The organism is Vibrio sp. 5S239 (assembly GCF_041439575.1).
In the GTDB taxonomy this organism is placed as follows: domain Bacteria; phylum Pseudomonadota; class Gammaproteobacteria; order Enterobacterales; family Vibrionaceae; genus Vibrio; species Vibrio kanaloae.
In genome coordinates this window covers 57,672-115,342 of sequence record NZ_JBGOOM010000009.1, presented here as the reverse complement: position 1 = coordinate 115,342, position 57,671 = coordinate 57,672, and the positions used below count along the sequence as shown (strand labels likewise).

Annotated in this window: 52 protein-coding genes (2 of these 52 cut by a window edge); 29 read left to right on the top strand and 23 right to left on the bottom strand. The window is 45.7% G+C overall.

Translation table 11 applies throughout. The annotated features are described in order from the left end of the window. Together ACED48_RS09785 and ACED48_RS09780 are read right to left on the bottom strand one after the other, a co-directional pair. Positions 1–356, bottom strand: the beginning of a protein-coding gene (locus ACED48_RS09785) for a Na+/H+ antiporter NhaC family protein (RefSeq protein ID WP_017054924.1). 1,120 nt of this gene lie to the left of the window's left edge; only the first 356 of its 1,476 coding nucleotides appear in the window; it begins with the start codon at positions 354–356; its stop codon lies off the left edge, out of view. 17 nt (positions 357–373) lie between these two features. Further along, a complete protein-coding gene (locus ACED48_RS09780; RefSeq protein WP_017054923.1) occupies positions 374–1,717 on the bottom strand; it encodes a glutamine synthetase family protein in 1,344 nt (447 codons plus the stop codon). Between the two features lie 342 nt (positions 1,718–2,059). Here ACED48_RS09780 and ACED48_RS09775 point away from each other — a divergent pair, with 342 nt between their 5' ends. The 8 genes from ACED48_RS09775 (at position 2,060) to gabT (ending at position 10,999) form a co-directional block, all read left to right on the top strand. Continuing rightward, complete coding sequence (locus ACED48_RS09775; RefSeq protein WP_017054922.1) at positions 2,060–2,806, top strand: gamma-glutamyl-gamma-aminobutyrate hydrolase family protein; 747 nt, start codon at positions 2,060–2,062, stop codon at positions 2,804–2,806. 16 nt (positions 2,807–2,822) lie between these two features. After that, positions 2,823–3,380 (top strand): HTH-type transcriptional regulator PuuR, encoded by a 558-nt coding sequence (gene puuR / locus ACED48_RS09770; protein ID WP_017054921.1) that lies wholly within the window; start codon positions 2,823–2,825, stop codon positions 3,378–3,380. Between the two features lie 36 nt (positions 3,381–3,416). Continuing rightward, positions 3,417–4,901: an aldehyde dehydrogenase gene (locus tag ACED48_RS09765; RefSeq protein WP_017054920.1), complete on the top strand. Its 1,485-nt coding sequence runs from the start codon at positions 3,417–3,419 to the stop codon at positions 4,899–4,901. Between the two features lie 30 nt (positions 4,902–4,931). After that, a complete protein-coding gene (locus ACED48_RS09760) occupies positions 4,932–6,209 on the top strand; it encodes an FAD-binding oxidoreductase (RefSeq protein WP_017054919.1) in 1,278 nt (425 codons plus the stop codon). A gap of 21 nt (positions 6,210–6,230) precedes the next feature. After that, positions 6,231–7,097: an N-carbamoylputrescine amidase gene (gene aguB, locus ACED48_RS09755; protein ID WP_017054918.1), complete on the top strand. Its 867-nt coding sequence runs from the start codon at positions 6,231–6,233 to the stop codon at positions 7,095–7,097. An 11-nt stretch (positions 7,098–7,108) separates the two neighbouring features. Next, a complete protein-coding gene (gene aguA / locus ACED48_RS09750; protein WP_017054917.1) occupies positions 7,109–8,191 on the top strand; it encodes an agmatine deiminase in 1,083 nt (360 codons plus the stop codon). Between the two features lie 93 nt (positions 8,192–8,284). Beyond that, positions 8,285–9,712 carry an NAD-dependent succinate-semialdehyde dehydrogenase gene (locus ACED48_RS09745; RefSeq protein WP_017054916.1) on the top strand — a complete coding sequence of 476 codons (1,428 nt, stop codon included), beginning with the start codon at positions 8,285–8,287 and terminating at the stop codon, positions 9,710–9,712. A 15-nt stretch (positions 9,713–9,727) separates the two neighbouring features. Beyond that, positions 9,728–10,999, top strand: a complete 1,272-nt coding sequence (gene gabT / locus ACED48_RS09740; protein ID WP_017054915.1) for a 4-aminobutyrate--2-oxoglutarate transaminase — start codon at positions 9,728–9,730, stop codon at positions 10,997–10,999. A 173-nt stretch (positions 11,000–11,172) separates the two neighbouring features. Here gabT and ACED48_RS09735 read toward each other — a convergent pair whose 3' ends face one another. The 4 genes from ACED48_RS09735 to uraH all read right to left on the bottom strand — a co-directional run bounded on the left by ACED48_RS09735 (position 11,173) and on the right by uraH (position 16,274). After that, complete coding sequence (locus ACED48_RS09735) at positions 11,173–12,534, bottom strand: 8-oxoguanine deaminase (protein ID WP_017054914.1); 1,362 nt, start codon at positions 12,532–12,534, stop codon at positions 11,173–11,175. Between the two features lie 196 nt (positions 12,535–12,730). Next, positions 12,731–14,179 (bottom strand): nucleobase:cation symporter-2 family protein, encoded by a 1,449-nt coding sequence (locus ACED48_RS09730; RefSeq protein WP_017054913.1) that lies wholly within the window; start codon positions 14,177–14,179, stop codon positions 12,731–12,733. Between the two features lie 151 nt (positions 14,180–14,330). Beyond that, complete coding sequence (locus ACED48_RS09725) at positions 14,331–15,674, bottom strand: NCS2 family permease (RefSeq protein ID WP_017054912.1); 1,344 nt, start codon at positions 15,672–15,674, stop codon at positions 14,331–14,333. A 246-nt stretch (positions 15,675–15,920) separates the two neighbouring features. Beyond that, on the bottom strand, positions 15,921–16,274 hold the full coding sequence (gene uraH, locus ACED48_RS09720; protein ID WP_017054911.1) for a hydroxyisourate hydrolase: 354 nt from the start codon (positions 16,272–16,274) through the stop codon (positions 15,921–15,923). A gap of 410 nt (positions 16,275–16,684) precedes the next feature. Between uraH and puuE the strand changes: the two genes are divergently transcribed. The 8 genes from puuE (at position 16,685) to ACED48_RS09680 (ending at position 23,033) form a co-directional block, all read left to right on the top strand. Further along, positions 16,685–17,620, top strand: a complete 936-nt coding sequence (gene puuE / locus ACED48_RS09715) for an allantoinase PuuE (protein WP_017054910.1) — start codon at positions 16,685–16,687, stop codon at positions 17,618–17,620. 22 nt (positions 17,621–17,642) lie between these two features. After that, positions 17,643–18,158: a 2-oxo-4-hydroxy-4-carboxy-5-ureidoimidazoline decarboxylase gene (uraD, locus tag ACED48_RS09710; protein ID WP_017054909.1), complete on the top strand. Its 516-nt coding sequence runs from the start codon at positions 17,643–17,645 to the stop codon at positions 18,156–18,158. 122 nt (positions 18,159–18,280) lie between these two features. Further along, positions 18,281–19,267, top strand: coding sequence for an allantoicase (gene alc / locus ACED48_RS09705; protein ID WP_017054908.1), 987 nt, complete (start codon positions 18,281–18,283; stop codon positions 19,265–19,267). Positions 19,268–19,281: 14 nt separating this feature from the next. Beyond that, entirely contained in the window at positions 19,282–19,842 is a 561-nt protein-coding gene (locus tag ACED48_RS09700) for an ureidoglycolate lyase (RefSeq protein WP_017054907.1), read from the top strand. A gap of 14 nt (positions 19,843–19,856) precedes the next feature. Then, positions 19,857–21,173, top strand: a complete 1,317-nt coding sequence (locus tag ACED48_RS09695) for a urate hydroxylase PuuD (RefSeq protein WP_017054906.1) — start codon at positions 19,857–19,859, stop codon at positions 21,171–21,173. 502 nt (positions 21,174–21,675) lie between these two features. After that, entirely contained in the window at positions 21,676–22,194 is a 519-nt protein-coding gene (locus ACED48_RS09690; RefSeq protein ID WP_017054905.1) for a hypothetical protein, read from the top strand. A gap of 43 nt (positions 22,195–22,237) precedes the next feature. After that, positions 22,238–22,594: a MerR family transcriptional regulator gene (locus ACED48_RS09685; RefSeq protein WP_017054904.1), complete on the top strand. Its 357-nt coding sequence runs from the start codon at positions 22,238–22,240 to the stop codon at positions 22,592–22,594. 58 nt (positions 22,595–22,652) lie between these two features. Further along, positions 22,653–23,033, top strand: a complete 381-nt coding sequence (locus tag ACED48_RS09680) for a carboxymuconolactone decarboxylase family protein (protein WP_017054903.1) — start codon at positions 22,653–22,655, stop codon at positions 23,031–23,033. Between the two features lie 110 nt (positions 23,034–23,143). On the opposite strand, the gene ACED48_RS09675 is transcribed toward ACED48_RS09680, so the two are convergent. The 9 genes from ACED48_RS09675 to ACED48_RS09635 all read right to left on the bottom strand — a co-directional run bounded on the left by ACED48_RS09675 (position 23,144) and on the right by ACED48_RS09635 (position 34,176). After that, complete coding sequence (locus ACED48_RS09675) at positions 23,144–24,025, bottom strand: AEC family transporter (RefSeq protein ID WP_017054902.1); 882 nt, start codon at positions 24,023–24,025, stop codon at positions 23,144–23,146. Between the two features lie 287 nt (positions 24,026–24,312). Then, a complete protein-coding gene (gene guaD / locus ACED48_RS09670) occupies positions 24,313–25,647 on the bottom strand; it encodes a guanine deaminase (RefSeq protein WP_017054901.1) in 1,335 nt (444 codons plus the stop codon). Between the two features lie 59 nt (positions 25,648–25,706). Further along, on the bottom strand, positions 25,707–26,588 hold the full coding sequence (xdhC, locus tag ACED48_RS09665) for a xanthine dehydrogenase accessory protein XdhC (protein WP_017054900.1): 882 nt from the start codon (positions 26,586–26,588) through the stop codon (positions 25,707–25,709). 54 nt (positions 26,589–26,642) lie between these two features. Further along, entirely contained in the window at positions 26,643–29,048 is a 2,406-nt protein-coding gene (gene xdhB, locus ACED48_RS09660) for a xanthine dehydrogenase molybdopterin binding subunit (protein ID WP_017054899.1), read from the bottom strand. Further along, positions 29,041–30,486, bottom strand: a complete 1,446-nt coding sequence (gene xdhA / locus ACED48_RS09655; protein ID WP_032547848.1) for a xanthine dehydrogenase small subunit — start codon at positions 30,484–30,486, stop codon at positions 29,041–29,043. The genes xdhB and xdhA overlap by 8 nt, the downstream gene beginning before the upstream one ends. 435 nt (positions 30,487–30,921) lie before the next feature. After that, the gene (locus ACED48_RS09650; protein ID WP_017054897.1) at positions 30,922–31,656 is read right to left on the bottom strand and encodes a GntR family transcriptional regulator; all 735 of its coding nucleotides are present in this window, start codon (positions 31,654–31,656) and stop codon (positions 30,922–30,924) included. A gap of 214 nt (positions 31,657–31,870) precedes the next feature. After that, positions 31,871–32,557 carry a DNA-3-methyladenine glycosylase I gene (locus ACED48_RS09645; protein ID WP_017054896.1) on the bottom strand — a complete coding sequence of 229 codons (687 nt, stop codon included), beginning with the start codon at positions 32,555–32,557 and terminating at the stop codon, positions 31,871–31,873. Between the two features lie 137 nt (positions 32,558–32,694). After that, the gene (locus ACED48_RS09640; RefSeq protein WP_017054895.1) at positions 32,695–33,321 is read right to left on the bottom strand and encodes an HD domain-containing protein; all 627 of its coding nucleotides are present in this window, start codon (positions 33,319–33,321) and stop codon (positions 32,695–32,697) included. A gap of 195 nt (positions 33,322–33,516) precedes the next feature. After that, positions 33,517–34,176: an HAD family phosphatase gene (locus tag ACED48_RS09635; protein ID WP_017054894.1), complete on the bottom strand. Its 660-nt coding sequence runs from the start codon at positions 34,174–34,176 to the stop codon at positions 33,517–33,519. 411 nt (positions 34,177–34,587) lie between these two features. Between ACED48_RS09635 and ACED48_RS09630 the strand changes: the two genes are divergently transcribed. Both ACED48_RS09630 and galM read left to right on the top strand, forming a co-directional pair. Further along, the gene (locus ACED48_RS09630; RefSeq protein WP_017054893.1) at positions 34,588–35,916 is read left to right on the top strand and encodes an anaerobic C4-dicarboxylate transporter; all 1,329 of its coding nucleotides are present in this window, start codon (positions 34,588–34,590) and stop codon (positions 35,914–35,916) included. A 181-nt stretch (positions 35,917–36,097) separates the two neighbouring features. Further along, positions 36,098–37,162 (top strand): galactose-1-epimerase, encoded by a 1,065-nt coding sequence (gene galM, locus ACED48_RS09625; protein WP_017054892.1) that lies wholly within the window; start codon positions 36,098–36,100, stop codon positions 37,160–37,162. Positions 37,163–37,194: 32 nt separating this feature from the next. On the opposite strand, the gene ACED48_RS09620 is transcribed toward galM, so the two are convergent. Further along, positions 37,195–38,202, bottom strand: a complete 1,008-nt coding sequence (locus ACED48_RS09620; RefSeq protein WP_017054891.1) for a LacI family DNA-binding transcriptional regulator — start codon at positions 38,200–38,202, stop codon at positions 37,195–37,197. A gap of 213 nt (positions 38,203–38,415) precedes the next feature. Between ACED48_RS09620 and ACED48_RS09615 the strand changes: the two genes are divergently transcribed. After that, the gene (locus ACED48_RS09615; RefSeq protein WP_017054890.1) at positions 38,416–39,486 is read left to right on the top strand and encodes a cellulase family glycosylhydrolase; all 1,071 of its coding nucleotides are present in this window, start codon (positions 38,416–38,418) and stop codon (positions 39,484–39,486) included. A 70-nt stretch (positions 39,487–39,556) separates the two neighbouring features. Beyond that, a complete protein-coding gene (locus ACED48_RS09610; protein ID WP_139151221.1) occupies positions 39,557–40,945 on the top strand; it encodes an MFS transporter in 1,389 nt (462 codons plus the stop codon). 127 nt (positions 40,946–41,072) lie between these two features. Here the strand turns inward: ACED48_RS09610 and ACED48_RS09605 are convergent, their stop codons facing one another. From ACED48_RS09605 to ACED48_RS09595, 3 genes are all read right to left on the bottom strand, one after another. Continuing rightward, positions 41,073–41,384 (bottom strand): DUF4144 domain-containing protein, encoded by a 312-nt coding sequence (locus tag ACED48_RS09605; RefSeq protein ID WP_029626761.1) that lies wholly within the window; start codon positions 41,382–41,384, stop codon positions 41,073–41,075. 123 nt (positions 41,385–41,507) lie between these two features. Next, positions 41,508–42,299, bottom strand: coding sequence for a CLCA_X family protein (locus tag ACED48_RS09600; protein WP_032547847.1), 792 nt, complete (start codon positions 42,297–42,299; stop codon positions 41,508–41,510). A 104-nt stretch (positions 42,300–42,403) separates the two neighbouring features. Further along, positions 42,404–43,105, bottom strand: a complete 702-nt coding sequence (locus ACED48_RS09595; RefSeq protein ID WP_017054886.1) for a flavin reductase family protein — start codon at positions 43,103–43,105, stop codon at positions 42,404–42,406. Between the two features lie 201 nt (positions 43,106–43,306). On the opposite strand from ACED48_RS09595, the gene ACED48_RS09590 reads away from it, so the two are divergent. Next, positions 43,307–43,714, top strand: a complete 408-nt coding sequence (locus tag ACED48_RS09590) for a hypothetical protein (protein ID WP_017054885.1) — start codon at positions 43,307–43,309, stop codon at positions 43,712–43,714. A gap of 471 nt (positions 43,715–44,185) precedes the next feature. Then, positions 44,186–45,559 carry a carbohydrate porin gene (locus ACED48_RS09585; protein WP_017054884.1) on the top strand — a complete coding sequence of 458 codons (1,374 nt, stop codon included), beginning with the start codon at positions 44,186–44,188 and terminating at the stop codon, positions 45,557–45,559. 135 nt (positions 45,560–45,694) lie between these two features. Here the strand turns inward: ACED48_RS09585 and ACED48_RS09580 are convergent, their stop codons facing one another. Beyond that, the gene (locus ACED48_RS09580) at positions 45,695–46,681 is read right to left on the bottom strand and encodes a LacI family DNA-binding transcriptional regulator (RefSeq protein WP_017054883.1); all 987 of its coding nucleotides are present in this window, start codon (positions 46,679–46,681) and stop codon (positions 45,695–45,697) included. A gap of 234 nt (positions 46,682–46,915) precedes the next feature. Between ACED48_RS09580 and ACED48_RS09575 the strand changes: the two genes are divergently transcribed. From ACED48_RS09575 to ACED48_RS09565, 3 genes are all read left to right on the top strand, one after another. Beyond that, positions 46,916–48,355, top strand: coding sequence for a sucrose-specific PTS transporter subunit IIBC (locus ACED48_RS09575; protein WP_017054882.1), 1,440 nt, complete (start codon positions 46,916–46,918; stop codon positions 48,353–48,355). A 179-nt stretch (positions 48,356–48,534) separates the two neighbouring features. Further along, positions 48,535–49,494 (top strand): aminoimidazole riboside kinase, encoded by a 960-nt coding sequence (locus ACED48_RS09570; RefSeq protein ID WP_017054881.1) that lies wholly within the window; start codon positions 48,535–48,537, stop codon positions 49,492–49,494. After that, positions 49,491–50,936, top strand: coding sequence for a sucrose-6-phosphate hydrolase (locus tag ACED48_RS09565; RefSeq protein WP_017054880.1), 1,446 nt, complete (start codon positions 49,491–49,493; stop codon positions 50,934–50,936). The genes ACED48_RS09570 and ACED48_RS09565 overlap by 4 nt, the downstream gene beginning before the upstream one ends. 143 nt (positions 50,937–51,079) lie before the next feature. Here ACED48_RS09565 and ACED48_RS09560 read toward each other — a convergent pair whose 3' ends face one another. Continuing rightward, on the bottom strand, positions 51,080–52,522 hold the full coding sequence (locus ACED48_RS09560; RefSeq protein WP_017054879.1) for an N-acylglucosamine 2-epimerase: 1,443 nt from the start codon (positions 52,520–52,522) through the stop codon (positions 51,080–51,082). A 306-nt stretch (positions 52,523–52,828) separates the two neighbouring features. Between ACED48_RS09560 and ACED48_RS09555 the strand changes: the two genes are divergently transcribed. Together ACED48_RS09555 and ACED48_RS09550 are read left to right on the top strand one after the other, a co-directional pair. Further along, the gene (locus ACED48_RS09555; RefSeq protein ID WP_029626760.1) at positions 52,829–53,377 is read left to right on the top strand and encodes a DUF2975 domain-containing protein; all 549 of its coding nucleotides are present in this window, start codon (positions 52,829–52,831) and stop codon (positions 53,375–53,377) included. A 10-nt stretch (positions 53,378–53,387) separates the two neighbouring features. Further along, entirely contained in the window at positions 53,388–53,621 is a 234-nt protein-coding gene (locus ACED48_RS09550) for a helix-turn-helix transcriptional regulator (RefSeq protein WP_017054877.1), read from the top strand. A 77-nt stretch (positions 53,622–53,698) separates the two neighbouring features. Here ACED48_RS09550 and ACED48_RS09545 read toward each other — a convergent pair whose 3' ends face one another. Further along, complete coding sequence (locus ACED48_RS09545) at positions 53,699–54,346, bottom strand: glutathione S-transferase family protein (protein WP_017054876.1); 648 nt, start codon at positions 54,344–54,346, stop codon at positions 53,699–53,701. Positions 54,347–54,444: 98 nt separating this feature from the next. On the opposite strand from ACED48_RS09545, the gene ACED48_RS09540 reads away from it, so the two are divergent. After that, positions 54,445–55,296, top strand: coding sequence for a LysR family transcriptional regulator (locus tag ACED48_RS09540; protein ID WP_017054875.1), 852 nt, complete (start codon positions 54,445–54,447; stop codon positions 55,294–55,296). 18 nt (positions 55,297–55,314) lie between these two features. Here the strand turns inward: ACED48_RS09540 and ACED48_RS09535 are convergent, their stop codons facing one another. Then, entirely contained in the window at positions 55,315–57,102 is a 1,788-nt protein-coding gene (locus ACED48_RS09535; RefSeq protein ID WP_017054874.1) for a sigma-54-dependent Fis family transcriptional regulator, read from the bottom strand. A gap of 327 nt (positions 57,103–57,429) precedes the next feature. On the opposite strand from ACED48_RS09535, the gene ACED48_RS09530 reads away from it, so the two are divergent. Then, on the top strand, positions 57,430–57,671 hold the 5' portion of the coding sequence (locus tag ACED48_RS09530) for an aldehyde dehydrogenase family protein (RefSeq protein WP_017054873.1). Its footprint extends 1,279 nt past the window's final position; the window shows 242 of its 1,521 coding nt (coding positions 1–242); its start codon is at positions 57,430–57,432; its stop codon lies off the right edge, out of view.

Sequence of the window (57,671 nt, the reverse complement as noted above, 5' to 3'; positions counted from 1 at the left end):
ATTGCGATTAACCCCCCCATCAGTCCGCAAACTAGAACGATCCATGCAATGGTTTCGTTCATCATTACATCCATCGATATGCCGACAATTTGCTCAACGGCTTGCGCAGGGTTGAGTAGTAGTACACCAGCGATGGTGCCACTAAAAAGCGCCTCTACGGTGCGGTGTGTAGTTAGAGCGAACACCAAAACAAGAGCGGTAGGGAGAAGGCTCATCCATCCATAGGCCTCTCCTTCTTGGTGGTTCAATCCAATTGATGTGAAGAAAATGAAAGTCGCGACAACCAATAGAGATACCATGATGTGTTGACTGTTGATCTTCAGCGGCGCGTCCAACGCCTTAGTTTGCGTAGTCATACGTGTAGTTCCTTTGTTTATGCTGAGTGCAACATCCAGTCGATTTCTAATGGAGTGATGGCGCGTTCAAACTCTGCCAGTTCACTTCGTTTACAAGCTAAATATAGATCGACAAACTCTTTAGAGATGTACGGGGTCAGCTCACTGCGTTCTAGCTGATCGAGAGCTTCAGACATACGCAGTGGTAAGTCTATTGCATCATCACTTAGGGGGTTAGGACATTGGTCTTTGGTATAGTTTTCACTCGCTAATACTGCGGATAGTACTACTGCAGCGAGAATGTAAGGGTTAACGTCAGCTCCCGCAATGCGGTGTTCAATTCGGCGATTGTTGCTGTCGCTGATAGGAACACGCAATGCGACACCACGATGGTTCTCGCCCCAGTCTGCTTTCGTTGGCACGTAAGCTCCTGGAACAAAGCGGCGGTAAGAGTTAACGTTAGGGCAAATCAAGGCCATGGAATCGGATGTTTGAGCAAGCATCGCGGCCATGGTTTGATAAAAGAGATTACTGGGTTCACCATCTTGTTGGCTGAAGTGGTTATTGTCGTTGGAATCCACCAAGCTAAGGTGGATGTGCATACCGTTACCAGCTTGCTCACTAAATGGCTTAGCCATGAAGGTAGCATCGAAATCATGTTGATTAGCAATTTGACGAATTAGGCGTTTGACGATGATGATTTCATCACACACCCGTAGTACATCTTTAGAGTGGTTGAAGTTAATTTCGAATTGTCCTGGGGCGGATTCAGATAGTGCCCCCGAAGTATTTAACCCTTGTTCTTGAGCGACTTTGTTAAGATCGGCCAAAAAGTCTGCGTAATCATCCAAACCATCTAAGTCATAGACTTCGGTATCTTTTTCTCGTGATTTTTTGTTTGGGTTGATGGCAGTTTGTAGTGCTCCCATCTCACCCCGCTTCCTGTCTATTAAGTAAAACTCTAGCTCTAAGGCAACACATGGATGTTGATCTTTGGCGTGTAGCTTTTCGAGAATTTCACTGACGATATTACGAATAAAGAGCGGGTTTGGGGTGTGGGCTGACTCATCCATCATACTTAACATTATTTGGCCCACTTGCTCTTTAGCGGTAGGCATTAATGTATCTGCAATTGGGAAACACATGTTGTCTGGTTCTCCCAATTCTTCACCTAACCCTGCTGTTTCAACCACATTACCTTTGGTATCTAAAGTAATTGTCGAGAGGGGAAGTGCTATTCCCTTATGCAGCTTGTGTAGTGCACTTACTGGGATGCGCTTGCCTCTTGGTGTGGCATTGATGTCGGTAAAAATCAGATCAACAAACTCGATGTTTGGCCATTTTTGTCGAAAATTTTTAACTTCCTGTAGATACGATTCCATTGTGTTCTCCAACTAGCCTCTATTTGGTAAATTAAAAGTAACAAAAAAGAAACAAGGCAATTGTACTAATTAGACTAAGGTCTGACTTTTAAGGTTATTTCCTTTTAATACATAAGCTTGTGTTGATTGTTTTGAAATTTACAATTTATTGAAAGATGTTTTTTGTTAACTGTTTTGTAACAGTTGATTGTGTTTTGCTCAATATAATGTCCAAAATTAGTCGCTTTTTTGACCGAAAAAGTGGGTTTGGTCACGATTTGGTCATAATATCGAACATCGGTGTTGATAATTTCGTACATGATTTGTAGTGTAAGTGTTAAATAAATCGAACACGGAAGTAACATGTCTAGAACAAGCAAACCCATTATTGGAATTGTTAGTTGCGCTAAAGAATTGGGTGGCTATCAAATACAGGCAGTGAATGATTTTTACCTCACGGCTGTGAAAGACTTTGGTGGATTGCCACTGATATTGGCTCCGGATATGGCAAGTGAAGACGTTGAGCGTCTTCTTAACATCTGCGACGGTTTTTTATTTCCGGGGAGTCACTCAAATGTGGCACCACATCATTACAACGGCACTCATGAAGAGCCTAAGAAAGATGAAGCTCGAGATGAGCTTTCCTTTACTTTGATTCGTCAAGCGATAGACAAAGACATTCCGTGTTTTGGTGTTTGCCGTGGATTTCAAGAAATGAATGTTGCTCTGGGAGGTTCACTGAACCCAGCAGTTCATGATTCAGGTTTCAACGACCATAGAGAGAGTGAGGTCGAAGACTTTGAAGAAAAGTACGCTCCATCACACGCGGTACTGGTGCAAAAACAAAGTTTGTTTGAGAAATGGCTGACGGAAAATCATTGGGAAAACACTATTTTTTTTGAGGTTAACACCCTTCATAACCAAGGGGTTGACCAATTAGCTCCCCAACTGACTGTGGAAGCTAAAGCACCGGATGGTTTAGTTGAAGCGTTTAGTCTTCCTGGGCAAAAATTCTTTGTTGGCGTGCAGTGGCACCCAGAATGGAAAGCAAAAACGAATCATTTCTCTCAAATTTTGTTTAAAGAATTTATGATGGCGGCCTCTCTATAAGTTAGGAGCCACCTACATGGACAACCAAGAGATTGGTAAAAATATTGTTCGATTAAGAAAAGAACATGGATTGTCACAACGAGAATTAGCCGAACGAGCAGGTATTACACATAGCGCGATCTCTTCGATTGAGAATGCGAAGGTAAGCCCGTCAGTGAGTTCGTTACAAAAAATAGTGAATGTTTTTTCTTTATCTCTTTCGGAGTTTTTCACACTTGAACAATCCAAAAGCGATGAAGTGAAGGTTGTCGTTGCACCTGAAGAGTTGGTTGAAATGGGCAGTGAGTCGGTTTCAATGAAATTGGTAACCAACGGCAGCAAAGAACAGGTAATTGGATTTTTGATTGAAGAGTATGCCCCCCACGGTACAACGGGTGCGGCGGAAATTAAACATGAAGGCGAAGAAATCGGCACTATTTTAGAGGGTGAAATCACTCTGGAATACAAAGAGCAATCTTTTGTCCTTAAACAAGGTGAATCGTACATTATTGATACGACGCAGCCGCACAAGTTTACAAATCACACAGACAAGGCTTGTCGAATGATAAGCGCGCATACGCCAACCACATTCTAAGTGGGCCTTGCCTTGTTGTGATAACAAGGAGAGCGTATGAAAACCCAAGAACAATGGATTGAACTGAAAAACAATCTAAACATCGAAAATCGTGCCTTTATTAATGGTGAATATAGCGCAGCTATCAGTGGAAAAACTCTAGATGTTGTTAACCCGGCTACCGACGAGACATTGACCCAGATAGCTCGTTGCCAAGAAGAAGATGTTGAGCTTGCTGTAACATGTGCTCGTCAAGCTTTCCTTTCTGGTGAATGGAGCAACAGTGCTCCGTCATACCGCAAAGCGGTACTCAGCCAATTTGCAACGCTGATTGACCAACATCGTGAAGAACTTGCGTTGCTGGAAACCCTAGATACGGGTAAACCAATCAGCCACAGCGTTTCAACCGATATCCCTGGTGCTGCAAGCGCACTGCGTTGGTATGCAGAAGCCATCGATAAAGTGTATGGGGAAGTCGCGCCAACGGAACAAGATGTACACGCCTTTGTTTCTCATCAAGCTATCGGTGTCGTTGCTGCGGTAGTTCCATGGAACTTTCCATTGTGGTTAGCTTGCTGGAAACTTGGCCCTGCATTAGCAGCAGGTAATAGCGTTATTCTTAAACCCTCTGAAAAATCTTCTCTCACTGCTATTTATATTGGTCAACTCGCCAATCAAGCAGGCTTACCACGTGGCGTTTTTCAAGTCGTTACAGGCTTTGGCCATGAAGCCGGCGATGCTTTAGCGAAACACCAAGACGTCGACTGTATTGCATTTACGGGTTCTACTCGTATTGCTGGTCAATTAATGGTTCGTTCTGGTGAAACCAATCTTAAGCGTGTGTTTGCTGAGGCTGGTGGTAAGAATGCCAATATCGTATTTGAAGACTGTGAAGACCTCGATCGTGCAGCCGCAGAAACCGCTGGTGGTTGCTTCTATAACCAAGGCGAAGTTTGTGTCGCTGCAACTCGTTTATTGGTGCACGAAAGCATCAAAGATCGCTTTGTTGATAAAGTCATTTCTGCGGCTCAATCCTTTATGCCGAAAGACCCAATGGACACCTCATCTTCGATGGGAGCGCTCATCGATCAAGGTCACAAATCAAAAGTGCTTGAATATATAGAGCTTGGCCAAGCGGAAGGTGCAGTTCTTCGTTGCGGTGGTGATGTTGAAGGCAAAGGTGCATTTGTTGAGCCGACCATTCTTGATAACGTTGACAATAAAATGCGTGTCGCCCAGGAAGAAATATTTGGTCCTGTACTTTGTGTTATCTCATTTAAAGATGAAACTGAAGCCGTCGCAATCGCCAATGATTCAAAATACGGTTTAGGTGCGGCGCTTTGGAGCGACAACATTAACCGCGTACACCGTGTAGCTAAACAGCTTCAAGCAGGTTCTGTTTGGGTGAACAACTACAACGAAGGTGATATGACCGTCCCTTTTGGTGGGTTCAAAATGAGTGGTAATGGCCGTGATAAGTCACTGCACGCCATCGAAAAATTCACCGAAACCAAAACCACTTGGATTCGCCTTCACCCTTAGCCTGCTGATGATTAATAAAGGAATATCACTATGAATAAGCATACGGATTCGTTTTACGCCCACTCTATCCCGAACATGCCAGAGTTCCCACAACTGCAAGGCAACATTGAGTGTGATGTGTGTGTGGTTGGGGCTGGTTTTTCCGGTTTATCCTCAGCTCTTCATTTGGCAGAGAAAGGTTTTAAGGTAGTAGTACTAGAGAGTGCCAAAGTCGGTTTTGGAGCAACTGGTCGTAATGGTGGACAGATCGTCAATAGCTACAGCCGAGATGTTGATGTGATTGAAAGCCGTTACGACCAACCCCACGCTAAAGCTCTGTGTGACATGATTTTCGAAGGCGGAGATGTCATTCGTGGCCTAATCGAAAAATACGATATTGAGTGTGACCACAAACGCGGTGGCCTATTTACCGCGCTAAACAAAAAGCAGTTAAAAGGTTTAGAGCATCATAAGAAAAACTGGGAGCGATATGGTAATGATCAACTCACCATGTTGGATGCTAGCCAAGTAGAAGAGGCGGTTGGTACTCAAGTTTACACCGGTGGCTTGCTTGATATGCGTGGTGGGCACATTCATCCGCTTAAACTCGCATTGGGGGAAGCCGCAGCATTTGTTTCTCTTGGTGGTCAAATTTTTGAACAGTCAGCGGTAACGTCCATTGAAAAAGGCGCGAATCCTGTTGCAAGAACAGCGAGCGGTAGCGTGAAGAGTAAATATTTGGTGTTAGCTGGCAACGCCTACTTAGGTGGGTTGGCTCCGAATATCAGTAACAAAGCGATCCCATGTGGAACTCAAGTCGTGGCGACAGAGCCGCTTACCGATGAGCAACTAAAACAGGTTTTACCAAGTGACTACTGCGTTGAAGACTGTAATTACTTACTGGACTATTTCCGATTGAGTGCCGACAAACGCTTGTTGTTTGGGGGCGGGGTGGTTTATGGCGCTCGTGACCCTCAAGACATTGAGTCTCTGATTCGTCCTAAGCTAGAAGGTATTTTCCCTCAGCTTAAAGGTATCAAGATTGATTACACATGGACTGGTAACTTCTTACTTACCTATTCGCGTATGCCGCAGTTCGGCGCATTCGATGACAATATTTATTATTTGCAAGGCTACAGTGGTCATGGAGTTACCTGTACTCACTTGGCTGGCAAGCTATTGGCAGAAGCCTTAACAGGGCATGCCGAACGATTTGATGCCTTCGCACAACTCAAGCACTACGCCTTCCCTGGTGGACGTCACTTCCAAATACCATTCACAGCAGTTGGCGCAGCGTATTACAACCTAAGAGATAAACTGGCCATCTAACCGGACGATAAGGAACATCCAATGAGTAGAGTAGTAAAATTTGCGGCCCTGCAACTGACCAAAAGCTGGGATCTGGAAGATAACCTAAATAAAGCTAAGCAATCGATTCGTGAAGCTGCGAGTAACGGTGCCAATGTGGTTTTGCCGCAGGAATTGTTCGCTGCCCCTTACTTTTGTAAGAAGCAAGAAGCTAAGTATTTTGAGTTGGCTGAGGAAGTAGACAATTGTTTGTTGATAGCAGAGATGAGTGCATTGGCAAAAGAGCTCGGGGTCGTGATTCCAGTTAGTTATTTTGAAAAAGCGGGCAATACTTTCTTTAACTCATTAGTGATGATTGATGCCGATGGCACTGTGCTAGATAACTACCGCAAATCACACATCCCGGATGGTCCGGGTTATAGCGAAAAATACTATTTTAGTCCTGGAGATACTGGCTTCAAAGTATGGCAAACCCAGCTTGGTAAGTTCGGCGCTGGAATTTGCTGGGATCAATGGTTTCCGGAGCTTGCTCGTAGCTTAGCGTTACACGGTGCAGAAGCCATTTTTTACCCAACTGCTATTGGCAGCGAACCACAAGATCCAACTTTAGATTCTCGTGATCACTGGCAACGTACTATGCAAGGCCATTCCGCTGCAAACTTGGTTCCTGTGATTGCGTCTAATCGCGTAGGCACAGAGTGTGATGATGGCATTGAAACTACATTCTACGGTTCCTCTTTTATTACCGATCATACTGGTGGCAAGTTAGCAGAAGCGCCACGTGATGAGGAAGCTATCATTTACGCGGAGATTGATTTAGCCGCAACGGCTCAAGCGCGTCACTCGTGGGGGCTGTTCCGTGACCGCCGCCCAGATCTATATGGCTCTGTGGGCAAACTAGCAGTTTAAAGGGGCAGACTATGCAGTTATCGACAACACCACTGCAAGATGGGTTCTACTTTCCAGCTGAGTTTCATCCTATTGAAGAAGTTTGGTTAGCTTGGCCAGAAAGACGAGACAATTGGCGTGATAATGCCCTTCCTGCCCAACAAACATTTGCTTGCATTGCGAACGCGATAGCTGAAGTGACTAAGGTTTGTGTCGCCGTGAGTGCGAAGCAATTTGATAAGGCGCGAACATTGCTTCATTCAGACATTCGGCTTGTTGAAATCCCATTCAATGATGCGTGGATGCGTGATATTGGGCCCACAGTGTTGGTGAATCAAGACGGCGAGCGTCGTGGAATCAACTGGCAGTTTAACGCTTGGGGTGGTGACTACAATGGCCTCTATGAAAACTGGCAGCAGGACGACCTAGTGGCGAGCTCAGTATGTGACATTATTGGGATTGATCACTACAACGCCCCATTCGTTTTAGAGGGGGGCTCAATTCATACCGATGGTGAAGGTACGCTCTATACAACAGAAGAGTGTTTGCTTAGTCCGGGGCGCAACCCTGAGTTGAATCAACAACAGATAGAAACACATCTCAAAGAATATCTGGGTATTGAAAAGGTCATTTGGTTGCCTAAAGGATTATTCGATGATGAGACTGACGGACATGTTGATAATTTGATGCATGTGATTGCCCCGGGGAAAGTGGTATTGAGTTGGACAGATGATCCTTTAGACCCACAATTTGCATTATCTCGCCAGGCGGAGCAAGTGTTAAAGGCTCAATCTGATGCTAAAGGCCGAGAGATTGAAATCATTCGTTTACCGTTGCCAGGGCCTTTGCACTATAGCGAAGCAGAAGCCAGCGGAATTAATAAAAGTGACGGAATGACACGTGATGCAGGAGAAAGGTTAAGTGCTTCTTATGCCAACTTTCTTATCGCGAATGGCTATGTGTTTTTGCCATTGCTCGATGATAGAACTGACGATCAGGCAATAAAAATATTGCAGCAAGCGATGCCTGATTATCAAGTCGTTGGTATACCAACGCGTGAGGTTTTGCTTGGTGGAGGTAACATCCACTGCATTACTCAGCAGATCCCTGCTTAAGAAAATCACTATTAAAACAATGAGCTATTGGTTTTCTGCTTGGTAGGGTAACTATCAGTAGATGCCAAGGTAAAGCTGTCAAAAGGAATCACCATGCAACAAATTACAAATCAATCATTGCTGTCGTTTATGGTGCTAAATCAAGACCAGGGCATTGCTGTAAGTAACCCCGCGACGGGTGAAATACTTGGTTATGCACCAGTGTCACCTGAACATGACATTTTAGATGGGATCGAGCGTGCAAGCTTCGCGCAAAAAGAGTGGGCTTTGCTGCCAGCCAAAACCCGTTCTGGTTTGCTACAAAAATGGTATCAGTTGTTACTTGATAACAAGGAAGATCTCGGTCGCCTGATGACGTTAGAGCAAGGCAAGCCATGGGCAGAAGCACAAGGTGAGGTGTTGTACGGCGCAAGCTTTATCGAGTGGTTTGCTGAAGAAGCGAAGCGTACCTATGGTGAGACAATTCCAGCGCCAAGTAGCGACAAACGCCTTGTAACTATGAAACAACCTATTGGAGTAGCTTGTGCGATTACTCCGTGGAATTTTCCTATTGCAATGATAACTCGTAAGGCAGGTCCAGCACTTGCGGCTGGCTGTAGTTTTATTGTGAAGCCGTCTGAATCCACACCTTTATCTGCTTTTGCTGTAGCTGAGCTAGCATATCAAGCGGGCATTCCTCGTGATGTACTGCAAGTGGTATTGGGCGCGAATTCTCGTCAAGTTGGCGGTATTTTTACCTCACATCCTCTGATTCGTAAGCTCTCTTTCACGGGCTCTACGCAAGTTGGAAGAGTGCTGATGCAGCAAAGTGCAAACGACATCAAGCGAACGTCAATGGAGCTTGGTGGAAATGCACCATTTATCGTATTTGATGATGCAGATATTGATGCGGCTGTGCTTGGTGCAATGGCGTCTAAGTTTCGTAATGCCGGTCAAACCTGCGTCTGCGCTAACCGTTTTTATGTACATAACAAGGTGTACGATGAGTTTGTTGAAAAATTCGATGCAGCAGTGCAGCAGCTTAAAGTAGGCAATGGTCTAGAAGAGGGTGTAAATGTTGGTCCGGTAATCAGCGAATCAGCAAAACAAGGTATTCAGTCCCTCATTGACGGCGCAATCGAACAGGGCGCGAAACCAGTTACTGAGCCGAAAACTCTTGATGGTCTATTCATGCAACCTGTCGTTCTCAAAAACGTTACGCATGATATGGATATTATCTCGCAAGAGATCTTTGGCCCCGTCGCTCCTGTGATCAAATTTGATGATGACCAACAGCTTATCGAAATGGCTAACGACACTATCTATGGCTTAGCGTCTTACTTCTATAGCCAAAATATCCACCGTGTATGGAAGATAGCAGAAGCACTGGAGTACGGCATGGTAGGAATTAACGAAGGCATGATCTCTACCGAGGTAGCCCCTTTCGGTGGAGTTAAGCAGTCCGGTATCGGGCGTGAAGGGGCAAAACAAGGTATCGATGAATACATGAGCATCAAATATCTCTGCTTTGGCGGCAACTAATCAAAGGACATGACAATGACAAATCAACAACTACATCAAAGAAGAAGCCAAGTTATCGCTCAAGGCATGGGCGCACTGTACCCACTTTATGTCGAAAAAGCAGAGAATGCTCACGTGTGGGATGTGGATGGAAATAAATATATCGACTTTGCTGCTGGTATCGCGGTAACGAATACTGGGCATGCAAATAAGCGTATCAACGAAGCGGTAAAGGCTCAACTGGATAACTTTTCACACACTTGTGCGATGGTGACGCCTTATGCCTCCTTTGTTGAACTGGCAGAAAAGCTCACAGAACTCGCCCCCGGTGACAGTGATAAAAAAGCGATTTTCCTGACAACAGGAGCTGAAGCGGTTGAGAATGCTGTGAAAGTAGCGAGAGCTCATACTGGCCGCAGTGGTGTGATTGCTTTTAAAGGTGGCTTCCACGGCCGTACTAATATGACCATGGGGCTAACTGGTAAAGTCGCGCCTTACAAAGCGGGCTTTGGCCCATTTCCAAATGAAATATTTCACGCACCTTACCCAAATGCTTTTCATGGCGTAAGCACAGAACAAAGCCTGCAAGCGCTCGATGATTTGTTTGCGTGTGATATTGAGCCATCACGCGTGGCGGCGATAATCTTTGAGCCTGTGCAAGGTGAAGGCGGTTTCTATCAAGCCCCCGCGGAGTTTGCTCAAGGCCTGCGTGAGTTGTGTGACAAATACGGCATTATGCTTATCGCGGATGAAATTCAAACGGGCTTTGCGCGCACGGGTAAAATGTTTGCCACTGAATATCTGGGCATTGAACCCGACATGATAACAATGGCAAAAGGTATTGCGGGTGGTTTCCCTATCTCTGCAGTAGTGGGAAAAGCCGGTGTTATGGATTCGGCACTGCCAGGTGGCTTAGGTGGTACTTACGCTGGCTCTCCGTTGGGGTGTGTGGCTGGTTTAGAAGTCCTAAAAATTATCGAAGAAGAGCAATTGTGTGCTAAAGCAATGGGCATTGGTGAGGTTGTGAATGCCCGTATGAGCAAGCTACAGGAATCGGTTCCAGCTATTGGTGAAATACGTACCACTGGAGCGATGATGGCTATTGAGTTTACTGATCCAGAGTCAGGCAAGCCATTGCAGGACTTAACTAAAGCGGTGATAGCGAAAGCACAAGAAAATGGTCTTATTCTGCTTTCGTGTGGTGTAAAAGCGAATGTAATTCGTCTGCTTCCACCATTAACTATCGAATCTGAAGTACTCAGCGAAGGCTTAGATAAGCTTGAGAAAATTATTCTGGAAGTTGTTTAGGATTTGAGTTAAGACATTGTATTTTAATATAAAGGTCATTGTAGATATTCTTTTCGTGCTTATAATGTCCCTTCCTGAAATGTATTTACACATTGAGGACGGGGCTGTGAATGAATAAGTAAGGCCGACATCATGTCGGCCTTTTTGTTTTCGCTTTTCTAGTTGGCGTGTACCTAGTTATTCATCGCCAGCTTGCCGAGCTTCATTGCAGCAGCATGGTGTCGGTGCATTAATTGCTCCATGTCTACGCCAATTACAGCCCCATCATTAACTCGCCATTTTCCGGCTACCATCACCTTATCCGCTTGTTGAGCTCCACAAAGTAGTAGGGCAGCCAGTGGATCGTGGCTGCCAGAGAAACGAATATCATCGAGTTTGAACATCGCGATGTCGGCTTGTTTACCGACCTCTAGCGTACCAATGTCGGTTCTACCCATTGCGCTTGCGGAGCCTGAGGTTGCCCAGCGCAGTGCGTCAAAGTGCGACACATTCGCCGAACCATACTGCAGGCGCTGTAAGTACATTGCCATGCGCACTTCGGCAATCATATTTGAGCCGTCATTCGAGGCGGAACCATCGACACCCAGTCCGACTTTTACGCCAGCGGCTTCAAGATCGTTGTTCTTACAAATACCGGAAGCCAGCATCATGTTGGAAGTTGGGCAGTGGCTAATACCAATCCCTGCTTTACCCAAGCGTCTAATTTCTTCTATGTTGAAGTGAATACCATGAGCAAGCCAAGTGCGTTCGTTAAGCCACCCTACATCTTCTAGGTAATCGACAGGGCGTAGACCAAACTTCTCTATACAGAAATCCTCTTCATCCAGCGTTTCGCAAAGGTGCGTGTGCATCATCACGTTCTCACGCTCACTGATCTTGGCGGTCTCTTTCATTAGATCGGTGGTGACCGAGAATGGCGAACAAGGCGCGAGTGCGATTTGAATCATCGCCCCTTCATCACGCTGGTGGTAATCACGAATCAAGCGTTGGCTGTCATCAATAATGGTTTGTTCGGTTTGAATGGTGTGTCGTGGCGGTAGCCCACCTTCATCTTCCCCTAGACTCATGGAACCGCGAGTGAATATCGCCCTTACACCCAGTTTCTCTGCGGCCTCGACTTGTAAATCGATGGCATGTTCTAGTCCGTTTGGCAGTAAGTAATGGTGATCTGAAGCGGTGGTACAGCCCGACATCATCAGCTCAACCAGAGCCAGTTCTGTAGCAAGACTCATCATCTCAGAATCGAGGTTTGCCCAAACCGGGTAGAGGCTTTGCAGCCAATGGAAGAGCTCTTTATTGAGCGCGCCGGGGTAGGCACGCGTTAGAGTTTGATAGAAGTGGTGGTGCGCATTGATAAGCCCAGGAATTACAACATGACGAGAGGCATCGACGCTGTAATCTACGGGCAAAGTCGGCTCTTTGTGTTTGCCAACCAATTCAATGATTTTATTACCTTCAGTGACAATGCCGCCTTCTGCATCAGCCAGCGAGCCAGTGTAGATTGCGAGAGGATTCTTAATCCAGATGGTGTCCATTCATAGTAGTCCTTAGCCATCTCTGCCTTTTCAGGGAAGAGGGTCTTTATGTGGTATTTGTTGTTGAAAGATAATATGAACCAAGGGCGCAGAAACTTTCAGTGTTCTCATTACGCCCGCGATTCTACGGAAATCGGTTTTACGCGAGTTAGCGAACCATTTAGTGTAAGATTTATCCAGTTAACTCGATCATTAACTAATTAGCTTTGGGTTCTGGGCTTTCTGTCGCCGTTTGAACGTTTGTACTGGCTTCTTGTTGAACCCCTAATTGATCGTCTGAGTGTAGTGTTTCTTCAGCTTGCTCTTTCATTTCGAGTTCAACTTGCGCGTGGCTTTCGGCTAGCGCTTCTTGTTCTTCTGCTCGTGAAGATTTAGGCAATACAAGGTTTAGAACAACCGTCATGATGGTGCCGGTTGTAATGCCAGAGTGAAGAAAGTTAGCGAGATCATGCGGCAAGTGTTGCAACAATCTGGGCTCGAAAGTCACTGCCAAGCCAGACGCCAAACCAACACAGATTACCAAGGCATTTCGTTTGGTGTCTGCGGCCTTTATCAACATGCGGATACCCGCGTAGGCGATCATACCGAACATCACAAATCCTACACCGCCTAACACTGGCTTCGGGATCGTGACGGCAATGGCGGCTAATTTCGGAAATAAGCCACCTAAAATTAATAAACCTCCCGTTGCAGCTACTACGTAACGGCTTGCCACACCTGTGATACCGACAATGCCGACGTTTTGGCTGAATGATGCCAATGGCATCGCGGTGAGAATGGAAGAGAGTGTGCTACCAAGCCCATCGCCCAGTAATCCACGTTTTAGATCTTTACCGCTGACTTGAGTATGGCAGTTGTTCCCTAGCGCCATGAAGTCTCCGGTTGCTTCAGCGATAACCACGATGTACACCAAACTCATGCTGATGATGGCGCTGACAGAAAACGTAAAGCCATATTTGAAGGGCTCAGGCCCGCCAACCCATGCGGCAGAACTGATTTGATCAAGATTCACCATGCCGAGTGATAGCGCCACAATGTAACCGCCGGCTAAACCAATCACGATAGCGGAGGCCGCCACCGCGCCTTTACAGTAAACCGATACGCCAATCACGATCCCCAAAGAGACCAGTGCTAGAAACAGTTTAGGTAAGGTGGCGAATTGCTCAGTGTTGGCTGGAGCGTCGCCGATCCAATTCATGGCAACCGGTAAAATGGTTAAGCCGATTAAGGTAACCACCACACCACTTACCACGGTTGGGAACAGCGTACGCACCTTGTCCATGTAGAAGCTGGCACCTATCACCACAAACGAGCCGATTAGCGCTGAGCCCATGATCGCGGCGACACCGCCTTCGTTGCCGATTGAAATGGCGACGCCCAAAAAGGCAAAGCTCGAACCCATCACAACGGGCAGTCGAATACCAACAGGGCCAAAGCCGAGACACTGAGCGACGGTCACGATGCCTGAGGCTAATAGTGCCGCATTGATCAGTGAAACGATTTCCGTGTTAGGCAGGCCAATCGATGCTCCAACAATAAGGGGTACTGCGACAATGCCACCGATTGAGGCGAGCATATGCTGCAGCGCGAGTAGGAGGGTTAAGCTATGCGGCGGTCTTTCATTAAGGGTGTAAAGAAGTTTCATTTGATATTCCTTTGCCTGTGTTTCCGTTTACAGGCGATTGGCGGTCAAACATTGACTTCTACAAACTGCGTAGGGTCATAAAAATGGTGTTGTAACCTGTTTCTTGATAGCTCGGCCTGCGAGCAGGCCAAGCGATAGTTACGTTTGGTGATTAGCCGATGAATACGAGCTTGGCGATGAAGATAGCCGCTAGGAAGTACATCGAAATTGAAACGTCTTTTGTTTTACCTGTCGCCAGCTTCAGCACTGTGTAGGTAATGAAACCCAGTGCGATACCATTGGCGATAGAGAACGTTAGGGGCATCATTAGCGCCGTAATGGCAGCAGGAGCACCGTTTGTGAAGTCTTTCCAGTCGATGTGCTGCATGCTGCTCATCATCACGAACGCTACATAGATGAGTGCTCCAGAAGTTGCGTAAGCTGGGATCATGCCTGCAAGTGGTGATAGAAAAATCGCCGCTAAGAACAATACGCCAACCACAATCGCAGATAGGCCTGTTCGTGCGCCTGCTGCAACACCGGCGGCACTTTCTACATAACTGGTGACTGGCGGACAACCCACACACGCACCTGCCACACTTGAGATACTGTCGGCTTTAAGCGCTTTGCTCAGGCCTTCAATTTTTCCCGTTTCAGGATTGGTTAGGTTTGCACGCTCAGCCACGCCCATCAAAGTACCAGCGGTATCGAACATGTTTACAAAAAGGAAGGCCAAGATAACGCTGATCATTGAAACATCGAGAGCGCCCATAATGTCCATTTTTAGGAACGTAGGCGCTAAACTTGGTGGCGCAGCAAAGAAACCGTTGTAATGCACTAAGCCAAGCATCATGCCGACCAAAGTCACACTCAAAATACCAATTAACACTGCACCAAATACTTTGCGCTCACTCAGAACCGAAATAATGAGGAAAGCAATAGCGGCCAGTAGCGCTTCAGGTTTGGTGAAGTCACCTAAAGAAACCAATGTTGCTGGATTTTCCACTACAATACCTGCCGTTTTTAAGCCAATCAGACCCAAGAACAAACCAACACCCGCTGTCATGGAATAACGCAGACTCACTGGGATACTTTCAATTATCCATTGGCGTACTTTGTAAAAACTCATCCCGACAAACAAAATACCGGAGATAAACACCGCACCCAGTGCCACTTCCCAGCTATAACCCATTTCACTCACAACAGTAAACGAGAAGAAGGCGTTCAAACCCATGCCCGGTGCAAGTCCAACTGGCCAGTTGGCAAATAGCCCCATTAACAAACAGCCGATCGCAGCACCAATACAGGTTGCGACGAATACCGCACCTGAATCCATGCCTGAAGCGGCCATGATTTGTGGGTTAACGAAGATGATGTAAGCCATGGTTGCGAAGGTAGTGACACCGCCGACTAACTCATTTTTTACGCTACTTCCGTGGGCCTTAATTTTAAAAAACTTCTCTAAAATTCCGTTGTTCGCATCTTGGTTGAGTATTTCTGTTTTACTCTCACTCATGTCAGCAAGTCCTTTTATGTTGTGATCCATTTATTGAATACAGCGAGATTTCAATATTAAGTTTTAAGGTTTTTTCCTAGCCGCTATTTCTTTAGTTATCTGTTGTTTAGTCATCAACTTCTAACTAATAACGTTGTTAGTATTTTTATATGAGCGTGTTTAGTGTGTGCACACCTTTTGGGGTGTACACGTGAATCTGTTCAATATTTGTCGGTTGAGCCTAGTTCGAAGTTCTAGGTCACGGGACTAACTGCCCCGATAGGTTGAGAAACTGTAAGGCGAGACGAGAAGAGGAACGTGATAATGCGCGTCTGGATTATCTAGACCAAAGCGAATAACCACATCATCTAGGAAGGGCACGCCATCCAGCTCCACGCCTTTGCTTCTGTAGTAATCAGCGACGTAAAACACCAATTGGTATTTCCCCGGTCGGAAATCATTTCCTGCCAGAATCGGCGCATCGGTTCGGCCATCGGAGTTGGTGAGTACCGTCGCCAGCTTTTCTGTTGAGTCTTCGTTGACCTTATAAAGCTCTACCTTGATCTCTGCACCTGGTAAGCCGTGAGTCGTGTCTAATACGTGTGTTGTTAGTCTTCCCATAGTCCTTTAATAGCGCTTTTGGCGCTCCTCTGTTCCGTGGTTTATCTGTGTAATTCGACCTTGCAAAGAATGCAACTGGTCACTTTGTTATCACTAACTATGTACGAACTGTACACAATTAGTAAAGTTAATTGTTATAAAAATGTTGGTTAATCTGTCGTTTTTTCTGACTTTATAGATCTTTATTATCGTTTTTTAGTGAGCTTGGGTTTCATTAACCTGTTGTTTTTAAATGATATGAATGATTAAAATTAACTTTAATAACAAAATCTTTACATTGAGATAAATAATTGTATACAATAAATGTACGGGGTAAGGTTGCTCGGTTTTTGGAAAATCCACTCACTGATTCATTTTGATGAACCAACGAAAGAGCGGCTAAGCCAACCACTTATGTTAGGAGTACTTGGATGAATAAGGATTATTCAAGAAATTTGATCGGTTACGGAGCTAATCCTCCAAACCCTCAATGGCCAGGTAATGCGCGCGTCGCGGTTTCTTTTGTATTGAACTATGAAGAGGGCGGTGAGCGTTGTTTGTTACATGGAGACGACGAGTCTGAAGCTTTTCTTTCAGAGATCCCGTCAGCACAGCCGATCAAAGGCGAACGTCACATCAGCATGGAATCCATCTATGAGTATGGTAGCCGAGCGGGTGTGTGGCGTGTTCTTCGCTTGTTCGATGAATATGAAATCCCACTGACCGTATTTGCGGTCGCAATGGCGATTGAGCGTCACCCAGACGTTGCCAAAGCCATGGTCGAAGCGGGGCACGAAATCTGTAGCCACGGTTACCGCTGGATAGACTATCAATACATTGATGAGTCTGAAGAGCGCGATCACATGACTAAAGCGATTGAGATCATCCAACAAGTGACGGGTCAGCGCCCGCAAGGTTGGTACACCGGGCGAACGGGTCCCAATACGCGTCGCTTAGTCGCAGAAGAAGGCGGCTTTCTTTACGACTCCGATGCCTATGATGATGACCTGCCTTATTGGCACACCGAGACTGGTCATCCGCAATTGGTGATCCCTTACACACTCGATGTAAACGACATGCGTTTCTCAACGGCGCAAGGTTTCAACTCGGGTGATCAGTTCTTCCAATATCTTAAAGACACGTTTGACACCCTTTATATGGAAGGCGAAACCGCACCGAAAATGATGTCGGTTGGGTTGCATTGTCGTCTGATTGGTCGTCCCGGTCGTATTGCTGCATTAAGACGCTTCTTAGATTACGTCAAACAGCACGACAGTGTGTGGCTATGTCGTCGAATCGATATTGCCAACCACTGGCACCAACATCACCCTTATCAACCGAACAACGTTCATCAACAACAGAAGTAGCAGTGAAGCAAGGAGGCTTAACGTGACTGAATTTCGATCTTGCCAACCAACAACCATGAGCCGCGATACTTTTGTCGCGCACTTTGCTGATGTTTACGAACATAGCCCGTGGGTTGCTGAAGCGGTGTATGACCAAGGTTTGAGTGCCGAAGATGACCATATCGAGAATCTTCATTTGAAAATGGCATCGACCTTGTTAAGTGCAGACCAAGGCAAACAGTTGGCTTTGATCAATGCTCACCCGGATTTAGCCGGTCGAGCTGCAGTAAACGGCGAACTTACCGAGTCGTCGACCAAAGAACAAGCGGGGGCGGGCATTGAAAAGTGCAGCGCCGAAGAATTTGAAAAATTCACTTCTTACAACAACAGCTACAAAAGTCGCTTCAATTTCCCTTTTATTATGGCGGTGAAGGGAGCCAATCGTTACCAAATTCTTGAGTCGTTCGAGATGCGATTAGGAAATGATAGTGAAACTGAGTTTGCTACGGCGATTCAAGAGATCAACAAGATCGCGATGTTTCGTCTCTGGGATATGTAAGTTAACGGAGTTAACAGCTATCTCAGTCCAGTCTTAGTACGCTAAAGTTTTGATTTATAAAACATTAGCCACTAATTTCTCATTTTATTATTACTTGATTAATTTCATAGGATTACACGGACATGACCCATAAATTTGAACAGTACATAAACCTTGCAGACGAGAAAATCGGCGCAGAAGCTATCTTCGTAACAGACGATTTTTTTGCAGATAAAAGCCGTCTGCTTAGCCATGCTGCACCAGAGTGGAAAGATGACTTCTTCGACGACAACGGTAAGTGGATGGACGGCTGGGAAAGCAGACGTAAACGCGGTGAAGGTTACGACTACTGCGTGGTTCGCCTTGGATTAGCTGGCACCATTGCTGGTGTTGATATTGATACTTCATTCTTCACAGGTAACTTCCCACCTTCGGCATCCATTGACGCGTGTTATTCACCACAAGGTGAGCCAACAGACTCAACAGAGTGGCAAGAAATCCTGCCTTCAATGGCACTACAAGGTGATCACCATCATCTTGAAGCAATCGAAAGTGACCAAGTATTTACGCACCTACGTTTGAATATCTACCCAGACGGCGGTGTTGCACGCTTACGTGTTTATGGCCGACCAAGTGTTGATTGGGACGCGATAGATTCTCAACAACAAGTTGATCTAGCAGCCGTTGAACACGGTGGTCGAGCGTTGGCGTGTAGTGACGAACACTACGGCAATAAAGCCAACATTTTAGGCCCAGGCCGCGGTGAAAACATGGGTGATGGTTGGGAAACCGCGCGTCGTCGTACACCGGGTAACGATTGGGTTATCGTGGCACTCGGCCACCCTGGCAACATCGAGCGTATCATAGTTGATACGGCACACTTCAAAGGTAACTATCCAGACAGCTGCTCAATTCAAGCGGCTTACGTGAAAGGCGGTACCGACGACCAAGTAGAAACACAAAGCCTATTCTGGCGTGAACTGTTGCCTGCACAAAAGCTGCAAGCGCACGAGATTCACGAATTCATTTCTGAGGTTAACGACCTTGGTGCGATTACTCACGTACGTGCAAACATATTCCCAGATGGCGGTATCAGCCGTTTGCGTTTGTTTGGTACGAAAGCGAAATAGGTAAGGAAATGAGTATGAGTAATGGAATACGTCGTTTATCCATCGAACCGTTAACCAAGCAGGCTTTTGCAGAGTTTGGCGATGTTATCGAGTCCGATAATAGTGATTTCTTCATGATCAACAGTGGATCAACACGTCGCTACCACAAGCTAGCGACAACGGATGTACAAGACCAAGACGGAGAAGCCATCATCAGCATCTTCCAAGCCACACCGTTAAGCTACCCACTGACCATCAAAATGTTAGAGCGTCATCCACTTGGCTCTCAGGCATTCATTCCATTACTCGGTCAACCCTATTTAATTGTTGTGGCGCCAAAAGGCGATGACCCAGCGCTAGCTCAGAGTCGAGCCTTCTTGAGTAACGGCCGTCAAGGAGTGAACTATCACAAAGGGGTGTGGCATCACCCTGTTCTTGCCCTCACCGATCAAGACCAGTTCTTGATCGTCGATAGAGGCGGCGAAGGGCACAACTGTGATGAAGTTTATTTCGACAACGATCGAGTGGCATTGCATTTGGACGATCTGCCAACGGACGACAATAAGGAAGAGCAATGCTTAGCTAAAGTGTTGTGATACAGGAGTTTATTATGGATCCGCATATTACAGAGTGGTTGAATTTAGCGATTCGCTGGATTCACATGATTGTTGGTGTTGCGTGGATAGGCGCATCATTTTACTTTGTTTGGTTAGAGAACAACCTTAACCGAGTTAACCCTAAAACTGGCCTTTCAGGCGACTTATGGGCGATTCACGGCGGTGGTATTTATCACCTAGAAAAGTACAAACTCGCGCCACCAGAAATGCCAGAGCATCTGCACTGGTTCAAGTGGGAAGCTTACTTCACGTGGATCACCGGTGTGTGTCTACTGGGTGTGGTTTACTACCTTAACGCTGAAATTTACCTGATTGCACCGGGTTCTGGCCTGGATTCAACCACCGCAATCGCGATTGGTATTGGTTCATTTGTTGCCGGTTGGTTTATCTACGACTTACTGTGTGATTCGCCATTGGGTAAAACGCCTGTGTTGCTTGGCGTTGTGCTGTTTGTGCTGCTGGTCGCTGCTACCTATGGCTTAACTCAAGTGTTCAGTGGTCGTGGTGCTTACATCCACGTGGGTGCCATCATTGGTACCATCATGGTGGGTAACGTATTCCGCGTAATCATGCCTGCGCAGCGTAACTTGGTGAAAGCGATTGAAGAGAAGCGCGAACCGGATCCGGCATTGCCAGCGAAGGGTTTACTGCGTTCTCGTCATAATAACTACATGACACTGCCAGTGCTGTTCATCATGATCAGTAACCACTTTCCAAGCACTTATGGCTCGGAATACAACTGGTTGATCCTTGCTGGCCTAGCGATCTTCAGCATCTTGGTACGTCACTATTTCAACACGCGTCATGGTAGTCAGAAGTTCGCATGGACAGTGCCAGTAGCAGCATTAGGGATGATCACGCTTGCGTTTGTTACCTCGCCTTACGCCAAAAAGCAGATGACTCCGGTTGTACAAGCGCCAGTGGTTCAAGAAGTGCAAGTCAGTGCAACTGAATTAGCGACAGAAGAACTTGCTGCAAACGACACCGTTTCAACGACTAGTTCTCAAGCTGCACCTGCAGACCACGCAATGCAAACGGCTAGCGCAGGCGTAAGCTTTGAAACCATCAACAAAGTCATTCAAGAGCGCTGTTCTGTGTGTCACTCATCAACCCCAAGCCACGCCGCTTTTGCTGCTGCGCCAGCCGGTGTGATGTTTGATACCCCAGAAGAGATTAAAGCCAACGTACCAAGGATTGTTGCTCAAACCGTCACAACCAAGGTGATGCCGCTTGGTAACATGACTCAAATGACCGACGAAGAACGCGCACTGATCGGCACTTGGGTAGAACAAGGCGCTACGCTCCAATAATGATGTGAATCCTTTCCCTAAGAGCATGAGTCTTAGGTGAGGCTTGGGGAGAGTTTGGTTTACGGGCACGCGCCAAACTCATCCCACCCTGTTTCCCCGGTTCCTATAACCGGGGCTTTTTGTTTTTGGACAATATGAATTTATAAATATCATTTTATCGATTGAATGAGTATGCATGTCTGTTTAATGTTGTTGGGTCTAAATTTACCAACACTGATGATTCTATTTGGTAGTGGTAGGTGACCTCGAGATACAGCGCAAGGCGCCACGCCAATTCTTGGTGCTGTTTTTACTTTCCTCTTACACTCTTTTCTAATATCGAACCTAGTATCAAATTTCTCTTTGTTATACAGGCAAGTCTCTCATTATGAAGAACTTCTTTGATAGCGAACTCATGCTCTCTAGCTCCTTTAATTTCGTTTTGCTATCACTAGGGCTAACGCTCATCTTACATATTCCAATTTGGTGTGGGTTCAACTTGAGCCGACGCAAATGGAAGCTTATGGATTATTTATGGCCGCTGTTGGCGGGTATCGGCATGCTGGGTGCGGTTTCTGAAATTCGTGCATCGGTGGCGGGTGATTGGGTTGAGACTGAACAAACTAGAGCGGTCACTATTTTAGAGTCGATTCAGCAGTTCTCTTTGGATAAATTAAGAAGTGATATGTGTACCGGTCAGCCGTCTTTAGACACTCATGGTCAGCATCATGAAGCGTGTTTGTGGTATTTGAACACGGCCATTACGTTTAAAAATGTGGATTTCACTCTGTTGCCCAACGCCGCCGACTTTACGGTTCCTGCGCCTAGCGTATCGTTGGTGGAAAACGATGCAGTGTGGGTGGATGGTATGTTGAGTCAGTATGAGAAGCAGAAAAACCAATACATAAAAACCAGAGAAGCGCAGGTGAAGCAGCCATTAGAAAGCCTCTTCTGGTATGTGAGTCCTTACTTAGTGTGTTTTGCTATTGCTTTGCGTTTGACGAAAGTGACCGCAGAGCTCAAATTAGATAAGTGCGGATAGTTTGAGTTCCTAGTACTTATACCCAGATAGAAAAGGTGAAGTAATGAATGTGAGTGAGTTTTCTCGGTTGGTGGGTTTGTCAGCCCATACGCTTCGCTACTATGAAAAAATCGGCTTGTTGAAAAATGTTCAGCGAAACAGTAGCGGCCATCGAGTCTATACATCGAAGGACGTTACCTGGATTGAGTTTGTGAAGCGTCTAAAAGACACCGCAATGCCACTGGATGAGATTTTAGAATACGCAAAGTTGAGGGAGTTAGGGCCAGATTCGACTTCTCAGCGGCAAGCGTTGCTGGAACAGCATCAACAAAATTTGTGTTCCCATATTGAAGAGCAGCAAAAGCATCTGGCTGCGCTAGAGCAAAAAATTAGTTTGTATCGAGATGGAAAAGTCCGTTGACTTAGAGTCGACTCTAACTTGTAAGGTGTTCCTGTAAATCACAAAAAGGAGCAAACCTATGAATCAATCGCGTTTCGACATTGGCTTAGAAAGGCTTAATCATATCGACGGAGAAGCAGGGCAACAGGTTATCGAAAGCCTGCAAGATATCTGTCCTGATCTTGCCAAATATACTATCGAGTATCCCTTTGGTGACATCTATTCGCGCACCGGTTTGGATTTGAAATCGCGAGAGATTGCGACCGTGGCAGCTCTCACTGCACTTGGCAATTGTGCGCCTCAGCTTAAGGTGCATTTGAATGCGGCACTCAACGTCGGATGCAGCAAGGAAGAGATCAAAGAAGTGATATTGCAGATGTCGGTGTATGCGGGTTTCCCTGCAGCGTTAAATGGCATGTTCGCATTTAAAGAGGTGCTTGCGGAGAGACACACAGTGTAGAGAAACAATAAATATATTCTTAATAGGGAGCCTCAACTTTGCTAAGTTGCGCTCCCTTTTTATTGATTGGCTAAGTTTTAAAGGTTGTAAACCTGAAGGTTCGCGATTCTTTAAGACGACATAGACAGCGCGAAGGACAGCAAGATCGGCAAGGTAACCACGCTCAGGAAGTTGCCGAACAACACCATAGATGCGACCTTGGGCGGCTCGACATTGAACCTTTCTGCGAACAGGTAGTTCATCACGGCAGGTGGCAGCATGGTAAACAGCACCATCATCTGAAGATGCAGCGTAGGCAGCGGGATAAAGAAATAGATGATGGCAAAGGCGATGGCCCCTGTGAACAGCGATTGAGCCGTACACAGCAAGCCAACTTTTAATCCACTTAGCTTCAAGTTCACCATTTGCGAACCCAGTGACAACAGCATGATAGGCACGGCTGCTTGGCCGAGTAGTGAGGTGGCTTCGTAGATTGGATTCCATACTGCAATACCAGATAGGTTTAGCGTCATCGCCAACGCAGCGGCTAAGAATATCGGCATTTTGAGGATCTGTTTGATCGGGTTACCTTCACTCAGCAGTGCTAAACCAACACTAATGTGCACGCAAGCCGACACCACAAACAGCAGTACTGCAGGGGCTAATGCGCTCTCACCAAAGGTATACGTGAATAGAGGAATCGCAAGGTTACCACTGTTGCGGAACATGTGTGGCGGAGCCCAAGCTTTGAAGTTGAGCTTAAAGATCTTACAGATTGGAATCATCAATAAAGCGGGCACCAACACCGAAACCAAAGAAGCGGTGATGAGTGGCAGTTGCTCGGTGTCGAGGGGCATGGTGGTCAGTGATGCAAACACCAAAGCAGGAATACACACATCCATGTTGATACGATTGATCGGTTTGAAATCGGGCTTGAGCCAACGACCTACCGCAAAGCCAGCACTGGCTAAAGCAAAAACGGGAAACAGAATGCTGACGACCTGTTCGAACATAGAATTCCTTTCTAGATTGGGTGCTTCCATTTAGCTGAGAAACGAATGTTTTAGAGAGACGCCAAACGAAGCATAAAGTCGAGATGTATAAACATTAACCTATCAATATAATGACTTGGCGTCACCGAAGATCGTTGTCTGTGAGCGGTTAATTTATATTTCTTTGAATGAAGCACAAAAAAGACCAGTGGCATCAGCAACTGGTCTTTAAAGGCTAGATAAATCTGGACGGATTTTTAATTAACGACGGCTTGTCGCTGTCTAGCGATTGTTACTCGGTTTTAAGCCTAACTAACGAGCTTTTTGTAATCTTTGAAATTCACGTCATAAGCTTTTTCGCCGTAGATGTAAGTCTCGCTGACGGTTCTGTCGTCACCTAAGCTCATTAGCACGAACAGTTTCTCTTCAAGCTTGGTCGCTTGCTCCATCCTGAAGCGCATCAATTGTGTGGCGTGTAAGTCGAGCACCACGAAATCCGCTTCTTTTCCGACTTCCAAGTTACCAATCTTGTCTTCTAAATGCAGCGAGCGAGCACCGCCTAGTGTTGCCAAGAACAGTGACTTAGCCGGGTGCAGCTTCTTATGCTGTAACTGCATGATCTTATACGCTTCACTCATGGTTTGAAGAATCGAGAAGCTGGTGCCTGCGCCAACATCAGTACCCACGCCGACACGAATGCCGTGTTCTTCCATTTCTGGTAATCTGAATAAACCTGAGCCTAAGAAAAGGTTAGAGGTTGGGCAAAATGCGATTGCCGAATCGGTATCCGCTAGGCGTTTGCATTCGCAATCTGATAAGTGAATACCGTGCGCGAATACCGAGCGTTTATGCAGCAGACCATAGTGGTCATATACATCTAGGTAACTGTCGCGCTCTGGGAACAGCGATTTCACCCACTCGATCTCTTTCTCATTTTCAGAAAGGTGAGTGTGCATGTACACGTCTGGGTATTCTTCTAGCAGTTTACCGACAGTAGCAAGTTGTTCTGGTGTGCTGGTTGGTGCGAAACGAGGTGTCACGGCGTAGTGCAAACGACCGCGTTTATGCCATTTCTCGATCAGCTCTTTTGAGTCGGCATAGCCTGATTCTGGAGTGTCGGTGAGGTAATCAGGCGCATTGCGATCCATTAAAACTTTGCCCGCAATCATACGTAGATTACGCTTCTCAGCTTCTTCAAAGAATACATTTACCGACTCTTTGTGTACCGTGCCGAATACGAGTGCTGTAGTTGTCCCATTGCTGGCTAGTTCGTCAAGAAACAGCTTGGCTACTTTTTGTGCGTAGACGGGGTTTTTAAAGCGCTTTTCTTCTGGGAAGGTGTAGTTCTCTAACCAATCAAGAAGCTGCTCACCGTAAGACGCGATCATCCCTGTTTGAGGGTAATGGATGTGCGTATCAATAAAGCCAGAGGTGATCAGCTTGTTTTTGTATTCTTTTACTTCGAGTGTTTTGGGTTGGCGAGCCAATACCTCGTCGGCATGACCTAAGTCGACGACATGGCCGTTCTCAACCACTAAAACACCATCTTCAAAATAGTCGTAAGACTCATCGATACCGACGTCTTTTGGGTCGGCGACGCTGTGTAAAATACTGGCGCGATAAGCTTTGCGTTGCGTTGTCATGTTTACTTCCTTTTAATGACTTCAGCGACGTTATGGCCGCTAAAGCTTTGCGACTTGTGTTAGGCGATCTTCTCTTCCAATGGTGGTTCGCCTACGTCGCTTGGTTGACTATGTTGATCGGTCAAATCCTGATTTCGATATTGTTTGGTTGGGCGCTTTTGTTCAAGGGCTTGGCCTTGATAGCGTGCGATCAGTTCACCCGCAACCGATACCGCAATTTCGGCAGGATGTTTGCCATTCACAGCACTAATACCAATCGGACAAAGCATGGTTTCGATTTGTTCTTGGCTGTAGCCGCGCTGCTCTAAGCGGAAGTCGAACTTCTTACGCTTGGTAAGCGAGCCGATCATGCCGAAGTAACGGCTGTCTTCACGGTCGATAATGGCTTTGGTTAGGTCAAAATCGAGCTGGTGGTTGTGCGTCATCACTAGGTAATAGCTGTTCGGCGGCATGTGTTTCACTTCACCGACGGGGTCGTCTGAGACAAGCTTCTTCACACCGTGTGGTAGCGTTTCAGGAAATACTTCTTCACGCTCATCAATCCAGGTCACACGGAAGGGTAGGGTTGCGACAATGTGCAGCAACGCTTTGGCAACGTGACCAGCGCCGAACAGCACAAGCTGGTTCTGCTGAGTGCCAATCGGTTCAAAGCTTAACGTCGCCATTCCGCCACAACATTGGCCTAAACGAGCGCCTAGGTTGAAGCGTTCTACTTTGAGTGATTTTTCGCTGGCAATCAGCATCTCGCGAGCCATTTTAGTGGCCACATGTTCAAGGTGACCACCACCAATCGTAGCGATGATTCGGTCACGAGTGACAAGCATCTTGGTACCCGCATCGCGTGGAACGGAACCTCTGTCTTCAAGCACTGTCACCATCACACACGGTTCGTAGTTCTCTTCCAGTTTTGCCAGTTCGTGAATCCAATTATCCTTAAACATATGTCCTCCTAAATCCCTTTTTATGCTTCCCAAGCTAAACGATCGATATGAGCCCTAAGCCGTTTCTGATTGTGCATCGACCGAAGTCGGAGCCGTTTCAGTTACTTCCTGAATCGCCATCAGAATGCGCTCTGGCGTTGCAGGTGTGTTGAGCTTAGGAATCGCGCCATCAACAGCTACGTAGCTTATTGCGTCTTTCAGTGCGCTCCATACCGACATACCCAACATGAAAGGGGGCTCACCCACGGCTTTCGAGTTGAAGACGGTGTCTTCTGGGTTGCTGCGGTTTTCTAAAAGGTGCGTTCTGAAATCAATTGGCATATCGGCAATCGCTGGGATCTTGTAACTTGCCGGGCCATTGGTCATCAAGCGGCCTTGCTGGTTCCAAACCAACTCTTCCGTTGTTAACCAACCGACACCTTGCACAAAGCCACCTTCGACTTGGCCGATATCAATCGCAGGGTTCAGTGAAGCGCCCACGTCATGCAAAATATCAACACGCAGAATCTTGTTCTCGCCGGTTAGGGTATCGATGATAACTTCTGAGCAAGAGGCACCATACGCGTAGTAGTAGAACGGACGACCGCGTGCTTTCTCGTGATCGTAATAGATCTTCGGAGTGCGGTAGAAACCGGTGCTCGATAGCGAGATTTGGTTAAACCAAGCCAGTTCAACAAATGAGTTGAAGGTCATGATCTCATCGCGGATCTGCACCATGCCGTTCTTAAATACCACCTCTTCAGGCCACACTTTGAAGTGCGAAGAAGCGAAGTCGATCAGGCGCTGCTTAATGGTTATTGCGGCGTTTTGCGCGGCCTTACCGTTGAGGTCGGCGCCCGATGAGGCTGCGGTTGGTGATGTGTTCGGAACTTTGTCTGTGTTTGTAGCGGTGATCTGGATACGTTCGACATCGACTTGGAACTCCTGTGCAACGATTTGTGCCACTTTGATGTTCAAGCCTTGCCCCATTTCCGTACCACCGTGATTCAAATGAATACTGCCATCGGTGTAGATATGGATGAGCGCACCTGCTTGGTTCAAGAAAGTCGCAGTAAACGAGATGCCGAATTTCACTGGTGTGATCGCTAGGCCTTTCTTCAAAATAGGGCTTTGCTTGTTGAACTCAGCGATTTCTTTACGACGTGCGTGATAGTCACTGCTGCGCTCAAGCTGTTCGGTTATCTCAGGTAAAAAGTTGTCTTCAACGGTTTGGTAGTAATGGGTCACGTTACGGCCTTCTTCGCCGTAGTAGTTCGCCTTACGTACTTCCAAAGGATCTTTTTTCAGGTAACGCGCAATCTCGTCCATGATGTGTTCAATGGTCATCATGCCTTGCGGGCCACCAAAGCCACGATAAGCGGTATTCGATGCTGTGTTGGTTTTGCATCGATGACCGACTACAGTTGCATCACCTAGATAATAGGCGTTGTCTGAGTGGAACATTGCGCGGTCGACGATAGAACTTGATAAGTCTGGCGAGTAACCACAGTTACCTGCAACGGTAATGTCGGCACCTTGAATCACACCATTGTCGTCAAAACCGACCGTATATTGGTTGTAGAACGGGTGGCGTTTACCAGTTTGCTGCATGTCTTCGTTACGTAGCAGACGCATTTTGGTTGGTCGTCCGGTGAGGTGAGCAATCACAGCTGCCATACATGCTGGAGAGGCTGCTTGAGTCTCTTTACCACCGAAACCACCACCCATACGACGCATATCAATCACGACTTTGTGCATCGGTACGCCAATCACTTCCGCAACCAACTTTTGAACTTCGGTCGGGTTTTGGGTCGAGGTGTACACGATCATGCCGCCATCTTCAGTTGGCATCACGCTACTGATTTGAGTTTCTAGGTAGAAGTGTTCTTGGCCACCGATCTCTAGGTCACCAGAAATTACGTGTTTTGCTTTTGCTAGTGCTGCTTTAGAGTCACCACGCTGTTGAGTGTGGCTCTCTGTGACGAAGTGTTCTTTCTCTAGCGCTTCTTTTACGTCAAGAATTGCAGGAAGCTCTTCGTATTCAATGATTGCAGCGTGTGCAGCTTTGCGCGCGGTTTCTAAATCGTTGGCTGCCACGGCAATCACAGGTTGGCCGTAGTATTCTACTTTGCCATCGGCAAGCAGTGGGTCACCAGGAAGAATCGCACCAATATCCAATTCACCCGGTACGTCTTTGGCTTGAATGGCAATTGCCACGCCTTCAAATTCGTAACACGGTGATAAATCTATTTTGGTGATGTTGGCGTGTGCTTGAGTGCTCAGGCGTGCATATACGTGCAGCTGATTTGGGAACTCTAGGCGGTCATCAATGTATACCGCTTCGCCCGTTACTTGCTTGGCTGCACTGTCGTGTTTAACGCTTTTACCTACGCCAGTTTTTAGGTCTTGTTTTGCAATGGTAACCATCTCTTCGTGGGTCATCGCATTGCTCTTGTGAACAGAGGAATTTGATTTAGACATAAGACGTTACCCTTGTTTCGATTTGGTTGTTTTTGTTCTGCTGTTCAATGAAGTAACGACGCAACATATTTGCTGCCGACAGTGAACGGTATTCTTGGCTGGCACGGAAATCAGATAGCGGCTCAAAGTCGTTATACAGTTCCTGCATTGCTAACTTAATATTAGCGTCTGTCCACGGTTTGCCTAATAACGTATTTTCACAACGCGCCGCGCGCTTAGGTGTTGCAGCCATACCGCCAAAGGCGATACGAGCGTAAGACACCTTGCCGTCTTCGATTTGAATATCAAATGCACCACACACTGCAGAGATATCATCATCTAAGCGCTTAGATAGTTTGTAGGCTCGGAAGCTATCGTTAGTTGGTTTAGGAATGATGATCTGTTCAATGAATTCACTCTCTTTTTGCGCCGTCACTTTGTAGCTGATGAAGTAGTCTTCAATCGGCATGGTGCGTGACTCGTCTCCGCAGCGAAGTTTGATTTTCGCGTCGAGAGCAATCAGCAGAGGAGGGGTATCTCCGATAGGTGAGGCATTGGCAACGTTACCGCCGATGGTGCCTTGGTTACGCACTTGCAGTGAGGCAAAGCGATGCAGCAGTTCACCAAAATCTGGGTAGTGTTTTTTCAGTAGTGAGTAAGAATCACTGATAGGTAGATTGGCACCAATGATTAAATCGGTGTCGGTCTCCTTGCATACCTTCATGTCTTCAACTAGGTTTACGCTGATCAGCGTTTCAATCTCACGATGGAATTGAGTCACTTCCAGTGCTAAATCCGTGCCGCCAGCAACCAGCTTAGCGTTCGGATGTGCTTGAAAAAGCTTGGCCAGCTCATCAGTGCTTTTCGGGGAAAAAGCGGTGAGGTGACCAAGGCGTAAGTTGGCCTCGGTGTCTTGAATATTTTCTAGCTTCTTGATGGTGTTGCGTTCAAGTTCAGCGAATTGGTCGATCAAAGGTTGGTCTGTTGAAAGCGACATCGCAGCATCAACAATTGGTCGGTAGCCCGTACAGCGACATAGGTTACCCGCCAGTGATTCCATGACGTCTTCTTTGCTCGCATCGGGTTTGTTCTTGCCTAGCGCAAACATCGACATGATGAAGCCAGGTGTGCAGTAACCACACTGTGAACCGTGAAAATCCACCACTGCTTTCTGCACTGGGTGCAAAGAGCGATCTCGGTTTTGTAGATCTTCTACTGTGATCAGTTGCTTTCCATGCAGCGCTGAAACGAACGTCAGGCAAGAGTTCACCGAGCGGTATTGCAGTTGTCCATCAACCACTTCACCCAGAACTACCGTACATGCACCACAGTCACCCGACCCACAACCTTCTTTTGTACCGGTTTTATTAACCTTGGTACGAAGGTAGTTGAGCACTGTCATATTCGGCGACAGATTATCTTCACATCTTATTTCCTGATTGAGCAAAAAAGTAATCAAGAGACCTCCTTGTAAATCGACATATTTCCATGTGTATTCTTTTTGACTTCTAACTCAATAATTATCCATCCTGACCCCTTGGTCAACTATTTATTTACAAAAATGCAACAAAGTCATTTAGTGTTAAATTGTATACAATGGATTTTTGGTTTTATTTATTTGTTTTATATAAGGTTTGCTGAGTTCTATAAGTTTTGAGGGATGAATATATTTTTAAGTATGTATACAAAAATATAGGATGTTTTGTTGAGGTGGGGCTCCTGTGCTATGTGCTTCTATAGACTTACTCAGGCTAGTAATAGCAAGGCGAACAAGGAAGTTAGGCATGATTTCTAACGATGGAGGAGGGTTTCACGTATAAAAAGAGAAGTAAACGTTGAGGCTTACTTCTCTCCTGTTTTGTAAACAAAAGTTGTTAATCGCTTGCTGAATCTTCTATGACTTGCTCTTAAGCAGATCAGAGAACACCACATGCAGGTCACTAGAAGCCGTACTGCTGTCTAGGTTGAGTTTAGAACGAATGTGGCTTAGGTGCTCGTGCATCAATTCTACCGCTTGTTGTTCGTTACCAGACTCAATCGCATCCAGTAACCCTGAGTGTTCGTCTAGAGAACAGTTTGAGTGGTTACCTGTTTCGTATTGAGCGATCAGCAGTGATGTTTGCGACACTAAACTGCGTTGGAAAGCGAGCAGAGGTGCGTTTTCTGCCATTTCTGCCAGTTTAATGTGGAACTCACCAGACAATCGTAAACCAGAGCCATAGTCGCCTTGGTCGAAGGCGCAGTTCTCTTTCGCGACCAACTTTCTGCACTCTTCTATCTGTGTTTTGGTCGCGTTTTTCACAGCAAGCTCAGTGATCGCTATCTCCATCACTTCACGTGCTTTAAATATCTGTTTGGCTTCGTCTACTGTGGGGGCTGCAATCACGGCACCTCGGTTAGGGCGGATCACGACAACTTGCTCTAACGAGAGACGTAGCAAGGCACGACGGATGATAGTACGGCTTACACTGAAGATATCTGCTAGCGCTTCTTCGCTTAGTTTTGTGGCCGGTGGCAGCCTTTGTTCTAATATCGCGTCGAAGATATGGCAGTAAACAACATCGTCTTGAGTTTGGCCGGTTACTTTCGTTTTTACACCTTTGGAGACAGAGTTTTTGAGAGCTGTCATAGAGATAAGGGCCCTTGTTTAGTCGAAGAGGGTGGCTCGAGTATATTTCATGAGTGTTACTCTATATTGTATACATTTATCTATACAATGCTACTGAATGAAAGTGCGATACACGCTGGTTTGTTAATGATTTATAACATGTAGTTTGCACAAAGACAGGTGCATATCGAGCAGCATGAGATTGTGTAACAGCGATACGAGGGTGTTTTCGTAACTAAACTCGATTGTCACCACAGCTGTATGCCACGATCTGGCTGATCTCGCTCAGGCTACGTCCTGATTGCTGCTGCCACTCGTTGAAAGCTTTACTTGCCGCGACTTGTGCTCGCTTGGTGTTACGACCGCTATCGATCACATCGGTACTGCGTAGGTGCGCTTCAACGTCCGATGACAAGATGAAGGTATCTTTACCCATTTGGCGCAGAGTGTAGGCACCAGTATTACCACCTAATCGCTTGCCGTGTTTCTTCAGATAATCCCAAAGTTCTGTGATGTGTTCTGAAGGCCAGTCGGCAACCATTTGTGAGAAGGAATCCGCTTCACGCTTGGCGTTGTGAATCATGGTGGCATTGGCAGGGATAGTCATCACCTTAGTCAGGTGGCGAATAATGCGCGGGTCTTGCGCTTTCTGCTCCCACATTTCATTCGGTAGCATCAGCATCTTTTCGATGTCGAATTCAAAGAACACTTCTTCGAATTGCGGCCATTTCTTTCTCACCACATTCCACGAAATACCACACTGGAATACCTTTTCGGTAAAGGCGGCTAGCCAACGGTCGTCGGTGATTTGCGATAGCTCGGCTTGGGAAAGGGGCGCGCGAACAATCTTTTTGAGCTCGGCCGCTCCGCCTTTACGGTGAGCTGCGCGTTGATAAATAGTGTCGAATTTTTCTTGGGTCATTGGAGGTTCCAAATTACATCTGTGTAGCCAATGCTTAATGATATGGGGTCAAACTTGCAGATGAAAAGTAGCCTAAGCTACTTACTGTCTTCAAATCAATTAAACAAAACAGCTAAATAGTTTTAAGCCGCAAGGTGTTATACCTCTGAGGCCAGTTGATCAAGAAAACCGCGCATGTAGTCGGTGCGCTTGTTGGCTTCTAATTTGGCGGATTCTGTATTCATGGTTTCAGCCAGCTTGAACAGTTTCACGTAGAAATGGTCGACGCTGTAATGCTTGTCATCCAAGTCACGATGTTCAGCGAACGGGTCTTCGTGGTTATAAAGCTCTGCGTTAAAGCTTTGACCAACGTATAGGCAGCGAGCAATGCCAATCGCACCGAGCGAATCTAGGCGGTCAGCATCTTGAACAATTTGAGCTTCCAAGGTTTCTGGTGTGATGTTAGCGCTGTAACTGTGCGTGACAATCGCATGATGGATCTCATCAAGATAGGACGCGGGATACTCGATAGATTTGAGGAAAGAGATCGCCTTGTCTGCTGCCATTTGCGAGCTTTTGGCTCTGTCTGGGTGATTCTTGGGAAAGGTGAAACAATCATGAAGGTAAGCAGCAGGCAGAACGACCTCAAGCTTAGCTTGTTCTTGAGTACATAAAGCCTTAGCAGTTTTGACTACTCGCTTGATGTGGCTGATATCATGCGCCGCATCTTGTATCATTTCTTGTTGTGCAAAATCAAGCAGTTGGCTTTCAAGTTTTTCAATCACGCGTCTCTTTCTCCATTTTTAGACGTTATCAATGTTGCTTATCGATCCGTGTCGTTTCATATCGACTTTAACAGTTTCAAGCGCGAGTTTTTATCTTTTATAAAAGGAATACCCACAAAAAAACCGACTCTGTGAGTCGGCTTAATAGAAAGGTTATTCTGTGTTGATTAAAGCGTTATCAACGGTAATCAGAGCTTAAGCGGCGGCTTGTTGAAGCTGCGCTAACACATGATGCAGAGAAGGGCTGATGGTGTGTCCAAGCGCTTTTACTTCGTCACATGGTTCTACTAAATCAGGGATTTGGAAGCTGATCATGTTCGCTGCCATCGATGCGCGAATGCCGTTGTTTGAATCTTCAAATGCAAGACAAGTTTCAGGAGCAACGCCTAGGCGCTCAGCCGCCAGCAAGTAAATCTCTGGGTGAGGTTTACCGTGAGTCACTTCGCAGCCTGTACTTAATGAGGTGAAGTAAGAATCCAGACCAGCCAACTCAAGCTTCTTCTTTGCGATATCGAGCTGAGTAGAGGTTGCCACCGCGATTGGAATGTTATTCGATTTTAGCCACTCTAGCAGCTCAATCACACCATCTTTTACAGGGATAGCTTGATGCTTAACAATCGCACTGTAGCGCGTGCGCCATTCGTTATTCAGTGCTGGGTAGTCTAGGTTTTCACCGTAGCCATTTCTAAAGATCTGTTCAATGGTTTTTGCGTTGCAACCAATGATGCCTAGATAAACATCTTGTAAAAATGGCACCCCTTGCGCGTGACATGCTTCTTCAAAAATTTGCATACAAAGCCGCTCGGTGTCGAGCAGCAATCCATCCATGTCAAAAATAGCGGCTTGAAAATTCATATCCGTGGTTCTTTATGTGTTGTCGTCATCAGGGGGATTATTTTGACATAGTGTCTAGGGATAGGCGAGTCAGCGTTGAGTAATAATCAGAGGAGTTGGCGATGTAATATGCCACTAAATGACTTGGAATGTGATTGATTTTAGTTTGAATAATATCGTTAAGTTATGAGTATGGTATTTTATAGGCCATGCTGTTCTAACAGATACAATAATGGTTATCATACATAACAACTATAGGTCTATCGGCTAGATTACTATTACAATTCATAAACTTACAGTCTTGTTAGCGTGACCATTATCTTATAAAAAACAATTAGCGTGAGCCTGAAATAAGAGTGTGATCAAACAATAAGTAAATTGCTGAACTTACCGAGAAAATAGTACTAGTCCATATTTTTCGTAAGGTTGCTTATGTTGTACTTTGAGTTTCTATTTTTATTAGTTGTACTTTATATCGGGTCCCGGTATGGCGGTATTGGCTTAGGTGTTGTTTCTGGTATTGGCTTGGTTATTGAGGTGTTTGTCTTCAAAATGCCACCAACGTCTCCACCTGTCACCGTAATGCTGATTATCCTCGCGGTTGTTACCTGTGCTTCTATTCTTGAAGCGGCTGGTGGCTTGAAATACATGCTGCAAGTAGCCGAAAGGGTGTTAAGGAAGAATCCGAAACGCGTTACCTTGATAGCTCCGTTTGTTACTTACTCGATGACTTTCCTGTTAGGTACTGGCCATGCGGTTTACTCAATCATGCCTATCATTGGTGATGTAGCACTAAAGAACGGTATTCGTCCTGAGCGCCCGATGGCGGCGGCGTCAGTTGCGTCTCAACTAGCGATTACCGCATCGCCAATCTCGGCGGCTGTGGTCTATTACCTTGCGCAACTTTCAGATGTCCAACACTCTATTACTCTGCTTTCTATTCTGTTGGTTACGGTTCCTGCGACATTGTTCGGTACATTCTTATTATCTTTGTACAGCTTGAAACGCGGTAAAGAATTGAACGACGATCCTGATTATCAAGCGCGCTTGAAAGATCCTGAGTGGAAAAAGCGTATTGAAAACACGACGGCGACATCTTTGGATGAAGTACTGCCAACTTCGGCTCGTAATGCGGTTTTGATTTTCCTACTTTCAATTGTCGTGATTGTTATTGTGGCGATGGTGCCTGAGATCAGAACCATCGTAGACGGCGACAAGCCAATCAAGATGTCGGTGATCATCCAAATGATGATGCTCTGCTTCGGTGGTATCATCTTATTGGCGACCAAAACTGACCCGCGTGATGTGCCAAATGGCGTGGTATTCAAATCCGGTATGGTGGCGGCGATTGCTATCTTCGGTATTGCTTGGATGTCGGATACTTACTTCCAGTACGCAATGCCTCAGTTCAAATCGGGCATCGTGGAAATGGTCACCAACTACCCATGGACGTTCGCGTTAGCGCTATTCATCGTATCGGTTGTGGTGAATTCTCAAGCCGCGACTGCACGTATGATGTTACCTGTTGGCCTTGGCTTAGGGTTAGATCCAGCACTGCTTATCGGTTTGATGCCAGCAGTTTATGGCTACTTCTTTATTCCGAACTACCCATCAGATATCGCAACGGTGAACTTCGATGTGTCTGGCACCACCAAGATTGGTAAGTGGTACTTCAACCACTCATTCATGTCGGTTGGTTTAATCGGTGTCGTCGGCGCATGTTGCTTAGGTTACGCACTGGCTCAGATTTTTATCGCTTAATGTATTAGCGAGGCTATAAACGAAAAACAGCGCCTAATTTGGCGCTGTTTTTGTATCTGACGCTTGAAAAGGTATGTGAATTAAGTAAAAGGCTACCTAGTTCAAAATATTAGCTAATATTATTAGTTTTGGGTGGGTTAGTGGTGATATAACGCTATTTTTGTGAGACGAAGAGGCACTAATGATTACTAACTTTGAGCAATTAGAGCAAGACATGGCGTCCACTCCATCGTTTGATGGTCAGTTAGCTAAACTGGTTCACCTCAAGAACAGCAATGGAATGAGTGCATCATTCATGGATATTGGAGCTACTTGGCTGAGTTGTTCTATGCCAGTGAATGAAGAAGCTCGAGAGGTATTACTTCGCTCGCCTAATATGGTTGAACATATGGAGCAGAGCGCTTATTTCGGGGCGATTGTTGGGCGTTTTGCAAACCGTATCGCTAAAGGCCAATTCGAACTTGAAGGGAAGCACTACCAACTCGGGGTGAATAATGGTGAAAACTCATTACATGGTGGACTAGAGGGCTTTGACAAAAAGCGTTGGAGCATTGTTGAACAAAGTGCACAAAAGGTAGTGTTTACTCTTCATACCAAAGATGGTGATCAAGGGTATCCGGGTAATCTTGCTGTCAAAGTTACCTACTCTCTAACGGATGACAACCAAGTATCTATTTCTTATGAAGCCAATACCGATAAGACTTGCCCCGTTAACTTAACCAGTCATGCTTACTTTAATTTGGCTGGTGAGGCTTCTGGTTCGAAAAGCTTGGATCATGTATTGCAGTTGAGTTCAGGCCATTACTTACCAACGGATCAAGGCTTAATCCCAACGGGAGAAATTAAGGCGGTTAAGGATACGAGTTTTGATTTTTCACAAGCAAAGCTCATTGGGCGGGATTTTCTGACTGAGTCGGACCAGAAAATGGCTGGTGGTTATGATCATGCCTTTGTTTTTCAGCAGGAAGTGACTGATGGGGAATCGACAGCAGCGATACTCATATCGCCCAATAAAGACCTTATAATGAGGGTGAAAACAACAAAACCAGCAGTACAATTTTATTCAGGAAACTTTTTGGCAGGGACACCCGGTAAGAGCAAACACTACGAACTGTATGATGGGCTTGCTCTGGAAACACAATACCTTCCAGATGGTCCTAATAAGCCCGAGTGGGGTTGTAAGAGAGGTGTATTAAACCCGGAGGAAACCTACCAACATCAAACGGTTTATCAGTTTGAGTTTTAGGTGTTAATGGTGGGCTATGCGCCCACTTTGTCCTACTTGGTCGAGGAGGTACGGATAATCAATTCGCCTTCCACTTTTCGTTTGCTCGATAGCAAGGGTTGTTTCTCAATCAGCGCCATTAAGGATTCAACCGCTAGTTTACCCATATCTGAATAAGGCAACTCAACAGATGTTAATGCAGGGAAGCTTTCTGACGCGATCTGTTGATTGTCGTAGCCCACTACCGCGACATCTTGAGGGATCTTAAGCCCTAGTTCAGCCAGTGCTTGATAGCACCCCATCGCCATGTAATCACTGCCACAAAAGATAGCTTCTGGTGGTTGAGCTGACTTAAACAAAGCTAATGTCTGCTGATGTGCTTCTTTTAAAGACCAACTAGCTTCAGCTAAGTAATCACTATTTGGGATAATGTCCGCATCAATTAGCGCCTGACGGTAGCCTTCGCTTCGCTGTTGACTTGCCAGCATCCAATTCTCGCCTGTGAGCATAGCAATGCGACGATAGCCTTGCTGCGTGAGGTGAGAAACGGCTTTGTAAGCACCAATCATATCGGCAGGCAAAATACTTGGTGTATCACTAAGGCTTTCATTGGTGCAATTTAAGAGCACTGTTGGTAGCGTCGTATTAACTCTTTGTTGTTCAAGGTCTCGAGTCATACTCGATGCATAAACCAAACCTGCGTAATCACCGCTGTTGATTTCCGCCTCAATCTTACTCGCTAGTACTTCATCGTGGCTGTAATTAAACGTCACTAAAATATAGTCATTCGCCCAAGCCTCTTCACGCGCAGCGTTAATAGCGTCAATGAAAGGGTCATAACTCGATAGTCCGTTGATAACCAAAGCGACTTTTTTAGGGCGACCTAGCGCATGAGCCACTTTTTTATTTCTGTAGCCCAATGATTCTGCGGTTTCAAGCACCTTGTGTTTGGTGATATCAGCAATCTTGACTGATGTTGAGCCGTTTAACACCAAGGATACGGTTGATTGTGACACGCCTGCTGCTGCCGCTATGTCACTCATGGTTACTTTCTTAGCCATTGCTCATCTTGTAGGTAATTCTCTTAACTAAAGATATTAGCTAAAGATTTCATTCGGGTCATCCTCTAAAGACTTTGATCACAAGTTTCTAACTGAGAAACCTGAAAGCTGTGATGGCTGCCACGTTTACTCCTAGAACGTATAGCGGTTAAATTATTAGTTAATATATTAGCTAATATTATTAGTTGATGTGTTATTTTTAAGGTGAGCAAGATGCAAAAGTGGTCCGAAGATAAAGCGTGGCAATGGCAGAAGGAACATGGCTGGTTGCGTGGCTTTAACTATTTACCGAGAACAGCCGTGAATTGGAATGAAATGTGGCAGGCCGACTCATTTTCACCAGAAATAATGGAACAGGAGTTGGCGTGGGCGAGAGAGGTTGGCTACAACACGCTGCGTACCAATTTGCCTTTCATTGTGTGGCAGGTTGACCGTCAAGGGCTGCATGAGCGCATTGAGCACTTCTTAGATATTTGTGAACAAAACCAGATCAAGGTGATGATGACCCCAATGGATGATTGTGGTTTTTCTGGTGACCACCCATATCTTGGTAAACAAAAGTCACCAGTGCCAGATCTCCACAATAGCCAAGCTGCGGCAAGCCCTGGTCGTAATGTTGTGATGGATAAGTCGCAATGGAGTGACGTTGAGACTTACATTCGTGACATCATCTCAACATACAAAAATGACCCGAGAATTGTCATTTGGGATCTCTACAACGAACCGACCAACCGCATGATCTTTACCTCGAATGGTGAACTTGCTTATGACGAAGAGCTGGAAAGATTCAGCCATGAATTGATGGTAAAAGCCTTCGAGTGGGCGCGCGCCGAAAGCCCATCACAACCTCTAACGGTAGGGGCATGGCACGCTCCGAGCATTTTGGATCGTAGTTTACCTATTTATGAACATCCAACAGACTGTAAAGCAATGGAGCTATCTGACATCATCACGTTCCATGCTTATTTGCCGATAGACCTATTCTACGAAGCCGTTGAAATTATTGAAAAATACAACCGCCCAATGATGTGTACTGAGTGGCTAGCGCGTCACGCTGAATCCCATCTTCACGAACAACTTCCTATTTTCCACGATAAATCAATTGGTTGCTATCAATGGGGCTTAGTCAAAGGCAAGATTCAAACGCATCTGCCTTGGCCTGAGATCAAACGCAATGACAGCAACTATGCAACTCGATGGTTCCACGACCTGCTTGATGAGCAAGGACAGCCATATGACCCAAGCGAAGTGCAATTAATCAAAAGACTCGCAGAAGTGGATTAATTGCCTGTGAGCCAGACGTAAGTACTGGCTCGTTAGCCAATCTATAATGAACTAAATTGAGACGTGAACTATGACTACTCTACAAAACAAATTAAACAATAAGGAGCTGATGTCCTACTTCGGCTACGGGGTAGGCCAGTGCTTTAGCTTTGGCCTCGTCGGCTCCTTTATTCTCTATTTTTATACCGATATCTTGGGTATATCGCCGATTGCCGCGAGTACGATATTTTTGATTGCTCGTGTGTGGGATGCTGCCAATGACCCTTTGATAGCGGGCTACATGGATACATTAGAATCTCGTTTTGGTAAATTCCGTCCTTACATGTTGTTCACACCATTCCTTATCGTGTTGGTAACGATCGCTGCTTTCTACAATATTGATGCCGACACTTCAACGAAAGTTATGTATGCGGGTATCACTTATATTCTTTGGGGTACGCTATATACCATCTCAGATGTACCGTTTTGGTCGATGTCCTCTGTAATGACGGATGAGCCTCAAGAGCGCGCGAAAGCGGCAACATGTGCCATGCTAGGTGTTAATGCAGGCATTGGTGCAACGTTAGTAATTTTTCCTAAATTGAGCGCTTACTTCGCTGATGGCCGTGCGGACCAAGGATACTTACCAGCTGTTGTCGTATTGATGATCGCTGGTTTGTTATTCATGTTGAACGGCTTTTACAACACCAAAGAGCGAATCTCTACCGCCAGTTGTGAAAAGGTGACCTTAAAGCAGACTTTCCAAGCTGTACGCAAGAATAAACCTCTGTTCTTTATTCTTGCTGCCTTCTTCATGAATGTTTTCTTCAACCTAGTGAATGGCTTATACATATTCTTCTTTACGTACAATATGGGTGATGCGGGGCTTGTCTCGTTAATTGGTACCATTACTTTGGTCAGTGCGATTGCTTGTTTAGCCACGCCGGTGTTGACCAAGCGTTTTAAAAAGCGTGACATTTTTATCGCTCTTTGTGTACTCGAAATTATTGCTCGAATCGGTTTCTATATGACGGGTTATGATAGCCAAATAGCTGTGATGACGTGGCTTGCTGTGATCACTGGCATCTTCATGATGACTAACCCTCTTATTTCGGCAATGATCGCAGACACCGTGGAATACTCTTATTATCACAGTGGTAAACGTACAGCGGCGATCACCTTCTCAGGTCAGACATTTACAGGTAAATTATCCGTTGCGGTAGCAGGCGGTTTAACAGGTCTCATTCTGACAACTATTGGTTATGTTCCAAATGCGGAGCAAACAGAAACAGCATTGAATGGTATGTTCTTTTGTATTGCTTTACTGCCGGCTCTGGGGGCTTTGGTGCGTATTTTTATCATGTCTCGTTACACGTTTACGGAAGATCAACATGCAATCCTTCGTGAGAAACTACAACGTGGTGAGTTTGCAGAAGGTGTCGCAGAGCAACTAGCAACGACGCAAAAGGCGACGACTTAATCGGTTTAGCTAGAGTTACTGATTGAACTTTAAAAGAAGAGGTCAAGCCATGCGGCTTGACCTTTTTACATTTGTACTTAGAGCTAAAACCATTTCATAAACTTAATGGGACGAACCGTTGAACGAATTAGGCCAAAGACTGAATCGCTTCTTCTATCGTTAGGAAGTGGATCTTCATTAGGCACACTTCGGCTTTTTGGAACTCGTGATTTCGAATCAGTTTAGTCACGCTTTCAACCGAATACTGGTGTGCTCGTTTCGCTAGAGACAGTTGATTTAAGCTCGATTGAAGTGCGTAGCTGTCACCTTCAGAATCGATGAGGTAATCATCTTCGCACACGATCATGTCTGAGCATTCTGCCTGAAAATCATTCTCGGATGCGACGTAAATAAGCTCATCATCACCGTCGAGTTTTACCAAAGATGGCCAATTGATCATTAATGCCTCTAAATTACGTATGTTGAAGTTTGTGTCGACTATAAACGCTTTCGAACCTTTGGTCATGTGCTGTCCAAAATGATTCATCGCTTTGTTTATCCAGAATGTTACTGGCGCAAGGGGCTACTTACTTAAAGATCGTCCTAACGGAGCAAAATAGCCCAGCATCGCATTGTAGATTCCCTCTCGATGTGCGAGATCAGGATAAAGAGGGAACATATCTGGTTTGGTTGTGCCATCGACCAGATACGAGTTTTCGATATCTGAGCAGGATTCTATGGCGGACTCAAAGGCGCGAGCCATCATCTCAGTTGGCAGTGAGAAGTAGCGTGCAGATGTCGCTTTATCAGCAATGACACTTCGAGCCACGTAGTCGTGTTTATCCAGGTTGTTGTCGCTTAGCAGGGTAGCATCGAATAGAGACATCAAACTCTCGTTTAATGGATGGGGCCGTACTTTTCGACCGTGTAGCCAACAGTCGGTGGCAAATAAGGTGTGTTTTCGTGGGCCAGAGGTATCACCAATCTCAAACGCTTTCTCAGCAATGTAATGGTCAAACGCATGCCAAAATTCGTGGGCGAGCGCGCCAGCTCCTGCGTTCTTGGCGAGTGCTAATTCACGTTGGTTGGGCGCGTAGTGTGCCTGCACGCCTTTTCTGCCGCCACTCCCGAACGCCAAACCTAATGTGCCACGCAGGCCAATCGCTTCTGGTGGCAGAGCCAAGATGTAAGCTAGGTCTGCTAGCGAATCGAATATCAGATTGGCGGCCAGCTCTTTCTCTTCTTTGGTGACCCAAGCGCCCACACGAATGCTGCCCATACCGAAAGTCTGCTTAATGTCCATAAAAGACACCTGGTCGCCATGTCGGTAGTCTGGGCCTTTGCGCGTCTTGTATTTAAAGTGGGTTAACTTCAAAGTAGTCCTTGGAATTGGGTGCAAAGTGCAGGGTTTAGATGCCGTGTCGCCATGTTGTAGGACAACTGGGTTAAGCAGAGAAAGTTAGCACTTTTCGCGGCCAATTACAGAACAAAATGAGTTAGATTGAATTCAAAAGCCTCCCATGAAGTTGGACTGCCTTCTCGTGTCAGCGGAAACAGAGACTTGTCTGGCTTGGCATAGCTTAACCGGTGCAGCCTTTGCGTAACATGGTAGCTGTCAAGCCCAGAGATTGTGACTAAATCTAACGCTTCTAAATCAAGGTAGCCATCGGGCATCATGACACGCTTGGGGGCTTGAATCGTAATAACTTTACCAATCAACATTTGTGTTTGATTGCTCTCTATTGATATCTGCTCTTTCAAAACCAAACCTATTTTGAGAGCACTTTCTAATACGAACGGAGCGGGGAACATGTCGTCATAGTAAGGAGTGAGCCCGACAGCTTTGAATTCGGATGTCGACTTTGGATAACGAGCCGAGGTTTGATGCGCTTTTTGAACAAAGTCAGCGCCGATGCTGTTAATGGTGAAGTGTCGAGTTTCTAGGATATTCTCTAACGTGTGGCGGCGACTTTCTGCAGGTCGGACTATGAAGCCAAACAAAGGTGGATTCGAACCCATATGAACCACAGAACTCACCACAGCAAGATTTTCTAGCCCTTGTTTATCACAGGTACCAATAAGGTTTGCGCTTTTGAATCCCGATAGGGAATTAATGAAACGAGCACGCTCACGTTGATCCATCGCTTGGATATCTTGTCCTGAAAGGGTCATGTCCTTCATATCTTCTCTTCTTCTCATTTTTGTTTTTCGACGACTTGTTTATCAACTGAACTATATGTACGCAATGTAGCTTTCTAGCGATCAGCTAGTCTTTGCCACTAGGTTCAAACTAGAAAGGTACGAACTCATTCAATTTGTTATTGCAGCGGTTTGCTATTGAGCGATACCATATAGGGCTATTTCTTTGGTAAAGATTTAATTATGTCAGATGAAAAACTCGCACTAGAGTGGATGCGTCAACAAGCTCATAAAGTTGACCCCTACGTTATCGATCCATCTTTTGATGAATGCGTTGAACTACTTGATCCCGCTTTCAAGAAGGGCAAAAGTGTAGCCCAACTAAAATATCTGTTATCAGAAGCGGATCGCAGGGCGGGCGCGGCAGAGCGTAAACATGCAGCCTTAAAGTATGCCAAAGAAAAAAGCCCAAATGCAGGTCAGATCCTGCGTCTGCAAAGCAAGCTTCAACAAGTTCAGTTGGCATTGAAATTGGCGACTGGCGACAACAATATGACCATATCCCAGTTCTGTGCAGAATACGATGTCTCCAAGCGCGACGGCAATACGGCATGGAATGAGAAACTGGTTGAGCAGGGCAAGAGGAAGTAGTCTTTTAAACGCTTTACTCTTCTATAAACTGTCACGTTAGTTAATGTCATACACTTTTCAAAAAACGACCTATTGTTACCAACGAACGCCTTTCTAAAGCCTGAAAAATCGCTTCTCAGGCTTTAATTTTTATAGCCAACCTGTTGCATTTTTTAGCGCCTTTCCTAATTATCGTACTGGATTTCCTCTCTATTTTTCTGAGATAGCTAATGTGCGCGAGACACTATTTTTCGCCCATTAATCAATTTCACTTGTGACAAAGTTATCAGAATTATGTATTTTCGGTAACGTTCCCGAAAGTATCGATCTATCATCCACCCAGATACAAAAAGTGAAGTAATCAACACGACTGATTTCTATTTCTTCTTCGATAAAGAGCTTGTACATCAAAAGTATAGGCCTAAATGCGCTTACGAATTATTTTGGGAACGTTTGCAAGTAATCTAAAACAATTAACGTGAGAACATAAGAATGAAATTACACACTTTAGCTGTTGCTGTAACAATGGGGCTAATGACTACATCGGTATTAGCAAGTGAAGACGTTGCAGCATTAGAGCAACGTATTAATGAATTAGAACAAAGGGTTGCACAAACAGAGCAGGTCTCCACCGAGGCCAATGAAAAGGCTTCTTCGTTTGAGTTTCACGGCTATGCTCGCTCTGGGTTATTGATCAACGACGACCTAAACGGCGCGACAGGCACTGGACCTTACATGACGGCGGCTGGTGCCATTGGTGCTCCAATTGGACGTCTTGGTGTTGAAGATGATCATTACGTTGAAGCGAACTTGATTCATAAGCGCTTTGCGGATGATGGCTCTAGTGCCTTATTTCGTATCATGTTAGCCGATAGTACTGAGACAAATAACGAGTGGACTGCCAGCGAAAGCCAGTTGAATGTTCGACAGGTGTATTCAGAGCTGAATCGCCTGAGTATGTTCTCTGAATCCGAAGCGTTTTCTGAAGCAACGTTCTGGGCAGGTAAACGATTCGATCGCGACAATTTTGATATTCACTTTTTCGACTCGGATATTGTCTTCTTATCAGGTACTGGTGCAGGCGTTTACGATGTTCAGATGAGCGACAACTGGAAAGCGAATTTCTCTATTTATGGCCGAGATTTTGGTGAGATTGATAGCTCATCAACAGACGTAGAAAACTACATTGCAACCATGAATAACCGTATTGGCCAATGGCAAGTGATGTTGAGCAGCATGACCTCAGCAGACAACGATAGCCGTTTAAATGGCGCAGCTGAAAACGGTGTACACGCAATGTTTGCGTACCATGGAGACAACTTCTTTGGTGTGAGCGAAGGCTTCTCTAAAACGGGTATATTAGTGGGTAGCGGCCTTGGTGCAGAGCTAAAAGGCATCGGCTCAAATGGTGATTTACTGGATGATGCAAAAGCCGTTCGCCTGTTTAGCTACGGTGTCACTCGTATTGGCGACAACTGGCGCTTAGCACCTGCATTAATGGCAGAGTATAGCCAAGACCGTCTGAAGAAGAATGACGAGTTCACATGGGCCTCTTTAAACGTTCGATTAGCTCAAGAGTTCACAGAGAACTTTGAGATGGTTTACGAAGGTTCATTGCAGTACATGGATTTAGACAACGCGACCGAGCAAGCGAGCGGTGGTTTCTACAAGGCAACAGTTGCACCAACACTGAAGCTTTCAACCAGCACTGGCTTTTTTGACCGACCAGAATTGCGTTTCGCTGTGAGCTATGTGGATTGGAGTGAAGACCTGAATGGTTACTCGATCAGCACTGAAGCAGATGCTGCAACGATGGGAGAGGGCGGCGAGGTTCTGTTTGCACTGCAGATGGAAACTTGGTTCTAATTGCTTGAGATATCGTTTAGATAGAGAGTGTTAATCATGATGTGATCGTCGCATCATCAAATGCCAACCTTATCGTTTCAACTCGAAGGTTGGCATTTTTTTATCTTGGGAGCACTTGATCTCTGAAATAAACCGTTAGCAAGATTCTCTTTCAATGGTGCTAAAAGTCAGCACCATCTTACTCATTTCAAAGCCTTTTTTCTCAATACGGTCGAGCAGAAGCTTAGCTCCATTTTCTCCCGCTTTATCAAACGCATAGTTAAACGTAGACAGCGTTGGTGTGCATACTGAAGCGAGCTCATCGTCACCCACACCGAGCACCAAGACATCCTTTCCTGGAACGAGGCCCGCTTCCTGAATGGCTCTGATCGCACCGATTGCGATACGGTCAGTGGCGCAGAACAGGCCGTCGAGCTGTGTGTGCTCCTTTAGAGACTGTTTAGCCAGTTGGTAACCTGATTCTATGGTGAAGTCGCCGCGGGCGTGAAATTGCAGTGTGAGGTCGTTGAATTGAAGTGATTGAGCGAAGCCTTCTGATCTCATCTTATCAACCGCAATATCATCGCCTTGCACGCCAATAAACCCCATATACTTACAACCTTTCGCGATGAGGCGGTTGCCCGCTTCAAACCCTACGCGATTGTCGTCGTGCACAATACTTGGGATGTTAAACATCGAACCGTCTTGACCAACCAATACCACTGGCACTGCAGAGCTTTGAATGGATTTGACTAATTGGTTGTCGAGGTGGGTTGCGTACAGGATGATGCCTTCAACACGTTTTTGGTTAAATATCTGAATGTATTCAAGTTCTTTATGGTGCGTTTGGTGCGTGCTCGCTAGTAAAACATGCTTGCCCGCTTGCTCTAATACTGCGGTTAAACCATCGACACCTTGAGAGGTGGCGTGGGAAGAAACCCTAGGAACAATCACGCCAACCAGGTTGGTTTTCTGAGACTTTAAGTCTTTAGCGACTTGGTTTGGGAGATAGCCACACTCTTCAACCGCTTTACGCACCTTCACCTTGGTCGCGTCTTTTACGCCATACTCATCATTGATTACTCTTGAAACCGTCGACTTGGAAACTCCAGCGAGACGAGCGACATCATGAAGACTAGCCATTATTCATTATCCAATTGTAATTTTAGTTTTGGGATTGTTTGCAAACAGAGCATCAAATTTACCTGTTATTAGGGGATTTTAACCCTGTCTTCTTATCCTAGGGAGATAATTTGAAGATCATTCTCACAGTATTGAGCCGTTATCTTTGATCATTTGTTATTTCTAAGCAAAAATTTGTTTTGCAAACGTTCCCGAAAATTCAAAAGCTCAAATGATAATCCAATGGGGTATGTAATGAATTATCCAAAAATAGCAAAAGAGCTGCTTTCTCTATTAGGTGGTAAAAGTAATATCACCGCACTTGCACACTGTGCGACTCGTCTGCGTCTTGCAGTAGCAGACCAAGATAAAATTGATGAACAGGCGATTGATAACCTAGAAGGGGTCAAGGGCCAGTTTAAAGTGGCGGGCCAATATCAGATCATCTTTGGTTCAGGTATTGTTAACCAAGTTTATGCTGAGCTGGCTAAGCTGACTGAAATGACGGAAATGTCGACCAACGATGTGGCGTCTGCGGGTGCTGACAACCAAAATATCTTGCAGCGTGCAGTGAAAGGTTTGTCTGATATTTTTGTACCAATCATTCCGGCGATTGTTGCTGGTGGTCTGTTGATGGGTATCTACAACCTGTTGACGGCTCAAGGCTTGTTCATTGATGGCAAATCTCTAATCGACGCTAATCCGGGTTTGACCGACTTAGCGAACATGATCAATACATTTGCTAATGCCCCTTTTGTGTACTTACCTATTTTATTAGCATTTTCAGCGAGTAAGAAGTTTGGTGGTAACCCATACCTTGGCGCGGCTTTAGGTATGTTGATGGTTCACCCAGACCTGCTGAACGGCTGGGGCTTTGGTGGCGCATCAGTATCGGGCAGCATTCCAGTTTGGAACATTCTAGGTTTTGAAATCGAGAAAGTGGGCTATCAAGGTTCAGTGCTGCCCGTTCTTGTCTCTGCGTTTATTCTAGCAAAAGTTGAGCTTGGCCTACGTAAAGTTATTCCTTCGGTTTTGGATAACTTGCTAACGCCGCTACTGGCTATTTTCGTGACTGGTCTACTGACATTCACGGTTGTGGGTCCATTTACACGTGATATCGGCTTCCTACTGGGTGACGGTCTTAACTGGCTATACAACAGCGCTGGCTTCATTGGTGGTGCGGTGTTTGGTTTGATTTATGCGCCGTTCGTTATTACTGGTATGCACCATAGCTTTATTGCTATTGAAACTCAGCTGCTTGCGGATATCGCAACGACTGGCGGTACGTTTATCTTCCCTATCGCGGCGATGTCTAACGTGTCACAAGGTGCAGCGGCACTGGCGGTTGGGTTCATGAGTAAAGATAAGAAAATGAAAGGTATCGCGATTCCTTCTGGTGTGACTGGTTTGCTTGGTATTACTGAGCCTGCAATGTTCGGTGTGAACTTGAAGCTTCGCTATCCATTCATTGCTGCGGTTTGTGCAGCTGCGGTTTCAAGCGCATTTATCACCATGTTCAATGTGAAAGCACAAGCACTGGGTGCTGCTGGTATTCCAGGTATCATCTCAATATCACCAGAAAAAATCGGTTACTACGTGGTCGGCATGATTATCGCGTTCGTGACTGCCTTTGCACTGACCGTTGTTTTAGGTCTGCGCGAGCGTAATAAACAAAACATTAAAGCAACGGCTTAACGTTTCTCCCTAGAAGTGAAGTCCCCCTTTTCACTTCATTTCCTAAGCTTTGGGGTGCTAGCTAGGTGATTTGTCTTAGCTAGCCTTTTTATATTTTTACATGACAGCGTGAAGTGTCACCTTGCTTTTGGTTGCTACTGCTTTCGATTGTCATGATTTTCAGTTTTAAGGTAAGAAAGATGAATCAAGTTTGGGTAACTGGAGACGCCGTCGTCGACCTCATTCCGGAGACTGACGCGACATTATTGAAATGTCCGGGCGGTGCGCCTGCCAATGTCGCGGTAGCGATTTCTCGCCTTTTAGGCAAAAGCGCATTTTTCGGCCGAGTGGGTAACGATCCGTTTGGCACCTTTATGGAAGTGACTTTGCAAAACGAAGGTGTGAATACCGAACGTTTGGTGAAGGACTTTGAACAACGCACATCAACTGTGGTGGTGGACCTTGATGACCAAGGCGAACGCAGCTTTACGTTTATGGTGAAGCCAAGTGCAGACCAGTTTATGTCTGTGGATGATATTCCCGAGTTTAAGAAAAATGAGTGGCTACACGTTTGCTCAATCTCTCTGGCTAATGAGCCAAGTCGAAGCAGTACCTTTAAAGCCATTCGACGCATGAAAGCCGCAGGCGGGTACATCAGCTTCGATCCAAACCTTCGTGATGAAGTGTGGCAAAACCCATCTGAAATAAAATCTGTTGTCATGAAAGCGGTTGAGTTGGCGGATGTGGTTAAATTCTCTGAAGAAGAGTTGGATTTCTTAACCGGTTCAACTTCGATGGAGCAAGGTTTGGCTCATATTGCAGATCTTAACAACATGCTTGTTCTGGTTACACAGGGCGCGAAAGGCGTTTGGCGAGTATTTGAAAACCAAGGTGTGTTGATTTCAGGTCGCTCAGTGACGCCAGTGGATACTACAGGCGCAGGCGATGCTTTTGTTGGCGGCTTACTTGCAAAGCTTTCTCAACATGATGAGTGGATTAATCAACAAGTCGTTGATTCTGCAATCCAGTGGGCGAATGGGTGTGGTGCTTTGGCAACCACGCAAAAAGGTGCGATGACCGCACTTCCAACGCAAGAGGCTCTCACTCAGTTTGTTCAAAAAGACTCTTCAAATACGAATGCCGTCGAGGAGAGTGTATGAGTTTGAATTCGAACTGGACGGTAGAGCAAAGATATCGTCGTATAGAAGAGATTTCACAAGACAGCATTGATGAGATGGTCAATCTTCGCAAACAAGACGCTGGCTATCCGAGCTACCATATTGCGCCTAAGTTTGGCCTGCTCAATGATCCGAATGGCCTGTGTTTCTTTAATGGTGAACACCACCTATTCTACCAATGGACGCCGGTTGGTCCTGTCCATGGTATGAAGTATTGGTACCACCTTTCTACTAAAGACTTCATTCATTTTGAAGACCACGGCATTGGCCTACACCCAGACCAAGATTACGACTCTCACGGAGTTTATTCTGGTGGCGCATTGGTTGAAAACGACAATGCATTGTTGTTCTTTACGGGTAACAAGCGCGATGAAAATTGGCTGCGAATACCAACTCAATGTTTTGCCAAGATGTCTGCTGACGGCAAAATAGAAAAGCACGGCGTGGTTATCGAAAACGATCACTACACCGAACATTTCCGCGACCCAAAAGTGTGGAAACAGGGCGACGATTATTTGATGGTTGTGGGTGCTCAAACTCCTCAAGAGACTGGCTCAATGGCACTGTATCGCAGCCGAGACCTGATGAATTGGCAGCACAAAGGTCCAATTCAAACTTGTTACAACAACCTTGGTTATATGTGGGAGTGCCCTGATTTCTTTGAAATAGATAATCAGTCGGTGATGCTATTTTCTCCGCAAGGCGTGTCTAGTGAAAACCCATACGACTTCAAAAATATCTATTCAGTGGCTTACATTTTGGGTGACCGCCTGAACCTAGATACGGCGGAACTGGAAAACCATCAAGACATCGCACAGCCAGATTACGGCTTTGATTTCTACGCACCACAGACTTACTTAGATGATAAAGGCCGTCGCATTTTGATTGCTTGGATTGGTCTGCCTGAGATTGATACTCCTTCTAATGCGTATCAGTGGGCGGGCATGTTGTCATTACCACGCGAACTTCAAATCCAAGATGGCTATCTTATTCAGTCTGCTTTACCTGAATTGAAAGCGCTACAGGGTGAAGCGGTTACGGTTGAAAATGTTCTTGAACTGGATACAACCAGCTTTATGGTTGAGCTCGAAACGGATACGGACGAGTTTGAGTTTACACTTGCCAATGCTACGGGCGATAACATCGTGTTCAGTGCCATTGATACGGAATTCACTCTGGATCGCAGCAATATGTCTAAACTCTACGCTGAAGAGTTTGGGTGTGTGAGAAAGGCGCCGAGGTTGAGCACCAAGCAAACCATCGAGGTTTATGTTGACAAGTCGGTCATCGAAATCTTCATCAATGGTGGTAAACACACAATGACTAGCCGCTTCTTCATTGATGATTTAAGTATGCTGTCCATCAAAGGTGACGTAAAAACCGTTTATCGTTCAATGAGCCCAATTAAAGGGCTAGACGACTAAACTCAGATTATTTCCATTAAAATTGCCGCTGCTCGACTGCGGCTTTTGTTTGGGTTTGCGATATCACTATTGTGTTAACTCTTTGACCTTGTCCATTCCCCATTGCCCTGCATCTCAAGTCCATTTAGAGCAAACAACTAACGCTAAGGTCGAATGTTTTTGAAACTGACCTTCTGCGTTCCATCGTTTAGGTTATCCAACTTAACCACATCCCCATGGTAGTAATACGGTTCCATTGGCATCTCGCTGTTGGTTGGCCTTGCGTAATGTAATACTGCTGGCTTCGCGTCAACTTGCTGAGCGAACAAATAGCCAATCAGCGCATGTTCAAACTGGTGATAACCATTACCCCAATGGAAAGCCTTGGTGCGCTTAGGATCAAGCCCCACGCCGCCGTATTTGTGGTCGACCCAAATATCATGAAAGGTCGGTAGGGTATATTGTAATACGTCTTTCATTGAAGCATCGACCAGCGAAACCGTCATTGCTGCTTGATCAAGCTCGGCCCATTCCCATGATGACGCCCAATTAGTGTTTGGCCTGCTTTGCCAACCTGTAATCTCTTGCCCTTTCCACGCATTCTGAAGTTCCTCGCCAAAATATTGGGAGACGTTCACGAACTCTTTCTGGTATTGAGCTTGCTCTAAGGTGTGTTTCATCCCTTTGATGCCAAATTGCGACCATTCAGAGTTATTCAATGTTTGGCCGGTAAGGTAAGTCATCCAATACGCTTTGATGGTGTGCCCAAAATCATTGTGATTAGCATTCGGCATCATCGCTGCTTTGTCGTGAATAGCCCCGTAGAAGCGTTGTTCATCTTCAGAATGGTATTTGTTAATCATGGATTGCGTGAGCCAGTTTAAGTCATCAAGCCATTTTGATTTGACGGGCTCTTTGAGCAGAGGTACGACGAGCAACAGGTAGCCATTAATTTGATCAAGTTGTGCAACCAGTTCACGTCGTTTTGCACTGCCATCTTCACCGTCAGCAAGTACCCAAGCAAGTCCGCTGTTGTCGCTAAGTCGATATTTATCAAAGATAAAAGCTTGTTGTGCGATGAGTGCTTCTTCTGCCTTTTTGTCTTGAGTCAGGTAGTAGTACATGGCAAGGCCAACCAGCGCATACGCTTGATCTTGAGAAGTACGTTGCTGCCAACTCTGGCCTACTTTTCCTTCTTTTGTGTAGCCGATAAAGCCGCCGTTTTGCTTATCTTCTAGCTGATCAATGATGTAGTAGGCTCCTTGTTTGGCAAGCGCTAACGCCTGCTTATCACCAGTAAGGTGGTAGAGCACGCCATAGGCATAAGTTTGACGTGACTTCATCCGCGTAAACTCTTTGCCGAAGTGGGGAGTGATCCAGCCTCTGTCTAATTCAGGACACACATCAGAAACATCGAGCAATGTTCCATCATCACAACGGAAAGTTGGGAAGTTGCCTATCGGTTCTCCCTGAGCGCTCGGCATTAGCCAGTATGGTGCGAGCCCTTCTGAAGTATGATTGATCCAGTCTTCTCCAGAGGGAAGGGTGACATTGGCAGATACAGCGAAACTGGTCACGCTTAATAATGCGATGGTTGCTCGTAACATGATGTTTATCTTAATTATTTGAGTTTCGTTGAATATAAACAATCACATCTACACATTGTGATTAGGCGATCACAATCGATCAAATGATTAGGAAGTAAATGGAGGTCTGATGAAAATGGATTATTGGGTTGGAGCTTTTAGAACCCGGAGGTTGTCATCTCATTCTATTGATAGAACGCATACTAGATTGGCTTTATTTTACCAAACTCAAATCGATATAAAATTATCGCTTATCGATAATTTTTTGTTGATTATCATTTGTTTCGATCTTAATATCCCCTTAGTCAATTCAACAGGAATCTAAGTATGTCCAACATCCAAAAACAAAGCCGACGCGTACGTATGCTATTGCAATCCCTTTTTGTACTTACCCCTATAATGGTGTGCTACTTCTGGCTAACAGTTGAGACTCCCTATGACTTTATTAGTGCGACGGGCATTTTTTATCTTACCTACGACATAGGGTATTTCACGATGTTACCGCTCGCTATGACAACAAGAATCGTTGCTGCGTTCACAAGCTTATTGATGTCGAGCATCCTTATGTACGCATTGATGGTTCTGATACGTTTATTCCGTAACTATGAGCGAGGTGAAATCTTCTCTTTAGAAAACGCAATGTCCTACCAGAAGCTCGGATATAGCCTGTTTTATTGGGTTTTAGGTTCAATTATCTATGGTTCATTGATGTCAGTGATTCTGTCGTTCAATAATCCACCAGGTGAACGTATCTTTGAGATTAGTTTTGTTGGTATGGACTTTTTAACACTGATATTGGGTATAATTATTTTGATCATCTCATGGGTGATGAAAGAAGGTTATATCCTGGCTGACGAACATAGCCAAACCATTTAAAGGACTTGTCATGACTATCCGCATTAATTTAGACATTATGATGGCCAAACGAAAAATGCGATTGAAGACATTGGCAAAAGAAGTTGGGATTACTGAAGCCAACTTATCAGTATTAAAAAATGGTAAAGCCAAAGCGGTAAGGCTATCGACACTCGATAAGCTGTGTGAAGTTTTAGAGTGCCAACCTGGTGATATTTTGGAGTTTGAACCGAATGATCATCAAGACAGCGTTGCTGAAGAATAGCCGGTAAGGAAATCGCTTTCTAATCATCTAATAATGAATGAGTCTCGATGCCCTTATCGAGACTCATTGCTAACTATTTATACAGTCTCGCCTGCCTCATCCTCTTCAACCACATCGGTTTCTAAGCTTGCCTCTGCCAGCCATTTTTGTATTGATGTGCTGTTAAGCACACGTTGTTGATACCGCGATGCCTTCTCTGAAAGCTGGATGCCATAGGTTTCTACGCGCAATGCCACAGGTGCAAACATCGCATCGGCAATCGACCATTCACCAAACAACCATCCTTCAGGGTATTGTTCCATTTGCGTTGACCATATTACATCAATACGTGCGATGTCTTTCAGTGCATCTTCACTGAGTGAGAGCTTTCGTTGTGCGCGGCAGTTCATCGGCATTTCATTTCTGACGGCAAAGAACCCGGAGTGCATCTCAGCAGAAATGGCTCGGGCACGAGCGCGCTCTTTGGTGGATTTTGGCCATGCAGCACCGTCTAAGTGGGCGTCGTTAACGTATTCGAGAATGGCCAATGAATCCCACACTGCAACATCACCATCAACTAGGGTTGGAACCTTAGCTGTTGGCGTCACTTTCGCCAGAGTGTCGTAGAAATCAGAGGTGAAAAGCTTGAGCTTAATGACTTCTGGATTCAGGTTGTAGTTGTCGAATATCAGCCATGCGCGCAGTGACCAAGTTGAGTAGTTCTGGTTTCCAATATAAAGCTGCATAGGGGCTTCCTTGCGTTTAGTGAGTGTGCTTTTGAGCTTAGGGGATTGTATTGCGAGGCACTAACGGATAATTTTGATGCAATACATTAATAAAAACGATGGGTGGTGATTTCAATATGGACATTGATGCGTTGCGAGGCTTTCTCGCGTTTGTAGAAACCACTAGCTTTACGCGTGCCGCGAAACAGATTAATCGCACCCAGTCGGCATTCAGCGCTCAGATGCGTAAGTTGGAAGAAGAGCTCAACGTGACTCTTTTCCAAAAAGAAGGGCGAAATTTAATACTGACTGAGGCTGGCTTAGCGCTGCGTTCTCATGCCGAACAGTTGGTCGCCCTCCACAATACCGCGCTAAAGCAAGTAAAGCGTTATGAGGACAAACAACCTCTGCGACTCGGCTGCCCTGAAGACTATAACGACACCATTCTGCCGAAAGTGATTCGCCTGTTACAGCAAGCAGAGCCTACGTGCTCAATCCAAATATTCAGCCTACCCAGCATTACGCTCAGAGAGTGGCTGGATGATGGCCGTTTAGATGCGGCGATTGTCACTCGAGCACCCGACAGCGAAGAGGGGCATTGGCTCACCAGTGATATTGGGGTTTGGATTAGTAGCCCTGATTATGCGTTTGATGGTTCTAAGCCAGTTCCATTAGCCTTGTTTCAAACGGACTGTAAATATCACGCTGCAGCAGTGAATGGTTTAACTAAGCAAGGTACGCCTTATCAGTTATTGGCGTGCAGTAATACGGCGTCAGCGCAGCGAGCGATCGTTAAAGCCGGATTAGCCATTGGTGCAATGGGTAAGCTCAGCGTGACTTCTGATTTGAAAATTCTTGATGATATGCCGCCGTTACCTTCGGTCGATATTGTGTTGATCTTAGCGAGTAAACATCATCCAGTGTTGGACAAAGAAGTGCTCAATCAACTTGTGGAGTTGGATTCTGAGTAGCTTAGATTCCTTTTCCTACTAAAGAATTCCCAAGCTTTTCAGTTTTCGATAAATGGTATTGCGGCTGATGCCGAGTATTCGCGAAGTCTTGCTGATGTTGCCTTGGTTCGCTTGATACGTTTGCAATAAGGTTTCTTCAACGGTACTTCTTAAATCGTTATTCGATGTACCTTTTATGGTATTAGGAGTCATTAGCTGATGCTGATTATCGTGTGCTAATGACGTCAGATGTTGAGCAAGGTGGCTTGGCACATGTTCTAGCGTGAGTTGTGGTTCATCACTCGCCAGTAAAGCCGCGACCTTGAGTAGATTATCTAATTCGCGGATATTGCCCGGCCAAGCGTAAGCGGACAGTAAGCTCATCAAGTGAGGGCAGATTGTCTGTTCGTCTTCGGCGTATTTACGATGAATGTGCTCGATTAAGGCGTGTTTGTCTTGTCGGTGTTGTAGGCTTGGCAAAGTGAAGGCTAAGCCGTTCAAGCGGTAGTACAAGTCTTGCCTAAACTCACCTGTCGAAACTAACTGTTCTAGGTTTTTATGAGTGGCAGCGATGATCTGACAATCGACTTGGTAGCTCTGATTTGAACCCACGGGCACCACTGATTTATCTTGCAGAACATGCAGTAATCGACATTGAGCTTCTAACGGCATGTCGGCGATTTCATCCAAAAATAGAATGCCCTTGTCTGCTTGACGGATCTTGCCTTGGAATCCTTTGTGGCTTGCGCCCGTAAAAGCGCCCGGCGCGTAGCCAAACAGCTCAGATTCGATAAGGTCTTTCGGCAGCGCACCGCAGTTTACCGCCACCAAGGGCGACGATTTACGTTGGCTTTGCTTGTGTAATGCTTTAACAAATTCGCCCTTACCAACCCCTGTTTCTCCTAAGATCAACAAGCTGACCCCTTTGTCGATAACCTTGTTGGCTTGCTGCCAAGCGTGTTCTATCTGTTGTTCACCATGGTGCAAATCACACGATGCTGAAATAGAGCGAGTGCGTTTTGCATTTGGTCGTTTGAGGTGCTGTTTCTCAAACACAAAAGGCGTATCTAATGAGGTTCGGTTGAAGAGGGTATCTATGCATTCGCCGACGATCGAGGTTTGATCCAGCAGCTGAGAGGCGACCTGATTGTGCGCGACTACCTCGCCAGCTTCATTGGCTATCACAATTCCTTGCCAACCACTGTGTAGTAAAGATTTCTCACACGCAAGATCGATTCGAGTAGTGCCTTGTGGGATGTGACTCAGTAGTTGGTTCTCAACAAGCTGAACCATATTTTGAACCAGTAATTGGACAGAACTGTCGTGTTGCTGCTGCTCGCTGGTAATGTCTAACACCCCAACCATTTGGCCTTGGTGGTCAAACACCGGGCTTGCTGAACAGCTGATAAACCGATGCTGGTGGATGAAGTGTTGTTCGCCAATGATGGATACTGGTTTCGCTTCAACAATGGCGGTGCCAATCGCGTTAGTACCTTTGAGTTGCTCCTGCCAACAAGCTCCAGAGCTCAGTGCAATTGACGTCAGCTTCTCCTTAAACCTTTCTTGTCCCCAACTTGCCAGAATTACCCCTTCAATGTCCGTCAAAATCAAACGACTGTCAGTGCGTGCAAACATCTGATTAAACAAAGGCAGCGCATTGCATTCGACGATGTTGATTAAGTCAGAAGATTGATGTCGTCGCTGTTTAAGAATCGATTGTGGCAGGCGAATGTCTTCGGGAAGTCGTCTCTGTTTTAGCCCCGCTTCTGTGCTGCGGTGCCAAGAGGACGAAAGCCAATCTGAGGTGTTTGCTTGTTGAAGGTGCATGACTGTTCCATGTCGTAACAGTGAGGGTGTACCAATTTGGAACAGTTGAACACTGGAATGGTTTCCATACGTCCGTTCAATGCCAACTCACTTTGGGTTGTAAACGTTTGGTAATCATAGTTTTACAATTAATTAACAACAAGTTTTGAAGTTCTGGCGTGTGATTTGCGTTGTTAATGTTGTGAAGAAAACATGAAGTATCAGTGTTTTAAACAAAAAGTATAAACATGGGCGTCTTGTCAGGAGTTCTTTTCTCAAGGGGAGCCGCCACAAAAATAAGACAGCTCTAGCTCAATAACGAATATCAAATCGAAGAAGGATCTAACTATGATTTACGCACAGCCGGGTAGTGATAACGCAGTGGTGAACTTTAAAGCACAATACGATAACTTTATCGGTGGTGAGTGGGTTAAGCCTGTTAGCGGCGAGTATTTTGATAACACTTCTCCAGTGAATGGTCAGGTGTATTGCCAAGTGGCGCGCTCAACAGAGGCAGACATTAGCTTGGCACTTGATGCGGCGCATGCTGCTCGTGCTAGTTGGGCGGCGACTAGCGTGACAGATCGCTC

Coding starts and splice junctions, on each gene's coding strand:
- ACED48_RS09780 (WP_017054923.1), bottom strand. CDS start 1,717: ATGGAATCGTATCTACAGGAAGTTAAAAATTTTCGACAAAAATGGCCA.
- ACED48_RS09775 (WP_017054922.1), top strand. CDS start 2,060: ATGTCTAGAACAAGCAAACCCATTATTGGAATTGTTAGTTGCGCTAAA.
- puuR (WP_017054921.1), top strand. CDS start 2,823: ATGGACAACCAAGAGATTGGTAAAAATATTGTTCGATTAAGAAAAGAA.
- ACED48_RS09765 (WP_017054920.1), top strand. CDS start 3,417: ATGAAAACCCAAGAACAATGGATTGAACTGAAAAACAATCTAAACATC.
- ACED48_RS09760 (WP_017054919.1), top strand. CDS start 4,932: ATGAATAAGCATACGGATTCGTTTTACGCCCACTCTATCCCGAACATG.
- aguB (WP_017054918.1), top strand. CDS start 6,231: ATGAGTAGAGTAGTAAAATTTGCGGCCCTGCAACTGACCAAAAGCTGG.
- aguA (WP_017054917.1), top strand. CDS start 7,109: ATGCAGTTATCGACAACACCACTGCAAGATGGGTTCTACTTTCCAGCT.
- ACED48_RS09745 (WP_017054916.1), top strand. CDS start 8,285: ATGCAACAAATTACAAATCAATCATTGCTGTCGTTTATGGTGCTAAAT.
- gabT (WP_017054915.1), top strand. CDS start 9,728: ATGACAAATCAACAACTACATCAAAGAAGAAGCCAAGTTATCGCTCAA.
- ACED48_RS09735 (WP_017054914.1), bottom strand. CDS start 12,534: ATGGACACCATCTGGATTAAGAATCCTCTCGCAATCTACACTGGCTCG.
- ACED48_RS09730 (WP_017054913.1), bottom strand. CDS start 14,179: ATGAAACTTCTTTACACCCTTAATGAAAGACCGCCGCATAGCTTAACC.
- ACED48_RS09725 (WP_017054912.1), bottom strand. CDS start 15,674: ATGAGTGAGAGTAAAACAGAAATACTCAACCAAGATGCGAACAACGGA.
- uraH (WP_017054911.1), bottom strand. CDS start 16,274: ATGGGAAGACTAACAACACACGTATTAGACACGACTCACGGCTTACCA.
- puuE (WP_017054910.1), top strand. CDS start 16,685: ATGAATAAGGATTATTCAAGAAATTTGATCGGTTACGGAGCTAATCCT.
- alc (WP_017054908.1), top strand. CDS start 18,281: ATGACCCATAAATTTGAACAGTACATAAACCTTGCAGACGAGAAAATC.
- ACED48_RS09700 (WP_017054907.1), top strand. CDS start 19,282: ATGAGTAATGGAATACGTCGTTTATCCATCGAACCGTTAACCAAGCAG.
- ACED48_RS09695 (WP_017054906.1), top strand. CDS start 19,857: ATGGATCCGCATATTACAGAGTGGTTGAATTTAGCGATTCGCTGGATT.
- ACED48_RS09690 (WP_017054905.1), top strand. CDS start 21,676: ATGGATTATTTATGGCCGCTGTTGGCGGGTATCGGCATGCTGGGTGCG.
- ACED48_RS09685 (WP_017054904.1), top strand. CDS start 22,238: ATGAATGTGAGTGAGTTTTCTCGGTTGGTGGGTTTGTCAGCCCATACG.
- ACED48_RS09680 (WP_017054903.1), top strand. CDS start 22,653: ATGAATCAATCGCGTTTCGACATTGGCTTAGAAAGGCTTAATCATATC.
- ACED48_RS09675 (WP_017054902.1), bottom strand. CDS start 24,025: ATGTTCGAACAGGTCGTCAGCATTCTGTTTCCCGTTTTTGCTTTAGCC.
- guaD (WP_017054901.1), bottom strand. CDS start 25,647: ATGACAACGCAACGCAAAGCTTATCGCGCCAGTATTTTACACAGCGTC.
- xdhC (WP_017054900.1), bottom strand. CDS start 26,588: ATGTTTAAGGATAATTGGATTCACGAACTGGCAAAACTGGAAGAGAAC.
- xdhB (WP_017054899.1), bottom strand. CDS start 29,048: ATGTCTAAATCAAATTCCTCTGTTCACAAGAGCAATGCGATGACCCAC.
- ACED48_RS09650 (WP_017054897.1), bottom strand. CDS start 31,656: ATGACAGCTCTCAAAAACTCTGTCTCCAAAGGTGTAAAAACGAAAGTA.
- ACED48_RS09645 (WP_017054896.1), bottom strand. CDS start 32,557: ATGACCCAAGAAAAATTCGACACTATTTATCAACGCGCAGCTCACCGT.
- ACED48_RS09635 (WP_017054894.1), bottom strand. CDS start 34,176: ATGAATTTTCAAGCCGCTATTTTTGACATGGATGGATTGCTGCTCGAC.
- ACED48_RS09630 (WP_017054893.1), top strand. CDS start 34,588: ATGTTGTACTTTGAGTTTCTATTTTTATTAGTTGTACTTTATATCGGG.
- galM (WP_017054892.1), top strand. CDS start 36,098: ATGATTACTAACTTTGAGCAATTAGAGCAAGACATGGCGTCCACTCCA.
- ACED48_RS09620 (WP_017054891.1), bottom strand. CDS start 38,202: ATGGCTAAGAAAGTAACCATGAGTGACATAGCGGCAGCAGCAGGCGTG.
- ACED48_RS09615 (WP_017054890.1), top strand. CDS start 38,416: ATGCAAAAGTGGTCCGAAGATAAAGCGTGGCAATGGCAGAAGGAACAT.
- ACED48_RS09610 (WP_139151221.1), top strand. CDS start 39,557: ATGACTACTCTACAAAACAAATTAAACAATAAGGAGCTGATGTCCTAC.
- ACED48_RS09605 (WP_029626761.1), bottom strand. CDS start 41,384: ATGATCAATTGGCCATCTTTGGTAAAACTCGACGGTGATGATGAGCTT.
- ACED48_RS09595 (WP_017054886.1), bottom strand. CDS start 43,105: ATGAAGGACATGACCCTTTCAGGACAAGATATCCAAGCGATGGATCAA.
- ACED48_RS09590 (WP_017054885.1), top strand. CDS start 43,307: ATGTCAGATGAAAAACTCGCACTAGAGTGGATGCGTCAACAAGCTCAT.
- ACED48_RS09585 (WP_017054884.1), top strand. CDS start 44,186: ATGAAATTACACACTTTAGCTGTTGCTGTAACAATGGGGCTAATGACT.
- ACED48_RS09580 (WP_017054883.1), bottom strand. CDS start 46,681: ATGGCTAGTCTTCATGATGTCGCTCGTCTCGCTGGAGTTTCCAAGTCG.
- ACED48_RS09575 (WP_017054882.1), top strand. CDS start 46,916: ATGAATTATCCAAAAATAGCAAAAGAGCTGCTTTCTCTATTAGGTGGT.
- ACED48_RS09570 (WP_017054881.1), top strand. CDS start 48,535: ATGAATCAAGTTTGGGTAACTGGAGACGCCGTCGTCGACCTCATTCCG.
- ACED48_RS09565 (WP_017054880.1), top strand. CDS start 49,491: ATGAGTTTGAATTCGAACTGGACGGTAGAGCAAAGATATCGTCGTATA.
- ACED48_RS09560 (WP_017054879.1), bottom strand. CDS start 52,522: ATGTTACGAGCAACCATCGCATTATTAAGCGTGACCAGTTTCGCTGTA.
- ACED48_RS09555 (WP_029626760.1), top strand. CDS start 52,829: ATGTCCAACATCCAAAAACAAAGCCGACGCGTACGTATGCTATTGCAA.
- ACED48_RS09550 (WP_017054877.1), top strand. CDS start 53,388: ATGACTATCCGCATTAATTTAGACATTATGATGGCCAAACGAAAAATG.
- ACED48_RS09545 (WP_017054876.1), bottom strand. CDS start 54,346: ATGCAGCTTTATATTGGAAACCAGAACTACTCAACTTGGTCACTGCGC.
- ACED48_RS09540 (WP_017054875.1), top strand. CDS start 54,445: ATGGGTGGTGATTTCAATATGGACATTGATGCGTTGCGAGGCTTTCTC.
- ACED48_RS09535 (WP_017054874.1), bottom strand. CDS start 57,102: ATGCACCTTCAACAAGCAAACACCTCAGATTGGCTTTCGTCCTCTTGG.